The sequence below is a fragment of the Herbaspirillum sp. FG34 genome (genome assembly GCF_057809315.1).
This window is the reverse complement of record NZ_JBMDJS010000003.1, coordinates 1-56119: the sequence shown is the minus strand read 5'-3', so window position 1 is coordinate 56119 and position 56119 is coordinate 1. Positions and strand designations below refer to the sequence as shown.

General features: G+C 63.2%; 51 protein-coding genes and 1 riboswitch (1 of these 52 cut by a window edge). Of the genes, 22 read left to right on the top strand and 29 right to left on the bottom strand.

Translation table 11 applies throughout. The features are described 5' to 3' along the window. Positions 1-1260, top strand: the 3' portion of a protein-coding gene (gene ahpF, locus ACODSZ_RS04440; protein WP_008332866.1) for an alkyl hydroperoxide reductase subunit F. It extends 342 nt beyond the left edge of the window; 1260 of the gene's 1602 nt are visible here — the last part of the coding sequence; its start codon lies off the left edge, out of view; its stop codon occupies positions 1258-1260. A 150-nt stretch (positions 1261-1410) separates the two neighbouring features. Here the strand turns inward: ahpF and ACODSZ_RS04435 are convergent, their stop codons facing one another. The 4 genes from ACODSZ_RS04435 to ACODSZ_RS04420 form a co-directional block, all read right to left on the bottom strand. Further along, the gene (locus ACODSZ_RS04435) at positions 1411-2565 is read right to left on the bottom strand and encodes a D-alanyl-D-alanine carboxypeptidase family protein (RefSeq protein ID WP_175344854.1); all 1155 of its coding nucleotides are present in this window, start codon (positions 2563-2565) and stop codon (positions 1411-1413) included. 289 nt (positions 2566-2854) lie between these two features. Beyond that, a complete protein-coding gene (locus tag ACODSZ_RS04430; RefSeq protein WP_241821259.1) occupies positions 2855-3517 on the bottom strand; it encodes an alpha/beta hydrolase in 663 nt (220 codons plus the stop codon). Between the two features lie 77 nt (positions 3518-3594). Next, a complete protein-coding gene (locus ACODSZ_RS04425) occupies positions 3595-3921 on the bottom strand; it encodes a (2Fe-2S) ferredoxin domain-containing protein (RefSeq protein ID WP_175344852.1) in 327 nt (108 codons plus the stop codon). A 67-nt stretch (positions 3922-3988) separates the two neighbouring features. Further along, the gene (locus ACODSZ_RS04420) at positions 3989-5140 is read right to left on the bottom strand and encodes a VanZ family protein (protein WP_175344851.1); all 1152 of its coding nucleotides are present in this window, start codon (positions 5138-5140) and stop codon (positions 3989-3991) included. 117 nt (positions 5141-5257) lie between these two features. Here ACODSZ_RS04420 and ACODSZ_RS04415 point away from each other — a divergent pair, with 117 nt between their 5' ends. From ACODSZ_RS04415 to argB, 4 genes are all read left to right on the top strand, one after another. Beyond that, a complete protein-coding gene (locus ACODSZ_RS04415; protein WP_488927114.1) occupies positions 5258-6100 on the top strand; it encodes a biotin--[acetyl-CoA-carboxylase] ligase in 843 nt (280 codons plus the stop codon). Then, positions 6097-6900 (top strand): type III pantothenate kinase, encoded by an 804-nt coding sequence (locus ACODSZ_RS04410; protein WP_175344849.1) that lies wholly within the window; start codon positions 6097-6099, stop codon positions 6898-6900. Before ACODSZ_RS04415 ends, ACODSZ_RS04410 begins: the two co-directional genes overlap by 4 nt. Before the next feature lie 54 nt (positions 6901-6954). After that, positions 6955-7812, top strand: coding sequence for a hypothetical protein (locus ACODSZ_RS04405; RefSeq protein WP_488927113.1), 858 nt, complete (start codon positions 6955-6957; stop codon positions 7810-7812). Between the two features lie 138 nt (positions 7813-7950). Continuing rightward, positions 7951-8844 (top strand): acetylglutamate kinase, encoded by an 894-nt coding sequence (argB, locus tag ACODSZ_RS04400; protein WP_008332843.1) that lies wholly within the window; start codon positions 7951-7953, stop codon positions 8842-8844. 91 nt (positions 8845-8935) lie between these two features. On the opposite strand, the gene ACODSZ_RS04395 is transcribed toward argB, so the two are convergent. After that, positions 8936-9838: a TraB/GumN family protein gene (locus ACODSZ_RS04395; protein ID WP_488927112.1), complete on the bottom strand. Its 903-nt coding sequence runs from the start codon at positions 9836-9838 to the stop codon at positions 8936-8938. A 95-nt stretch (positions 9839-9933) separates the two neighbouring features. On the opposite strand from ACODSZ_RS04395, the gene ACODSZ_RS04390 reads away from it, so the two are divergent. Further along, positions 9934-10671 (top strand): HAD-IA family hydrolase, encoded by a 738-nt coding sequence (locus tag ACODSZ_RS04390; protein WP_008332836.1) that lies wholly within the window; start codon positions 9934-9936, stop codon positions 10669-10671. 21 nt (positions 10672-10692) lie between these two features. On the opposite strand, the gene ACODSZ_RS04385 is transcribed toward ACODSZ_RS04390, so the two are convergent. The 4 genes from ACODSZ_RS04385 to ACODSZ_RS04370 form a co-directional block, all read right to left on the bottom strand. Continuing rightward, positions 10693-11265 (bottom strand): Fur family transcriptional regulator, encoded by a 573-nt coding sequence (locus ACODSZ_RS04385; RefSeq protein ID WP_241821255.1) that lies wholly within the window; start codon positions 11263-11265, stop codon positions 10693-10695. A 119-nt stretch (positions 11266-11384) separates the two neighbouring features. Beyond that, positions 11385-12380 carry a tyrosine recombinase XerC gene (locus ACODSZ_RS04380; protein ID WP_488927111.1) on the bottom strand — a complete coding sequence of 332 codons (996 nt, stop codon included), beginning with the start codon at positions 12378-12380 and terminating at the stop codon, positions 11385-11387. A 27-nt stretch (positions 12381-12407) separates the two neighbouring features. Further along, positions 12408-13076, bottom strand: coding sequence for a DUF484 family protein (locus ACODSZ_RS04375; protein ID WP_008332829.1), 669 nt, complete (start codon positions 13074-13076; stop codon positions 12408-12410). Positions 13077-13327: 251 nt separating this feature from the next. Further along, positions 13328-14488, bottom strand: coding sequence for a porin (locus ACODSZ_RS04370; protein WP_175344844.1), 1161 nt, complete (start codon positions 14486-14488; stop codon positions 13328-13330). Between the two features lie 367 nt (positions 14489-14855). Here ACODSZ_RS04370 and ACODSZ_RS04365 point away from each other — a divergent pair, with 367 nt between their 5' ends. Beyond that, complete coding sequence (locus ACODSZ_RS04365) at positions 14856-16436, top strand: tetratricopeptide repeat protein (RefSeq protein WP_488927110.1); 1581 nt, start codon at positions 14856-14858, stop codon at positions 16434-16436. Between the two features lie 84 nt (positions 16437-16520). On the opposite strand, the gene dapF is transcribed toward ACODSZ_RS04365, so the two are convergent. Genes dapF through ACODSZ_RS04350 form a run of 3 tightly spaced genes read right to left on the bottom strand, consistent with a single transcriptional unit; the run spans position 16521 to position 19165 of the window. Then, entirely contained in the window at positions 16521-17384 is an 864-nt protein-coding gene (dapF, locus tag ACODSZ_RS04360; RefSeq protein ID WP_008332823.1) for a diaminopimelate epimerase, read from the bottom strand. Between the two features lie 54 nt (positions 17385-17438). Beyond that, entirely contained in the window at positions 17439-18323 is an 885-nt protein-coding gene (locus tag ACODSZ_RS04355) for an LpxL/LpxP family acyltransferase (RefSeq protein ID WP_008332822.1), read from the bottom strand. After that, on the bottom strand, positions 18320-19165 hold the full coding sequence (locus ACODSZ_RS04350) for a lysophospholipid acyltransferase family protein (protein ID WP_488927109.1): 846 nt from the start codon (positions 19163-19165) through the stop codon (positions 18320-18322). The genes ACODSZ_RS04355 and ACODSZ_RS04350 overlap by 4 nt, the downstream gene beginning before the upstream one ends. A gap of 189 nt (positions 19166-19354) precedes the next feature. On the opposite strand from ACODSZ_RS04350, the gene metK reads away from it, so the two are divergent. From metK to metF, 4 genes are all read left to right on the top strand, one after another. Further along, positions 19355-20518, top strand: a complete 1164-nt coding sequence (gene metK / locus ACODSZ_RS04345; protein WP_008332820.1) for a methionine adenosyltransferase — start codon at positions 19355-19357, stop codon at positions 20516-20518. A gap of 198 nt (positions 20519-20716) precedes the next feature. Next, positions 20717-20806, top strand: a riboswitch (S-adenosyl-L-homocysteine riboswitch). A 49-nt stretch (positions 20807-20855) separates the two neighbouring features. Further along, positions 20856-22265, top strand: a complete 1410-nt coding sequence (ahcY, locus tag ACODSZ_RS04340) for an adenosylhomocysteinase (protein WP_488927108.1) — start codon at positions 20856-20858, stop codon at positions 22263-22265. A gap of 144 nt (positions 22266-22409) precedes the next feature. Next, the gene (locus ACODSZ_RS04335) at positions 22410-22763 is read left to right on the top strand and encodes a phage holin family protein (protein WP_008332818.1); all 354 of its coding nucleotides are present in this window, start codon (positions 22410-22412) and stop codon (positions 22761-22763) included. Further along, entirely contained in the window at positions 22760-23602 is an 843-nt protein-coding gene (metF, locus tag ACODSZ_RS04330; protein WP_488927107.1) for a methylenetetrahydrofolate reductase [NAD(P)H], read from the top strand. The genes ACODSZ_RS04335 and metF overlap by 4 nt, the downstream gene beginning before the upstream one ends. Positions 23603-23685: 83 nt before the next feature. Here the strand turns inward: metF and ACODSZ_RS04325 are convergent, their stop codons facing one another. Both ACODSZ_RS04325 and ACODSZ_RS04320 read right to left on the bottom strand, forming a co-directional pair. After that, on the bottom strand, positions 23686-24855 hold the full coding sequence (locus ACODSZ_RS04325) for a porin (protein ID WP_488927106.1): 1170 nt from the start codon (positions 24853-24855) through the stop codon (positions 23686-23688). A 549-nt stretch (positions 24856-25404) separates the two neighbouring features. Further along, the gene (locus tag ACODSZ_RS04320; RefSeq protein WP_299530594.1) at positions 25405-26022 is read right to left on the bottom strand and encodes a 5-formyltetrahydrofolate cyclo-ligase; all 618 of its coding nucleotides are present in this window, start codon (positions 26020-26022) and stop codon (positions 25405-25407) included. Positions 26023-26056: 34 nt separating this feature from the next. On the opposite strand from ACODSZ_RS04320, the gene ACODSZ_RS04315 reads away from it, so the two are divergent. From ACODSZ_RS04315 to ACODSZ_RS04285, 7 genes are all read left to right on the top strand, one after another. Beyond that, positions 26057-28057 (top strand): lytic transglycosylase domain-containing protein, encoded by a 2001-nt coding sequence (locus ACODSZ_RS04315; RefSeq protein WP_488927105.1) that lies wholly within the window; start codon positions 26057-26059, stop codon positions 28055-28057. Positions 28058-28127: 70 nt separating this feature from the next. Then, positions 28128-29096 carry a complex I NDUFA9 subunit family protein gene (locus tag ACODSZ_RS04310; protein ID WP_488927104.1) on the top strand — a complete coding sequence of 323 codons (969 nt, stop codon included), beginning with the start codon at positions 28128-28130 and terminating at the stop codon, positions 29094-29096. A 44-nt stretch (positions 29097-29140) separates the two neighbouring features. After that, a complete protein-coding gene (locus ACODSZ_RS04305) occupies positions 29141-29842 on the top strand; it encodes a glutathione S-transferase family protein (RefSeq protein WP_008332809.1) in 702 nt (233 codons plus the stop codon). 10 nt (positions 29843-29852) lie between these two features. Next, a complete protein-coding gene (locus tag ACODSZ_RS04300) occupies positions 29853-31085 on the top strand; it encodes a multifunctional CCA addition/repair protein (RefSeq protein ID WP_488927103.1) in 1233 nt (410 codons plus the stop codon). A 13-nt stretch (positions 31086-31098) separates the two neighbouring features. Beyond that, positions 31099-31836, top strand: coding sequence for a GNAT family N-acetyltransferase (locus ACODSZ_RS04295; protein WP_175344834.1), 738 nt, complete (start codon positions 31099-31101; stop codon positions 31834-31836). A gap of 80 nt (positions 31837-31916) precedes the next feature. Next, the gene (gene phhA / locus ACODSZ_RS04290; RefSeq protein ID WP_008332802.1) at positions 31917-32798 is read left to right on the top strand and encodes a phenylalanine 4-monooxygenase; all 882 of its coding nucleotides are present in this window, start codon (positions 31917-31919) and stop codon (positions 32796-32798) included. 592 nt (positions 32799-33390) lie between these two features. Then, positions 33391-36984, top strand: a complete 3594-nt coding sequence (locus ACODSZ_RS04285; RefSeq protein ID WP_488927102.1) for an indolepyruvate ferredoxin oxidoreductase family protein — start codon at positions 33391-33393, stop codon at positions 36982-36984. A gap of 34 nt (positions 36985-37018) precedes the next feature. On the opposite strand, the gene prmC is transcribed toward ACODSZ_RS04285, so the two are convergent. From prmC to minC, 8 genes are all read right to left on the bottom strand, one after another. After that, complete coding sequence (gene prmC, locus ACODSZ_RS04280; protein WP_488927101.1) at positions 37019-37852, bottom strand: peptide chain release factor N(5)-glutamine methyltransferase; 834 nt, start codon at positions 37850-37852, stop codon at positions 37019-37021. Next, entirely contained in the window at positions 37852-38346 is a 495-nt protein-coding gene (locus ACODSZ_RS04275; RefSeq protein WP_175344831.1) for a disulfide bond formation protein B, read from the bottom strand. Before ACODSZ_RS04275 ends, prmC begins: the two co-directional genes overlap by 1 nt. A 159-nt stretch (positions 38347-38505) precedes the next feature. Further along, on the bottom strand, positions 38506-39585 hold the full coding sequence (gene prfA, locus ACODSZ_RS04270; protein WP_488927100.1) for a peptide chain release factor 1: 1080 nt from the start codon (positions 39583-39585) through the stop codon (positions 38506-38508). 105 nt (positions 39586-39690) lie between these two features. Next, positions 39691-40983 carry a glutamyl-tRNA reductase gene (gene hemA / locus ACODSZ_RS04265; protein ID WP_175344829.1) on the bottom strand — a complete coding sequence of 431 codons (1293 nt, stop codon included), beginning with the start codon at positions 40981-40983 and terminating at the stop codon, positions 39691-39693. 269 nt (positions 40984-41252) lie between these two features. Continuing rightward, positions 41253-41981, bottom strand: coding sequence for a response regulator transcription factor (locus tag ACODSZ_RS04260; protein ID WP_008332783.1), 729 nt, complete (start codon positions 41979-41981; stop codon positions 41253-41255). Between the two features lie 122 nt (positions 41982-42103). Next, a complete protein-coding gene (gene minE / locus ACODSZ_RS04255; RefSeq protein WP_008332780.1) occupies positions 42104-42373 on the bottom strand; it encodes a cell division topological specificity factor MinE in 270 nt (89 codons plus the stop codon). Between the two features lies 1 nt (position 42374). Next, complete coding sequence (gene minD, locus ACODSZ_RS04250; protein ID WP_008332778.1) at positions 42375-43190, bottom strand: septum site-determining protein MinD; 816 nt, start codon at positions 43188-43190, stop codon at positions 42375-42377. A gap of 72 nt (positions 43191-43262) precedes the next feature. After that, on the bottom strand, positions 43263-44039 hold the full coding sequence (minC, locus tag ACODSZ_RS04245; RefSeq protein WP_008332777.1) for a septum site-determining protein MinC: 777 nt from the start codon (positions 44037-44039) through the stop codon (positions 43263-43265). A 240-nt stretch (positions 44040-44279) separates the two neighbouring features. Here minC and ACODSZ_RS04240 point away from each other — a divergent pair, with 240 nt between their 5' ends. Next, positions 44280-44558 (top strand): type II toxin-antitoxin system RelE/ParE family toxin, encoded by a 279-nt coding sequence (locus ACODSZ_RS04240; protein ID WP_488927099.1) that lies wholly within the window; start codon positions 44280-44282, stop codon positions 44556-44558. 290 nt (positions 44559-44848) lie between these two features. Then, a complete protein-coding gene (locus ACODSZ_RS04235) occupies positions 44849-45124 on the top strand; it encodes a HigA family addiction module antitoxin (RefSeq protein ID WP_488927098.1) in 276 nt (91 codons plus the stop codon). Positions 45125-45215: 91 nt separating this feature from the next. On the opposite strand, the gene ACODSZ_RS04230 is transcribed toward ACODSZ_RS04235, so the two are convergent. From ACODSZ_RS04230 to ACODSZ_RS04200, 7 genes are all read right to left on the bottom strand, one after another. Continuing rightward, a complete protein-coding gene (locus ACODSZ_RS04230; RefSeq protein ID WP_008332774.1) occupies positions 45216-46355 on the bottom strand; it encodes a BMP family ABC transporter substrate-binding protein in 1140 nt (379 codons plus the stop codon). 88 nt (positions 46356-46443) lie between these two features. Continuing rightward, a complete protein-coding gene (locus tag ACODSZ_RS04225) occupies positions 46444-47364 on the bottom strand; it encodes an ABC transporter permease (RefSeq protein ID WP_008332772.1) in 921 nt (306 codons plus the stop codon). Between the two features lie 16 nt (positions 47365-47380). Beyond that, on the bottom strand, positions 47381-48475 hold the full coding sequence (locus ACODSZ_RS04220; RefSeq protein ID WP_175344858.1) for an ABC transporter permease: 1095 nt from the start codon (positions 48473-48475) through the stop codon (positions 47381-47383). After that, positions 48468-50018, bottom strand: a complete 1551-nt coding sequence (locus ACODSZ_RS04215) for an ABC transporter ATP-binding protein (RefSeq protein WP_488927097.1) — start codon at positions 50016-50018, stop codon at positions 48468-48470. The genes ACODSZ_RS04220 and ACODSZ_RS04215 overlap by 8 nt, the downstream gene beginning before the upstream one ends. A gap of 177 nt (positions 50019-50195) precedes the next feature. After that, the gene (locus tag ACODSZ_RS04210; protein WP_008332768.1) at positions 50196-50975 is read right to left on the bottom strand and encodes an ABC transporter permease; all 780 of its coding nucleotides are present in this window, start codon (positions 50973-50975) and stop codon (positions 50196-50198) included. 27 nt (positions 50976-51002) lie between these two features. Further along, positions 51003-51788 (bottom strand): ABC transporter ATP-binding protein, encoded by a 786-nt coding sequence (locus tag ACODSZ_RS04205; RefSeq protein ID WP_008332765.1) that lies wholly within the window; start codon positions 51786-51788, stop codon positions 51003-51005. A gap of 45 nt (positions 51789-51833) precedes the next feature. Beyond that, on the bottom strand, positions 51834-52874 hold the full coding sequence (locus tag ACODSZ_RS04200) for an ABC transporter substrate-binding protein (protein WP_008332763.1): 1041 nt from the start codon (positions 52872-52874) through the stop codon (positions 51834-51836). 694 nt (positions 52875-53568) lie between these two features. Here ACODSZ_RS04200 and ACODSZ_RS04195 point away from each other — a divergent pair. Both ACODSZ_RS04195 and ACODSZ_RS04190 read left to right on the top strand, forming a co-directional pair. Further along, complete coding sequence (locus tag ACODSZ_RS04195) at positions 53569-54393, top strand: outer envelope protein (RefSeq protein ID WP_034351360.1); 825 nt, start codon at positions 53569-53571, stop codon at positions 54391-54393. Positions 54394-54697: 304 nt separating this feature from the next. Next, complete coding sequence (locus ACODSZ_RS04190) at positions 54698-55945, top strand: urate hydroxylase PuuD (protein ID WP_175344861.1); 1248 nt, start codon at positions 54698-54700, stop codon at positions 55943-55945. Positions 55946-56119: the final 174 nt, after the last annotated feature.

The following is a 56119-nucleotide window of genomic DNA, read 5'->3' as shown; positions in this document are numbered from 1 at the left end:
AAGAACCTGGACGGCGACTATCGCTTCGAGACCTACGTCTCGCTGACCTGCCAGAACTGCCCGGAAGTCGTGCAGGCGCTCAACGTGATGTCCATCATCAATCCGCGCATCCAGTCGGTGACCATCGATGGCGCACTGTTCCAGGGAGAAGTCGAGCAACGCCAGATCATGGCCGTGCCGACCGTCTACATGAACGGTGAAGTCTTCGGCCAGGGCCGTACCGGTGTGGAAGAGATCCTCGCCAAGCTCGACACTGGTGCCGCTGCCCGCAAGGGTGAAGAACTGAGCGCCAAGGAGCCGTACGACGTGCTCATCGTCGGCGGTGGCCCCGCCGGTGCAGCCGCTGCCATCTATGCAGCGCGCAAGGGCATCCGTACCGGCGTGGTGGCCGAGCGTTTCGGTGGGCAGGTGCTCGATACGCTGGCCATCGAGAACTTCATCTCGGTGCAGGAAACCGAAGGTCCGCAATTCGCGACCGCGCTGGAACAGCACGTGCGGGCCTATGACGTCGACATCATGAACGTGCAACGCGCTGAGGCATTGGTGCCGGGCGACAAGCTGATCGAAGTGAAGCTGGCCAATGGCGGCGTGTTGAAGGGCAAGACCGTGATCCTCTCCACCGGTGCCCGCTGGCGCAACGTCAACGTGCCGGGCGAGCAGGAATACAAGAACAAGGGCGTGGCCTATTGCCCGCACTGCGATGGTCCGCTGTTCAAGGGCAAGCGCGTGTCGGTGATCGGCGGCGGCAACTCGGGCGTGGAAGCGGCCATCGACCTGGCCGGTATCGTCGCCCATGTGACCCTGATCGAGTTCGCAGCTGAACTCAAGGCTGATGCCGTGCTGGTACGCAAGTTGAAGAGCCTGCCCAATGTGACCATCGTGACCTCGGCGCAGACCACCGAGATCACCGGCGATGGCCAGCGCGTCAACGGCATCAGCTACAAGGAGCGCGAGAGCGGCGAGATCAGGCATGTGGAACTGGAAGGCGTGTTCGTCCAGATCGGCCTGGTGCCCAACACCGAATGGCTCAAGGGAACCCTGGCCTTGTCCAAACACGGCGAGATCGAGATCGATGCCAAGGGACAGACCTCGATTCCGGGCGTCTTCGCCGCAGGCGACGTGACCACCGTGCCGTACAAGCAGATCGTCATCGCCGTGGGTGCAGGTGCGACGGCAGCCCTGTCGGCCTTCGATCACCTGATCCGTTCGTCGGCCGATGACGTGGCCCCGGCAGTGGCCAAGGAAGCCGTGGCTGCCTGAGCCAGCTCAGTCTGGAAGTCCGCAAGTTGAAACGCCACCGCTGAGACGGTGGCGTTTTTTTTTTGCGCGGACGAAGCTCGCACGAGGGCATGAAAAAACGCCATCGGTTTCCCGATGGCGTTTTGCATGGTGCAACTGCCTGTGGCTCGATTACTTGAACATCAGACGCAGCGAATCCCAGGCACGACCGATGAAGCCCGCCGGGCCCACCGATTCCAGTGCGATCACCGGCAGTTCGGCCACGGTCTTGTCGTCGATGGTCACCTTCAGGGTGCCGACCTTGGCGTTTTCCGAGATCGGGGCGATCAGCGGATCATTGCGCTCCAGCTTGGTCTTGACCTTGTCGGCCGTGCCCTTGGGGATGGTGATGTAGACGTCGTTCTTGAAGCCGACCTTGATCTTGCTCTGCGAACCCTTCCACACGTCAGGCGTGTCGACGGCCTGGCCCTTGGCGTAGAGCTTGACGGCATCGAAGTTCTGGAAGCCCCAGTTGAGCAGCTTCTGGCTCTCCTGAGTGCGGACCGCGTCGGAGACGGTACCGATCACCACCGAGATCAGGCGACGCTCGCCGTTGGGCACCGGGCGATGGGCCGAGGTGATTAGCGAATAACCGGCGCTGGAAGTGTGACCGGTCTTCATGCCGTCCACCGTCGGGTCCAGCCACAGCAGACGGTTGCGGTTGGGCTGGGTGATGTTGTTGTAGGTGAACTTCTTGACCGAGTAGTAGCGCTTGTAATAGTCGGGGAAGTCGTTGATCAGGTTGCGGCACAGAATCGACAGGTCGCGCGCCGTGGTATAGGTCTCCGGGCTGGGCAGACCATGCGGGTTGCTGAAATGGGTGTTGGTCAGGCCCTGGCGCTGGGCTTCACGGTTCATCAGCTGCACGAAGGCGTCTTCGGTGCCGGAGACCGCTTCGGCCACGGCCACGGCGGCATCGTTGCCCGACACCGAGATCAGGCCATAGAGCAGATTGTCGATGGAGACCGGCTTGTTGGGCTCGATGAACATCTTGGAGCTGCTCGGATCAACCTTCCAGGCATTGACCGAGACATTGACTTCCTGCTCCAGGCTCAGGCGCTTGTCGCGCAGCGCGGCGAAGGCCAGATAGGCGGTCATCAGCTTGGTCAGCGAGGCCGGTTCCACACGGGTGTCGGCCTCACTGGAGGCGATCACCTGGTTGGCCGAGGCATCGAGCAGCAGCCAGCTCTTGGCCGCCACGGTCGGCGGCGGCAGGCTTTGGGCGGAGGCGGTGACGGCGGAAAGGGAAAGGACGGTTGCGGCGAATGCCGCGAGAAGCTTTTTCATCGGTGCCTAAGAAAAATTGCCAGCACGGGGGGACATCGTAGCTGTTGGTTTGAAAAGAGGGTGAGGCAGGACGGATCAGTCGGGTTCAATCAGTGCGAACAGCCCGGCAAAGGCTCGCTGCTTCTGACTGGCTGGTCGCACTGAATTATAAAACGTCATGCGGCATCGTTCCCAATTGAATGAATCTTCATCCCCGAAAATCCCCTCACGATACCGGCATGGCGCCCTGGGCTCGCCTCGCGCAGCGCCGCCATGGCTTCGGGATGGACGTCGGACTTGTTGGAAACGTTCAGGCCTGAAGCTGCGCCGGGCGGCGATGCCAGCTTTCGACCACGACATTTTTGATATGTTGCAGCTTGCGGTGAAAAAAGTGATCCGAGCCCGGAATCACTACGACCGGCAGCTCCTGAGGGCGCGCCCAGTCCAGCACGGCGGACAGGGGAATGGTGTCGTCCTGCTCGCCGTGGATCAGGATGGTATTGGCCGGTGCCGGTGGCATGGGCCACTTTCCGGCCGCCGTGCCCACCAGTACCAGTCGCTCGGCGGCGCTGGCCGCATCCTGCTGCAACAGGCGCTGCTGCAATTGCGCCTGGACGAAGGTGCCGAAGGAGAATCCTCCCAGCGCCAACGGCAGCTCGGGATATTGGGTGCGCATGTGCTGCAGCAGCAGGGCCATGTCATCGGTCTCGCCGGCGCCATGGTCATGCACGCCTTCGGACTTGCCCACGCCGCGGAAATTCATGCGCACCGCTACGTAGCCCAGCGCCAGGAAGGTACGGGCCAGGGTTTGCGCGACTTTGTTGTCCATGGTGCCGCCGTAGAGCGGATGCGGATGGGCCACCAGGGCCAGGCCGACCGGCGCGGCAAATTGCTCGGGGTCCGGCAGATCAAGCGCGCATTCGAGCTGGCCGACGGCACCGGCGATCTGGAAGTGTTGGGTATGTACGTTCATGGCGTGCGGGAAAACGGATGAGGGAAGCTTGCTGCGACGGGCATGGCGGGCCGCAGCATGCTCAAAGTTTCATATCGTCAGATTTTCAGGCGATCCACGACCTTGCCGCCGACGATGTGGCTGTCGATGATCTCGTCGATGTCTTCATTGTCGACGTAGGTGTACCAGGTGCCTTGCGGGTAGATCACCACGACCGGGCCTTCCTCGCAGCGCTCCAGGCATCCGGCCTTGTTGATGCGGACCTTGCCGGGCGCGGACAGGCCCAGTTGCTTGATGCGCTTCTTGGCATGTTCCTGGGCCGCCTGCGCGCCCTTGTCGGCACAGCAGGTACGTTCGCCCGGCTGGCGCTGGTTCAGGCAGAAGAAGACGTGATGTTCGTAGAAGGGTTGCTCTTGATCGCTCATGGGATGACCTGTGGAGAGTGGCGACGGTGCCGGTGCGGGCCGGCAAAGCGTCAATGATACACCTCGCTCAAGCCGGCCTGCGGTGCACCGGATGGAGCAGGAACCAGATCGCCAGGAAGGGCCACAGCACCGAGAGGAACTGCGCGGCGCCGTCGAAGTTGAGGAATTTGCCCTGCACCCAGGTTTCCAGCGTGGAAATGTAATAGGGATTGGCCGGGACCGCATTGGTCACCATCAGGCTCAGAATCAGCGCCAGTGCGGCCACCCGACGCTGTGCCGTGGGCGGCGCCCAGGCCAGCCCGACGATCATCATGGTCCCCAGCATGATGCCACCCACGGCGCTGGGCGAAATCCACACGAAGGCGTTCTGCGGTGCGAAGAAGAGGGCGCAGGCCAGTGACTTGGTGGCGATGCAGGCCAGCAGGTACAGCGCCACCAGCCGGCGACGCGGAGCCTGACGCCGCATCAGCAGCAGCACCAGCAGGGCCGCGCCGGTCAGGCCGCAGGCGGTGACGATGACGTCGGCCAGCCAGTATTGTTCGGCACTCGGCTGCACGCTGTTGAGCCAGGTGGTGGCCAGGTCGATGGGGGTATCGAACAGATCGGAGAACAAGGCCGACAGCGGCGGCACCAGGTGGCCCAGACCGAACAGGTGATTCTGTGGAAAGATCAGCGCCAGCGGCCACAGGCCGGCCACCACCAGGCCCCGGCTGGCTTCGCTGGAGAACCAGCGGCGGCGCAGCAGCAGGAAGCGGCTCTCGTGCAGGAAATAACGGCTGCAGGCTGCTCCCAGCAGGGCGCCCAGGGCCACGCCCAGCGCGTTGGTCAACAGGTCGAGGTTGGAGGGTACACGGGTCGGCAGATAGGTCTGGACCGCCTCCATGCAGGCCGACAGGAGCGTGCCGGCCAGTATGGCCGGCCACACCGCCCACCAGGGACGCAGGTGCGGATGCAGGGCCAGTACCAGCAGCAGGCCCACCGGCACGTAACCGGCGACGTTGGTCCAGACATCGAACACGGTCCAGTAGTAGGGCAGGCGCGCGCCCAGATAATCAAAGGGCATGAGCCCCATGTCACGCCAGCCGGAGAAGGGATACCAGCTGGCATAGACGATCAGCAGCGTATAGACCAGCAGGCTCACGCGCGCGAACGAGGAGGCCGCCGGCGCACTGGCCGGGGCAGCAGGAGGCTCGCAGCGGGAGTCGGGTGGAACGGGCATGGGCCAGAGGGTAACCGATTTCGCAAGAGGTGGTCGCTGCCGGCCATCGTCTTTACCTTTGCCTTTGTCTGGCATCCGGCATCCCGCGTCAGCCCGCTCTGCCGTTACAATGCGCGCATGACACTGACTTTTCCCATGCCCGCCGAGCCTGACTCGGCGCCGCTGGTGCGTCCAGAGCGCATCGGCATGCTCCTGGCCGGTTCCGACCCCCAGGGCCAGCAACGTATCGATGTCGAAGCCGTGGCCGTGACCGGCTCCACCAATGTCGACCTGATGCAGCGCCTGTCCACCCTGCAGCGCCCGCTGCTGCTGGTGGCCGATCGCCAGAGCGCCGGTCGTGGCCGCGCGGGACGCCCCTGGCGTGCCGCGGCGGAAGATTCGCTGACCTTCTCACTGGCCTGGCGCCTGCAGCGGCCCACGCACGCGCTGCTGGGCTTGCCGCTGGCCGTCGGTGTGGCCCTGGCCGAGGCGCTGGAAGTGTTCGGTATCCGCCCGCAGTTGAAATGGCCCAATGACGTCCTGCGCGATGGCGCCAAGCTGGCCGGTATCCTGATCGAGACCGCCGCCGACGGCCGCCAGGGCGAGGCCACCTGGGCCGTCATCGGCATCGGCCTGAACCTGGCGGTACCACCAGGCCTGGAAGATGAACTGCAGCGCGCGGTCGGGGCTGCGCCCGAACTGAAGAAGCCGCCGCGCGAGACCGTGCTGGCCATCATCGCCAGCGCCCTCGCCGGCGTTCTGGAGGAGTTCGAGGCGCGCGGCTTCGGGGCCTTCGTCAAGCGCTGGGAAGCCTTCCACGCCTATGCCGGGCAGGCCGTCAAGATCGTCGAGAATGGCCGCGTCCTGCAGGAAGGCACCGCGATGGGCGTGGACATGATGGGCCGCTTCCTCATCGAGACCGAGAGCGGACAGGTCGAGATCCTGGCCGGGGATGTCTCGTTGCGGCTGCAAGACGCATGATGCTGCTGGTCGATGCCGGCAATACCCGCATCAAGTGGGCGCTGGTGGCCGATGCGGACCGTGGCGCCGCCCCGCCCTTGCCGTGGCGGCAGCAAGGCGCGGTGGAGCGTGCCGGGGTCGAGGCGCTGGCGCAGGACTGGGCGGGGCTCACCGGCCTGATTGCCAGCGATGCGGACCTGCAGGTCGCCGTCTCCAATGTTGCCGGACCGGCCTTGCGGGATCGCCTGCAGGTCATCTTGTACGCCGTCTTCGGGCCGCGTGTGATCATCGAATGGTTTGCCTCCACGCCCGAGCGGGCCGGCATACGCAATGGCTACCGCCATCCCGGCCAGCTGGGCTGTGACCGCTTTGCCGCAGCCATCGGTGCGCGCTCGCTGTTTCCCGATGAGCAGTTGCTGGTAGCCACATGCGGTACGGCCACGACCATCGACGTCATCAGCGCCGAGGGCGTGTTCGAAGGCGGCATGATCCTGCCGGGCTTTGGCACCATGGCCACCTCGCTGGCCCTCAATACGGCCCAGTTGCCCCGCATCGATGGCGCGGCGCCACCCGAGCGGATGTTTGCCGACAATACGGTCGATGCCATCGTCGCCGGCTGCATCGCAGCCCAGGTAGGGGCCATCGAGCACGCGCTGGCCGAGCGCCGCCGCCGGCATCCCGGCGCAGCCTTGCGCTGCCTGCTGGCCGGTGGCGCGGGGATACTGCTGGCGCCTTACCTGGCGCTGGGCGATACGCCGCTGGAAAAGGTGGATAATCTGGTGCTCATTGGCCTCTATACGGCCATGAACCATGGACGCTGAACGCCTGTCCATGCAGGCAGACAAATCAATCAGGGCAAGGAAGACTGGGCGCGGATGAAGCTGAAACTGCTTTTTTGGCTGTTGCTGGTGGGTAACGTGGTCCTGTTCGGGCTCTCACGCGGTTATTTTGGTGCCAGCGCGACCGAACGGCGTGAACCGCAGCGCCTGACCCAACAATTGCGGCCCGAGCTGTTGAGCCTGCTGCCGGCCAATAGCGAGAAGCTGGCTTCGCAACTGCGCGCGCAAGCTGCGCCGGCGCCCGCCGCCGGTACCGATGCCGCTGCGACGGCCACGCCTGTGGCCCCCGATGCACCGACGCCGGCCGCGACAGCCGCGACGGGGGCAACGACGGCACCGACAGCACCGACAGCATCGACAGCACCGACAGCACCGACAGCACCGACAGCACCGACAGCGGCGACCCCGCAGCTTGCTGCGGTCACCCCTTCCTGTACCGAAGTCGGCAACTTCACTGCCGCCGATGCCCGCCGCTTCTCGGAACAACTGGCCAGCCTCAAGCTGGGCGACAAGGTGGTCCAGAAACTGACTCAGGACGTCACCAGCCATATGGTCTTCATCCCGCCTCAGGATGGTCGCGACGGTGCCGAGCGGCGTATTGCCGAGCTGCGGCGCCTGGGGATCGGCGATTTCTATGTCATTCCGGACAGCTTCCCCAATCCGGCGCTGCGTAACGGCGTCTCGCTGGGCATCTTCCGTACCGAAGAGGCGGCCAAGGCGTATGTCGGCCAACTGATCTCGCGCGGCGTGCGCAGCGCGCGCATCATCGCGCGTCGTTCGGGGGCCGGCAAACAGGTGTTCCAGCTGCGTGATCTGAGCCCGGAAGCCCGCACCGCGCTGGACAATATCAAGAGCGCCTTCCCGGATCAGGAAATCCGCGCCTGCGGCGCCTGAGCGCGGCGGCGTTGTCTGGATCGCACACGTCCCGTGTTGCAGTGCGAAGCCGGGCGGCTTTCCATGTAAAATCGCGTCCCTAACCGCATCACCCCATCACCCATCACTTTTTCCTCATCGCATCGACAGGACATTGCCATGACCACCGACCTCACCCACGTAGCCCCCCAGATCAAAGCCGAAATCCTGGCCGAGGCGCTGCCGTATATCCGCAAATTCCACGGCAAGACCATCGTGGTCAAGTACGGCGGCAATGCGATGACGGAAGAAAGCCTGAAGCACGGCTTCGCCCGCGACGTGATCCTGTTGAAGCTGGTGGGCATGAACCCGGTGGTGGTCCACGGCGGTGGCCCGCAGATCGATGCAGCGCTCAAGAAGATCGGCAAGCAGGGTACTTTCGTGCAGGGCATGCGCATTACCGATGAAGAAACCATGGAAGTGGTGGAGTGGGTGCTGGGCGGTGAAGTGCAGCAGGACATCGTGATGCTGATCAATCACTACGGCGGCCAGGCGGTGGGCCTGACCGGCAAGGATGGCGGCCTGATCCGCGCGCGCAAGATGCAGATGCCGGACAAGGAGCATCCCGGTGCCTTCCTGGACATCGGCTACGTGGGCGAGATCGAAGCCATCAACCCGGCGGTGGTCAAGGCGCTGCAGGATGATGCCTTCATCCCCATCATCTCGCCCATCGGGTTTGGTGACGATGGCCAGGCCTACAACATCAATGCCGATGTGGTGGCCGGCAAGATCGCCGAGATCCTGCATGCCGAAAAGCTGATCATGATGACCAACATCGCCGGCGTGCAAGACAAGGCCGGCAACCTGCTGACGGACCTGTCGGCGCGCGAGATCGACGAGATGTTTGCCGACGGCACCATCTCCGGCGGCATGCTGCCCAAGATTTCCTCGGCCCTGGATGCGGCCAAGTCGGGCGTGAACACGGTGCACATCATCGACGGCCGCATCGAACACTCGCTGCTGCTGGAAGTGCTGACCGAACAGGCTTTCGGGACCATGATCCGTTCGCACTGATCGCATCGATCGCCCTGCAGCGCAGAGGTGACGAAAAAGGGATGAGTTTGCGCTCATCCCTTTTTATTTATCCACAGCGCTTTCAATAGAGTTAATAGAGTTGTGTTACCTGCAATCCCTTCTTGGCGAGCAAGGCCGGCACGCTGTCAGGTCCGACCAGATGCAGGATACCGATGGCCGCGACCGCATGATCGTGCTCACTGAGCAGTTCGGTAATGCCTGCGGCCAGGCCCGGATTGCGTTTGCGCAGCAGCGTGTCCACCGCAAAGCGGCTGGTGAAGCTGTCATCCTGCTGCATCTCCTGCAAGGCGGCAGCAAAGCCGGCACTGTCGGCGCGACGCCAGGCGCCGACCAGGCGGTCCAGCTTGCGGGTGAGGTCGGCATCGTCCAGTTCCTGCAGGGTGTCGGCCAGGAATTGCCCCTGCTGGGCCGGGGTCAACTGGCTCAACAGACTCATCTGGCGCTCGGCGCTTTCCAGTTCCACGATCTTGCCACCATGGGCGCGCACGGTCGCGGCCAGGTGGCTGTCCACAGCCAGGTCGGTACGATAGCCATGGCGCACATATTCCTGCACCGTCAGGGCCATGGCCAGCATCCATGGGCGCATCTGCTGTACGCTCTCGGGGGATAGACCGAAACGCTGCAGCGTGGTCTCGGTGCGCTGACGCAGCGCCGGGTCGAGCTGATCCAGCAGGTGCTGTCCGGCGGGATAGAGCGCATGACGCTGCACCGCGCTCTGCATGGCAGCGGCGTTCTGCGGGTCCAGCTCCAGCGCCAGCACGGGGGTGGTGGTCAAAGCCTGTTGCAGCGTCGGTTCGAGCGGGTAGAAATCAGGGGCGCCGACGTGGATGGTGCCAAACAGCAGCAGCGTGTGGCGGCCATCCGAGACCTGGTAGAGCGCGCCGCGCGGCGGGGCGGGTGGGGAGGTCTCCGCAGGCGTGGCCGCGCGGGCAGGGCAGAGCAAGTTCAGGCAGGACAGCCAGGTCAAACTCACTATAATCAAGCGTTGCATCAATCCGGTCACTGCTGGCCTTTCTTTCCTAGCTTGCTGAAGGTGCGCCCCCGTCATGGCGGCGCGCCGGTCTTTTTATGGCGTCCAATACTACACCGCTCTGGTTGTTCGATCTCGACAACACTCTGCACAACGCCTCGCACGCGATCTTCCCCGCCATCAATACCAACATGAACCGCATCATCAAGCGCGTGCTGGACAACGATGGGCAGCCCAGCGACGAGGCGGCGGTCAATTACCTGCGGCGGCATTACTGGAAGCTCTACGGCGCTACCCTCCTGGGTCTGGTGCGCCACCATGGCCTGGGCGTGGATGAGTTTCTGCACGAAGCCCATCTCTTCGATGACCTGCCCGGCATGGTCCGTGCCGAGCGTGGCATCGGGCGCTGGCTCGCGCAGTTGCCGGGGCAGAAGATCCTGCTGACCAATGCACCGCGCCGTTATTCTCGGGAGCTGGTGCGCCATTTGGGACTGCACCGGCATTTCTCGCATCACATCTCCATCGAATCCATGCACGTGCATCGCCAGCTGCGGCCCAAGCCCTCGCGCATCATGCTGCGCAAGCTGCTGGCGCGCCACAAGGTGGCCCCGCATCGCTGCATCCTGGTGGAAGATACGGTAGATAACCTGAAGAGCGCCCGCGAGCTGGGTGTGCGCACGGCGTGGGTGACCCAGTATCTGCGCGGCAGTCAGGCCCTGCTGGGGCACATGGGCGGGCAGCGCGCGCTGAGTCGCTTGCCGGGTTTTGTCGATGTGAAGGTTCGTTCAGTGCGGCAGTTGCCGCGACGGCTGGCGGCGCTGGGGGCTGCTCGCTGACGTGAAGGGATTTGTCAAAAGTCAGTCAGCGCAATCGGCGCACCAACCCTTGATGGTCAGTTCCACTTCGTGACTCTGGAAGCCTTTGCCCAGGGTCTTGCGCAAGGCCGATTGCAGTTGCGCGGCGGTGGAGCGGTGGCGGTCGGCGTCGGGCAGGACGGTGGCCAGGAAGTCGGTGCCATCGCTGGCATCCAGGCAGAACACGCGATTGCAGCGGGTGCATTTGAAATGGCCGTGCTGGTGCTGCTTGCCTTGCGGATGGTCGTGCAGGCCGTGCTCAGGATGATCGGCGCCGGCGCTGTAGCGGAAGATGCGGTCGTCGCTGGAGATCTTGTGCGCCAGACCGGCTTCGGTCAGGCAATCGAGGGCACGGTAGAGCGTGACCCGGTCCATGTCGGCGAAGCGATCCTGGATATCTTGATGAGAGGCAGCGCTGCGGGTTTCCAGCAGGGCGCCCAGCACGTTGACGCGGGCTTGCGTCACGCGCACCCCGGCCTCGCGCAACTGTGCCTCGGCGAGCGCAGTCACCGTCGCGGCCTGGACGGCGGTGCTGGCGGGAGCGGAAACGGCGGCTTTGGCTTTCATGGTCGGCATGGGCGGTTGGGCTGGGCCAGGGGACTGGCGAAAGAAGCTAAAGAAACGAGGCGCGCGACACGCGCAAGCCTCCATTCTAGCCGATGCCGGCCCGGCGCTCGTTCGGTATCGGTCGGTGGCTATTTCCCGCCGCCTTTGCGGGCACGCGGATGGGCCTGGTCATAGACCTGGGCCAGGCGCTGGAAGTCCAGTGCGGTATAGACCTGGGTCGCGGTGATGGAGGCGTGGCCCAGCATTTCCTGCACCGCCCGCAGGTCGCCCGAACTTTGCAGGACGTGCGAGGCGAAGGAGTGGCGCAGCATGTGCGGATGCACGTCGGCAGGCATGTCCACCCCTTTGCCATGGGCCTTCAGGCGCAGCTGCGTGACTCGGGGCGACATGCGGGCGCCGCGTTCATTGATAAATAACGCATGCACATCCGTGCCGCCATCGGCCTTGACCAGAGCGGCGCGCAAGGGCAGCCAGTCGCGGATTGCCTGCAGGGCAGCCTGGCCCACCGGGACCTTGCGCTTCTTGCCGCCCTTGCCTGTGACCGTGACCTCGGCCTCGTCCAGGTCGATCCAGCCAGCGGATTCATAGCTGCCCTCGCGGAGGTCGGCCACATCGATGCCGACCAGCTCCGAGACACGCAATCCGCTCGAATAGAGCAACTCGAACATGGCCCGGTTGCAGGCGGCCAGGGTGGAGTCTGGATCGCGCGCCGGATCGGCCTGCGATACCAGGCGGATGGCGTCATCGGCCGGCAGGGCCTTGGGCAGGGGTTTGCTTTTCTTGGGAGGCTTGACGCCATCGACCGGGTTGGCCGGCATCGCCTGTTCCAGCGCCAGCCAGGCGAACAGGCCACGCCATGCCGACAGCTTGCGCGAGATGGAGCGCGCATTGAGTCCGCGCGCATGCAGGCGCGCGGCGCATTTGCGGATCTGGACCTGGGTCACGCGCTGCAGCGCAGGTTCAGGGGCATCCGGAGGCGCATCCGCAGGCGCCAGCAGGGCGCGCAACTCCTGCAGGTCGCGCGCATAGCCATCCAGCGTATGCGGCGACAGCTTGCGCTGGCTGCGCAGGAAAGAAAGATACTGTGCGATCAGGGAAGAAGCCGGGGAAGTGCCGCCATCCATGCCGTGACTCCCCCTGGGTGAGAGCGCTCAGCGCAGCAGGCAGGCCAGGGCGGCGCTGCCGGTTTCGCCGATGCGGGTCAGGAAGTCGGTCCCCATGTCGGCCGTGAAGCGATTCGGATCGGGCGAGCCCAGGACCAGCAGACCGAAGGCTTCGGGGGCCGCGCCCACGCGCAGGGGCAGCATGGCGAGCGATTTGACGGAGCTCGCATCGTCCAGCCAGGTGGCGGCTTCGAAATCCTTGTTGGGGCCGCAGAAGGGCGCAGCCAGGCCATTGGCGAAGATGCGCGCGTCCTCCGAGACTTCCTGTGTGGCCCAGTTGTCGGCGTGGGTGGGGCCCAGGTTCCACAGGCGTACCGTCACTTGCGGCACGTGGAAGATTTCCTGCAGCCGGTCCACCAGCACGCGCGGCAGGTCGGCGGCATCGCGCGTCAACAGCAGTGCGCGGCTCCATGCCTGGAACTTGCTGGTGATCTCGTCGTTTTCCTGGGCGATGCGCATCAGGTCGGCCATGCGCAGTTCCTGTACCCGGATCTTTTCGCGCAGGATTTCCATCTGGCGTTCCTGTAGCGAGACGGCACGGCCCATGACCGGGCTGGTCAGCTTGACCGTCGAAAGCAGTTCCGCATGCTCCTCGAAGAAGTGCGGGTGGTCGAGCAGGTAGTCGGCAATCAGGCTGGAATCCAGTTCGGTGGTCATCTTCGCGGGGTCTGTGTTGGGGTGCCGGCTGCGCGCGGGGAGGGTGCGCCGGAAATATCGCGAGATTATCCTCGCTATCGGACACACTGACAATCATCGGCGCCGTTCTCCGCAGAAGCACGGGGCGATCGTGCCGGATGGGAGCAAAAAGAAAGAGGCCTGCATGATTGCTCATGCAGGCCTCTTCCGGTACGACTCAGGTTCAGATCAGGTTGAAACCGATGTATTCACACCGGTCTCAGCTCCATGAATTAGAACTTGTGACGGATACCAACGGCAACAGCGGTTTGGCTGTTGTCGGCGCTGCCGATGGTGGCAGTGCCAGTTGCATCACCGAACACGCCGGTGTTGGCCATGTCCTTGGCGTGGATGTTGGCGACGAATGCGTACAGGTCGGTACGCTTGGACAGCCAGTAGTCAGCGCCCAGGCTAACTTGGGTCAGCTTGCCCTTGGAGGACGAGTTGAAGTCAGCACGGGTGTGGGTCACTGCGCCCAGCAGCTTCAGCGACGGGCTCAGGGAGTAGGCGGTACCCAGTTCATAGATATCGGCCTTGCTGGCCACGCCCAGGGTCTTCGAAGCCAGAGCGGTCGGCGAAGTGGTGTTCAGGTCTTGCTTGACGCGCGAGTAGTTACCGTACACGCGGGCCGGGCCGAACTGGTAGGAAGCCACGACGTTCAGGGCCTTCAGGGCGCTGTTGCCAGCTTGAGTGGCGCTAGCGGTCGACAGCAGGGAGGTATCCGAAGGAGTTGCACCTTGCTTGGACTGGTAGTAGTTGATGCCCAGACCCAGGGGACCATTGTCGTACTTGCCGCCGATGCCGAAGGACTGACCAGCGGTGGTCTTGCCAGCGGTTTCGCCGAAGCCGTAGATCAGGTTGCCGGTGAAGCCGCTCAGGTTGGCGGTGGTGTAGGCAATCGAGTTGTTGGTACGGGTGCCTTCCAGGCGATCCAGGTTGTGGCCGACGGCGCCAACCACGCTACCGAAGTCGTTCACGGAGGTGTAAGCGGAGATGGTGTCAGCGAAGTCGGTTTGACGGCCCAGGGTCACGGAGCCGAAGCCACCCGACAGACCGACGATCGACTTGCGGCGGAACAGGTTGGTGGTACCGGTGGTGCCATCTTGACCGTTCAGAGCGCCGTTGTCATTGTTGAAGCCGGTTTCCAGTTGGAACAGGGCCGACAGACCGCCGCCCAGATCTTCCACGCCCTTGAAGCCGATACGCGAACCTTGGATGACGCCGGAGTTCACGCCGAACTTGCTGCCGGTGCTGCCGGTGCCGGCAGTGTTGACAGCCTTGCTGGTGTAAGCGAGACCGGTATCAACGATACCGTAGATAGTAACGGAGCTTTGTGCTTGAGCAGCACCTGCGAACGCGCCGAGGACGGCCAGTGCCAGCAGAGATTTTTTCATTTGACATCCTTCTATAAAAATAGTCTTGAGGATCCGTACTTCTGGTCGGATGGTGAGACATTAAGGGTTCTCATTTGGCGTGGCCGCAGATTGGTCACGTGGAGGGCGGAATTTTGGTTGAAAGCGTCAATCCACTGGAGGAGTGTTGTTTTTTTCAAACGCTTTCCTGCCCGTCAATGCCGGACAGGCAAATTTTGGCTTGCACCTTGTCACTCATTAACGGCATGGCAGGGGAGAACTTGATCCGTCCCGTCTCGTCAATCGATCTGTTGTTAAAACGATTCATTTAGATACTTTTCGAGGGAATTTTAAAAAAATGTCGATTGTGGGTCATAATTTTGGCTTTCTGACCTGATGTGGAGGGTGGATGGCCAACCGCGAGGACCTTGCAATCATCCGCGCAGCACGTGCCGGAGAGGCAGCGGCGCAACTGACCCTGGGCAAGCGTTATCTGTTTGGCGGCAATGGTTTGCCGCAAAGTCCCGGGACTGCGTACCACTGGCTGGAGCGGGCCGCACGGCAGGGGCAGGCCGATGCCTGGATGCTCATAGCCCAACATATTCCGTATGAAGTGGTGCTCCAGCTTGCCCGGCCGCACGAAGCGGCACAGTGGTATGAACGTGCGTTCGACGATGGTTTCACCCGGGCCGGCCTGGTGCTGGCCCGACTGGTGCTGGAGCATCCGTCCGGCACGGCCGCTGCCAGCGCCGAACAGAAGGCGCATGCCCTGCGTGCGCTGGAAGTGGTGGCCGGCGAGGGCAATGCCGATGCCCAGTGGCTGCTGGCGCGCCAGGGCGAGCGCATGCCGGCCCCGGAGGCGGCAGCCGTCGCGCTCAAACCTGAACAATTGCAGCAGTGGACGCAAAAGGCCGCCGATGCCGGCATCGAGCAGGCCCAGCATGCGCTGGCTGACAGTGCCTGGCGTCAGTCTGACGCGGCCGCCTTCCAGCAGCGCGCCCAACCGCTGGCCGATGCCTTGTTGCGTCAACACGAATCCGGCATGGCCCAGCTCAATGCACCGTCCGAGGCGCTGGCCGCTGCCTTGGGCCAGCAGAACATCCTTCTGCTGCGTCGCCTGGCGCAGGTTCATCTGGAGGACAAGCGTCCCGACCTGCCGCGGGCGCAGCAATTGCTGGAACTGGCTGCGCTGGCCTGTGATCGCGATGCGCAGCTGGCCCTGGGCCTGCTGTATGGCCGGGTCGACGAATCCGGCGCGCGGCGTTTCGCCGGGCAGGGTTCGGCCAATTACAAGAAGGCGATCCGCTGGCTGACCCTGGCCGGGGAGCAGGGGATGGCTGCGGCATGGTATGTGCTCTCGCGTATTTATCTGAAGCCCGAATTTTCGCAGCGCAATCTTGCCGACGTGCAGCATTACCTGGAGCGCGCCGCCGAGATGGGCCATGTGGACGCCCAGCTGGAATGTGGCGTGGGCGCCTGGCGCAACCGGCGCGATGATCCTGCCAACGATGTACGCGCCCTGTACTGGCTGCAAAAGGCCGCCACCCAAGGCGCGCAAGAAGCCCAGGCCCTGCTGGACAAGGTGGCTGATCGCCCGCAGGCCGCCGCCTGGGCCGTACAGGCGCGCGCGCAGATGAGCCGCGAGCAGGTCAACGCCCATCCTTTCCTGGCCGCGCGCATCGAGTTGGCCATGCTGTTCGGCCTGACCCGCCCGGAAGCTCTGCTGGTCGACCTGAAACAGGCCGATTGCGGCCACTGTCTGATGATCGACATCCGCAGCCAGTACGCACGCAGCAAGCGGCGGCTCATCATGGTGGAGACCGGCGAGCAGCGCGGTGCGCTCAACCGTATCGGACGACTCTTCGAAGACATGGACTGCGGGCCTAGCGGCCCTGAAGGCAACTACCGCCAGCGGCTGTATCGCCTCAAGACCCTTTTGCCTCAGTCGCAGGAAGACGAGGAAACCGAGGCGCAGGATCTGGCTGCCTGAATCCGATGCTGCCCGGTCAACGAAAAACGGCTTGCCGCTCGGCAAGCCGTTTTCTCATGGCCGCACCCTGCGGTCGCTGCAGGATCAGAGCGAATCGGGCAGTTCGATCTCGCCTTCAAAGACGGTCACCGCCGGCCCGGTCATCATCACCGGTTCGCCCGGGCCGGCCCAGGCGATGTTGAGCACGCCGCCATGCGTCTGGACCGCCACCGGCGAATCCAGCAGGCCACGGCGCACACCCGCCACCACCGCCGCACAGGCACCGGTGCCGCACGCCAGGGTTTCGCCCGCGCCGCGTTCGTAGACGCGCAGGTTGATGTGGTGGCGGTCCACGACCTGCATGAATCCGGCATTGACGCGCTTGGGGAAGCGTTCATGGTGTTCGATCAGCGGGCCGTCCACCAGCACCGGGGCGGCTTCGCTGTCTTCCACCACTTGCACGGCGTGCGGATTGCCCATCGATACCACCGAGATCCACGTCGTCTTGCCGGCCACTTCCAGTGGCCACAGCGTATCGTCGGCTTCAGTCCGGTACTGCAGGTTGCGGCTGTCGAAGGGCACGTCAGCGGGCGTGAGGATGGGGGCGCCCATGTCCACGGTAATCTGGCCATCTTCTTCCAGGCGCGGCTCAATCACGCCGGACATGGTTTCCACGCGGATGGCGCGCTTGTCGGTGAGCCCCTTTTCGGTGACGAAGCGCACGAAAGCCCGCGCACCATTGCCGCATTGCTCGACCTCGCCGCCATCAGCGTTGTAGATACGATAACGGAAATCCACACCGGCGCCTTGCGCCTTTTCCACCACCAGCATCTGGTCGGCACCGATGCCGAAGCGACGATCGGCGATGAACTGCCACTGGGCGGGCGTGAGCGAAATGGCCTGGTTCACGGCATCAAGCACGACGAAATCGTTGCCGGCACCGTGCATCTTGGTAAATTTGATTTTCATCACATCATTATAAGTACGTGCAGCCCTTTTCAAAGGGCTGCAGGATGGCCGGTGTCAGTGCTGGCCCTTGCGGTAGAGGTCTGGTTCACCCGGCGGGCGGTTCTTGAAACGCTTGTGCGCCCAGAAATATTCAGCCGGGGCTTCCAATACGCGTTCTTCGATGAAGGCATTCATGCGCCGCGTGGCGGCCACGATATCGTCGCCCGGATAGTTTTCCCAGGCCGGATGGAAGGTGGTCTTCCAGCCGCGATAGCCGGGCAGGAAAGTCGTGATCACCGGTACCACCGAGGCCCCGGTGGCTGCGGCGATGCGGGCAGTGGCCGTCAGGGTGGCGGCGGGCACACCGAAGAAGGGGACGAATTCGGCATCACGGGTGCCGAAATCCATGTCGGGCAGCATGATGAAGGGCAGCCCTTCGCGCATGGCCCTAATGATGGGCTTGACCCCCTTCTCGCGCGCCAGCAGCGTGACTGGTCGAAAGCGCGAGCGGCCCTTTAACAGGGCCTGATCCACCACCTCGTTCTGCTGGCGGGCGTAGATGGTGCAGACCGAATAATCCGAATTGAGCACCAGCGCGATACCGGGAATTTCCAGGCAGACGAAGTGCGGACACAGCAGGATGGTGGGACCCTTGTTCAGCGTCTCGAAAGGAATGCCGGGCTCGACCTGGATGAGGCGCTTCAAGCGAGACTCTGGCGCCCACCACAGGATGCCGCGTTCCAGGGCGCTGCGGGCGTAGGCCTGGAAGTGGCGGCGGGCGATCAGGCGACGCTCCTGCTCGGTCTTCTCGGGGAAGCACAGGCGCAGATTGATGAGCGTGATACGGCGGCGCGGTCGCATATAGAGATAGAGCAGCCAGCCCAGCGCCTCGCCCAGCCGCCCGAGGATGGGCAGCGGCAACCAGTGCAGCAGCCACATCAGCCCGATCAGGAGCCTCATTGCGCAGCTCCCGGCGGGTTGACGCCAGGGGGCGTCTTGTAGCGGTTGTAGCTCCAGATGTATTGCGCCGGGCAGCGGGCGATCAGCTTTTCCATGGCCGCGTTGATGGCGCGGGCTTGCTGTTCGGGCGTCTGGCCCAGTTCACCCTCGAAGGGCACGAAGTGGATGGCATAACCCCGTCCCCAGGACAAACGGTCGGCATAGGCCAGGATGATGGGGGCACCGCTCATCTGTTGCAGCTTGGCCGGCAGGGTCATGGTGTAGGCCGGCTTGCCGAAGAAGTCGGCCCACACGCCTTCGCCGTTCTGCGGCACCTGGTCCGGCAGCAGGCCGATGGCCTGACCATTCTTCAAGGCCTTGAGCAGGATACGCACGCCGGACAGGTTGGCCGGCGCCAGATGCAGGTTGGCGCGGGCACGGGCACCTTCGATGAGCGGCTTGAGCGCGGCCTTGCGCGGCGGGCGGTACAGTACGCTCAGGCTGTCATGGCGCGCTACCGACTGCGCCGAAATCTCGAAACAGCCCAGGTGCGGGGTCAGGAAGACGACGCCGGCCTTGGCATCCAGCGCTTGCTGGACCAGCTCCCAGTTGACGATGCGCGCCGTACGCAGTACCCGCTTGGGGCTCGCGCACCAGATGAAGGGCAGCTCGAACATGCCCTTGCCGGCTTCGCCGACGGATTTCCATAGACTGCCGCGATGACCTGCCAGGGTGATGTTGTCGGTCAGGCGGCGGCGATAGGACGGCGAGAGCAGGAACACCAGCCATCCCACCCCCACGCCGAGGGCATGCAAGGCCGGTAACGGCAGGAAAGAGAGCAGGCGGAATAAAGAAACGAGCATACTTGCCGATAACAGAAAGGCGGAGTTGCTCCGCCGTCAAATTGCAGAAAAATGCAAGAGGCGTAAAATAGCACATGCCGTCGAGTTAATGACAACTTGCGAGACGGGGTACAAATTTCGCTAAAGCGTCGCAGGCACGACTAACGATGGGCCGCGACATTGGTAAATCGTTTTCAGTCAGAGGCTTGCATGACCACAGAATATCTCTTCACTTCCGAATCCGTTTCCGAAGGCCATCCCGACAAGGTCGCCGACCAGATCTCGGATGCCATCCTGGACGCGATCTTCACCCAGGACCCATATTCCCGCGTTGCCGCCGAGACCCTGTGCAACACTGGTCTGGTGGTGCTGGCCGGTGAAATCACTACGCGCGCCAACGTCGACTACATCGATGTGGCCCGCGAAACCATCAAGCGCATCGGCTACGACAACGCCGACTTTGGCATTGACTACAAGAGCTGCGCCGTGCTGGTCGCCTACGACAAGCAATCCCCCGACATCGCCCAGGGCGTCGACGAAGGTCGCGGCGTTGACCTGGAGCAAGGTGCCGGCGACCAGGGCCTGATGTTCGGCTACGCCTGCAACGAAACCCCGGAACTGATGCCGGCGGCGATCTATTATGCGCACCGCATCGTCGAGCGCCAGTCGCAGCTGCGCAAGGATGGCCGCCTGCCCTGGCTGCGTCCGGACGCCAAGTCGCAGGTCACGCTGAAGTACGTGGATGGCAAGCCGGTGGCCATCGACACCGTCGTGCTGTCGACCCAGCATGCGCCCGAGATGGAGCAGAAGGACATTCACGAAGCCGCCATCGAGGAAATCATCAAGCCGGTACTCCCGGCCGAGTGGCTCAAGAACACCCGCTACCTGATCAACCCGACCGGCCGCTTCGTCATCGGTGGCCCGCAAGGCGACTGCGGCCTGACCGGCCGCAAGATCATCGTCGATACCTACGGCGGTGCCGCACCCCATGGTGGTGGCGCCTTCTCCGGCAAGGACCCGTCCAAGGTCGACCGTTCGGCCGCCTACGCCGGCCGCTACGTGGCCAAGAACATCGTCGCCGCCGGCCTGGCCGAGCGTTGCCAGATCCAGGTGTCCTATGCCATCGGCATCGCCAAACCGACCTCGGTGATGGTGACCACCTTCGGTACCGGCAAGATCAGCGATGAAAAGCTGGCGCAACTGGTGCAGGAACACTTCGACCTGCGCCCCAAGGGCATCGTGCAGATGCTGGACCTGCTGCGTCCGATCTACGCCAAGACTGCCGCCTACGGCCACTTCGGCCGTGAAGAGCCGGAATTCACCTGGGAGCGCACCGACAAGGTGGCTGCCCTGCGCGCTTCGGCTGGTCTGTAAGAAAGCCTACCCGGCGCGGGCCGGGTGAGGCGCGAATGAAGCCGGAAAACGGGCGGGTGAAGATCAATTCACCCGCCTGTTCCAAGGATTGACTAACGGCGGCCCCGCGCTACAATGCTGTTCCTCGCGAATGAAGATTCGCGCCATTTTTCCGATGTCGGCATTGCGTCTGGAAAGTCAAATCTCACAATGCCTCACCGCTGCAAGGAGCGTTGCGACAGGGACATCCCCTGCCAGGCTTGAAGCGATGAACAGGCGCATGTCGCCTGGCAACCGCGCTCACGTTACTTTTTTTCTGGCTTTTTCATGAAAGGAGGGCGTGAACAGCGCCATTGCCATGACTACTCAAACCAATCAGCAAGACTACATCGTCGCCGACATCAAGCTGGCCGACTGGGGTCACAAGGAAATCAAGATCGCCGAAACCGAAATGCCGGGCCTGATGGCAATCCGCGAGGAATTCGCCGCATCCCAGCCCCTGAAGGGCGCACGCATCACCGGTTCGCTGCACATGACCATCCAGACCGCCGTGCTGATCCAGACCCTGGAGGCACTGGGCGCCAAGGTGCGTTGGGCTTCCTGCAACATCTACTCTACCCAGGATCACGCTGCCGCCGCCATCGCCGCCAACGGCACCCCGGTGTTCGCCGTCAAGGGCGAAACCCTGGATGAATACTGGGAATACACCCACCGCATCTTCGAATGGGCCGACGGTGGCTATTCCAACATGATCCTCGACGACGGCGGCGACGCCACCGTGCTGCTGCACCTGGGCACCCGTGCCGAAGCCGACATCTCGGTGCTGGACAAGCCGGATTCGGAAGAAGCCGTGTGCCTGTTCAACGCCATCAAGCGTTACCTGGCCAAGGACCCGCAGTGGTATTCCAAGCGCATCAAGGAAATCAAGGGCGTCACCGAAGAGACCACCACCGGCGTGCACCGTCTGTATCAGATGTTCAAGGAAGGCAAGCTGGCCTTCCCGGCCATCAACGTCAACGACTCGGTCACCAAGTCCAAGTTCGACAACCTCTACGGTTGCCGCGAATCGCTGGTGGACGGCATCAAGCGTGCCACCGACGTGATGATCGCCGGCAAGGTCGCCATCGTGGCCGGTTACGGTGACGTCGGCAAGGGCTCGGCCCAGGCGCTGCGTGCCCTGTCGGCCCAGGTGTGGGTCACCGAGATCGACCCGATCTGCGCCCTGCAGGCCGCCATGGAAGGCTACCGCGTGGTCACCATGGACTACGCCGCCGAACACGGCGACATCTTCGTGACCGCCACCGGCAACTACCATGTGATCACCCATGAGCACATGAAGAAGATGAAGGACCAGGCCATCGTCTGCAACATCGGCCACTTCGACAATGAAATCGAGGTCGCCGCCCTGAAGCAGTACACCTGGGAAAACATCAAGCCGCAGGTCGACCACGTGATCTTCCCGGACGGCAAGCGCCTCATCCTGCTGGCCGAAGGCCGCCTGGTCAACCTGGGTTGCGCCACCGGTCACCCGTCCTACGTGATGAGCTCGTCCTTCGCCAACCAGACCATTGCCCAGATCGAACTGTTCGTCAACACCAAGGACTACCCGGTCGGCGTCTACACGCTGCCCAAGCATCTGGACGAGAAGGTCGCCCGCCTGCAGTTGAAGAAGCTCAATGCGCAACTGAGCGAGCTCACTGCCGAACAGGCTGCCTACATCGGCGTGAAGGTCGACGGCCCCTACAAGCCCGAGCACTACCGCTACTGATCCCTGCCCGGGCTGGCTCCATCGCGGGCCGGCCTGGCAGTGCCAGCATCGTCTCCCGCCTGCGGACCCTTGCATCGCTGCTGTCGGTGATGCAAGCTTCACGGGTATCTTCATGACTCCCTGACGGGGTCGAAAGGTTTATCCATGCGCCTGCTGCTGACCTGGCTCATCAATGCCCTGGCCTTGCTGGCCGTTCCTTACCTGATGCACTCGGTGCAGGTCGACAGCTTCGGCTCGGCCCTGCTGGCCGCGCTCATCCTTGGGTTCGTCAATACCATCGTGCGTCCGGTGCTGGTCGTGCTGACCCTGCCGGTGACCATGCTCACCCTGGGCCTGTTCATCCTGGTCATCAATGGCCTCATGTTCTGGGTCGTGGCGCAACTGGTCGGTGGCTTCCACGTGGCCGGCTTCTGGTCCGCCGTGGGCGGCGCACTGCTCTACAGCATCGTGTCCTGGGCCCTGTCCACACTGTTGCTGAAATCGGGTTCGAATCAATGAGTACACATAATTTCAGTATCGAATTTTTCCCGCCCAAGACCGCCGAAGGCACCGAAAAGCTGCGCGCCACCCGCGCCCGGCTGGCCGCGCTGGCACCGAAGTATTTCTCGGTGACCTTCGGTGCGGGCGGTTCGACGCAACAAGGCACGCGCGACACCGTGCTGGAAATCATCGCTGAAGGCCATGACGCCGCGCCGCACCTGTCCTGCATCGGCAGCTCGCGCGCCAGCCTGCGCGCCATCCTGGAGGACTATCGCGCCCACGGCATCAAGCGCCTGGTCGCCCTGCGCGGCGACCTGCCCAGCGGCTATGGCGCCATGGACCAGGCCTCCAGCGAGTTCCGCCATGCCAACGAACTGGTCGAGTTCGTCCGCGCCGAGACCGGCGACTGGTTCCACATCGAGGTGGCCGCCTACCCGGAGATGCACCCGCAGGCGCGCTCGCCGCAGGACGACGTGCAGAATTTCGTGCGCAAGGTCAAGGCCGGCGCCAATTCGGCCATCACCCAGTATTTCTACAATGCCGATGCCTATTTCCGCTTCGTGGACGAGGCCGCCAAACTGGGCGCGACCGTGCCGGTCATCGCCGGCATCATGCCCATCACCAACTACACCCAGCTGATGCGCTTCTCGGATATGTGCGGCACCGAGATCCCGCGCTGGATCCGTCTGAAGCTGGCCAGTTATGGCGACGATACGGAATCGATCCGTGCTTTCGGCCAGGACGTGGTGACGCAGTTGTGCCAGCGTTTGCTGGCAGGCGGTGCGCCCGGTTTGCATTTCTATTCACTGAACCAGGCGGGGCCCACCGAAGCCATCTGGAAAACGTTGGTGAAATAAGCAACTGCACGCCCCTATGAAAAAACCGGACGCCAAGTCCGGTTTTTTCGTTCATATCGCCATTTTCCGAGGGCGGGTCGCGCTCAGAACGAGTGGCGAATGCCTGCCATCACCACCGTCTGGCTCTTGCCGGAAGACGCCGTGCTGTTCTGCGAATCGCCCACGGCTGCCAGGGCGTGGATGATGCTGCCGTTGGACGCCAGGGTGCTGCCGCCGGCCAGCTGATAGGCCTGCAGGAAGTACAGAGCCGTGCGCGGCGAGAACGCATAGGTCTCCTGCAGCGCCAACTGATGATAGTTGGCGGCGGTGCTGATGCCATTGCCCTTGTTGGCAAAGGTATAGCTGTAGCCAGCCGCCAGGCTCAGGGCCGGGCTCCATTGATAGGTCGAGAAGGCCCCCGCCGTCTGGAACTTCACAGCCTGCGTGAACAGGGAGCCGCTGCCGGGTTTGTATTGCGCCACGCTGTAGCCGGCCCCCAGCATCAGTTTGTCGATGGTGTAGCGCGCAGCAGCGGCGACCATCTGCGCGCTGTTGGCGGTCTGGTAACCAGCGTTGATGGCCGAGTTGGGAATGTTGGCGGTGGCCGTGGAGGAGCCCCAGGTGGCGCTGCCGGTGCCGCGGTTCAGGTGCTGGAAGCCCACGGCGAAATTCCAGGCATTGACGTTGTATTTCAGCGCCATGCTCCAGGCATTGCCGGTGGCGGTGGATCCTGCGGTCTCGCCCATGCCGTAGAGGGCACTCACCTGCGCACCACCGATGACCGGCGAGCTGTAGCTGATGGCATTGCTGCTGCGTACCGAGGTGTCCAACGCATCGACGTCCCCCGGATGCGCGCCTGTGGCCCCGGTCAGCACGGTGGTCGACCCGATGGCGCCGACATAGAGGTAATAGGGCGTGTACTGGCGGCCGATGGTCAGCGCGCCGGCGCTCTTGCTGGAGAGGCCCACGAAGGACTGGCGATTGAACAGGGTATTGGCCGAGCTCATGGCTCCGGTATCGGCATCAAAACCGTTCTCCAGCTGGAAGAAGGCTTGCAGGCCGCCACCCAGGTCTTCGCTGCCCTTGAAACCGATCTTGCTGGCCGAGAGATTGCCCGAGCGCATGTAGACGTTGTGCGCGCCGTTCTGGCTGCTGCTGTAGACCAGGGCGTTGTCGACCACACCGTAAATGGTCACGCTGCTCTGGGCCAGCGCAGCCAGCGGCGTGGCGGCCAGCAGCAGGGTAGCGGCGATCCGGGAAGTGTTTCTTTTCATGGGTTCCTCGTTGGACTGTCATGCGCCCGGCTGACCGGGCGCGGTGAAGGGCGGCGTCGCCGCCCCGTTTGGTGGGCCGCACCCGCAGGGCAGGGCGCACCTCGGCTTGCCGCCGCGTCCGCAGCGGACGTGGCGGGAAATGCTGGTGAGTCTGGAGTGAGTCTGTGGGTGACGCTCAGGCGCGGATCACGGCCATCGCCTTGGACAAGGAAGCGGACGGCGCAGCGCGGCAGGCCGCAGAGTGAGGCGGGATGAAATGGGCATGGCGGGTCTCCGTGTCGAATGGGCTTTGCTCTGGCGGCAAATGCGGTCGCTGAACGTCTCAGGCAGTCTGACTTGCGATCAAGTTGTTGGTCATCAGACGTCTAACATCAAAATGCTCTCATTCGGACTGGCCACTGTCAAGCGGCTTCCGTGTTGCGATGCGGTTAAACCGTGGTAAAAAGGCGATATGAAAGGAAATTCAGTCAAGCACCCGGAAAGGCGCTTGACCGGGTCGAATGTGCAGGCGAGGTGTGATGTCTTACGTCAAGTTGAGCAAGGAGGCGTTCATGGGAGTGACTTGGCATCGACCGCGCCGTCGGTGAGCAAGGCATCCAGCGGCATGTCATGCGCTTGTGCGGCAAAGTCCGCCCGCCCGAAGTGATAGCAGACGCCTACGGCCAGCGGCGGCGACTTGCCCGCCAGGGTGCGGTCATAGAAACCGCCGCCGTAGCCTAGCCGGTAATTCTTTTCATTGAATCCCACGCAAGGAATCAGCAAGGCCTGCGGCCGCACGACCGCGGTCCCGGGCGGCGGCACAAGCGTGCCCATTCCGTCCTTTTCCAGCATGTCGCCTGGCTGCCAGGCACGAAATTCCAGCGCCGCCTGCTTGTCCACCACCACCGGCAGGCACAGGTGCACGCCGCGCGCGGCCAGTGCGTTATAGGCCGCAGACAGATCCGGTTCACGCCGGATCGGTTGGTAGACCGCCAGGCTGTGGATCGCCTGTGCGGCGCACCAGTGCAGCACGCGCTGCCCGATGAGCGCATCGGCGGCGGCCTTGTCCTCCTCGGTCAGTGCCTTGCGGCGCGCCAGCAGTTCGGCGCGCAGCCGTTGTTTGTGAAGGGCGGCCGCCTCCTCTTGCGTCTGTGGAGGGGGCGTGTCGCGTGCTATGCTTGGGTTCATTTTCTGTTTCACCAATCTGCAAGAAGAAGCCTGCATGAGTATGCGTCCGAAGAATCATCCGTTCAACCAGCGCCTGCGTGCGCTGGCCGCCTCCCTGGCGCTCCCCCTGGCGCTGGCCAGCGCTGCCATGCTCGGTGTTGCGCCTGCTGCCCACGCCCAGAAGCGCGTGGCGCCGGACGCCTCCGCTGACGATCTCTTCCTGGCCCTGCGCCAGGCCGCCGCCAGCGACAATGCCGCGCTGGCGCAAGACCTGGCCTCACGGCTCTCGGGCTACGAGCTGGCATCCTATGTCGACTACTATCGCCTCAAGCCCCGTGTGCGCGACTACAGCGCCAGCGAACAGGAGATCCGCGATTTCCTGGCTCGCTGGGATGGCCAGGCCATCGTCGATCGCCTGCGCAACGACTGGTTGCTGGCCCTGGGCAAGACCGGCAACTGGACCGTTTTCGATGAGCAGTATCCCCTGTTCGTGCTCAACGACGATACCCAGGTCAAGTGCTTCGCCCTGAACTCGCGCGCGCTCAAGGGTGCCAACGTCGCCGAGGAGGCGCGGGCTCTGCTGACCAATCCCAAGGACTACGGCCAGGGTTGCAGCGACCTCATCGCCACGCTGGCGCAGAATGGCCAGTTCAGCGATGCCGACGTCTGGTTCCAGATCCGCCAGGCCGCCGAGAATGGCAATGCCACCGTGGCCCGCCGCGCGGCCGTGCTGGTCGACAATGGCGATGTCAGCGTGACCCGGGTGATGGAACGCCCGGCACTGATGCTGGCCAAGGGGCCTGGCCGGGGCGCCGCCAACCACCAGCTCTACATCATTGCCCTGGGCCGCATCGCCAGGAGCAATCCGTCCCAGGCTGCCACCTACCTCAGCGATGCCGCGCGCACCCTGAGCCCGCAGGAAGTCGCGCAGGGCTGGGCGCAGATCGCCCTGTCGGCCTCCTACAAGCTGGCGCCGGAAGCCTCGGAGTACTGGCGCAAAGCCAAGGATGCGCCCCTGACCCAGGACGCGATGCAATGGAAGGTGCGCATGGCCCTGCGCGACGGCGACTGGAAGACCGTGCGCAAGACCATCGAAGCCATGCCGGCCCCGCTGCGCAGCGATACCACCTGGGTCTACTGGCTGGGCCGGGCGCTCAAGGCCGAAGGCCAGAACGAGGCAGCCCGCCGCCTGTTCGAATCGATCGCGCCCAACTTCAGTTTCTATGGTCAGCTGGCGCAGGAGGAACTGGGCCAGCAGATTACCATCCCGCCGGGCCCGACGCCGCCGGGCGCGGGCGAGGTGGCGCTGTATTCGCAGAATGCCGGCTTCAAGCGTTCGCTCAAGTTCTATCAGTTGAACCTGCGTTTCGAAGCCATCCGCGAATGGAACTGGGAACTGCGCAACATGAATGACCGCCAGTTGCTGGCCGCGGCCGAATACGCGCGCCAGAACGACGTGCTGGACCGCATGGTCAATACGTCCGATCGCACCAGGAGCGAGTTCGATTTCACCCAGCGTTTCCCGGCCCCGCACCTGCCCGAGATGAATGCGGCCACGCGCCCGTTGGGGATGGAAAACGCCTGGGTCTATGGACTGATCCGACAGGAGTCGCGCTTCATCAAGTCGGCCCGTTCGCACGTGGGGGCCTCCGGCCTCATGCAGCTCATGCCCGCCACCGCCAGGTTCGTCGCCAAGAAGATCGGCATGACCGAGTTCACCGCCGATCAGGTCAACGACATCAACACCAACCTGCTGCTGGGCACCAGCTATCTGGACATGGTGCTCAACAACCTGGAAGGCTCGGAGATCCTGGCCACCGCCGGCTACAATGCCGGCCCCGGTCGTCCGCGCAGCTGGCGCGCGACCTTGCCGCGTCCGGTGGAAGGGGCCATCTTTGCCGAGATCATTCCTTTCAATGAAACCCGGGGCTATGTCAAGAACGTGATGTCCAATGCGACCTACTATGCGGCCATGTTCGAGAACCGCCCGCAATCCCTGAAGCAGCGCCTGGGAACGGTGGCACCCAATGCCAACGTCGCCACCGACCTGCCCTGATCCCATCACGCCGGCCGACGTCCCCGGCGGAGGCGGCCGCCAGCGGTTCCTGGAAATCGGAGAGTGATAAATGGCAGTCAAGAAGATCCTCGTCATCGGTGGTTCCGGCTTCATCGGCACCCGCTTGATCGAACTGCTGGGCAGCACCACCGGCTATCGCGTCATGGTACCCACGCGCCGCTACGAGCGCGCCAAGCATCTGCTGGTCTCGCCCGTGGTCAGCGTGGTCCAGGCCGATATCCATGACGATGCCGTGCTGGCGCGCCTGGTGGCCGAGGCCGATGTGGTCATCAACCTGGTCGGCATCCTGCAGTCGCGCCCGGCCCGGGGCGGTGCGTCCTACGGTCCGGATTTCGAGCGCCAGCACGTGGTGCTGCCACGCCGTATCGTCGCCGCTTGCGCGCAGCAGGGCGTGGCGCGCTACCTGCACATGAGCGCACTGTGCGCCGATGCCCAAGCGCCGTCGATGTATCTGCGTTCCAAGGCGGCCGGCGAGCAGGAGGCCCTGGCCTCGCCCGCGCTGGACGTGGCGATCTTCCGTCCCTCGGTAGTGTTTGGCGAGGGCGACAATTTCATCAACATGTTCGCCGGGTTGAACCGCATGTTCCCGGTGATCCCGCTGGGCAGTCCTGATGCGCGCTTCCAGCCGGTCTACGTGGGCGATGTGGCACAGGCCTTCGTCAATGCGCTGGCGCTGCCGCGGCTGGACGGCAAGGTGTTTGAACTGGGCGGACCCAAGCAATATACGCTGCGCGAGCTGGTGCGTCTGTCGGGCTGGTACAGCGGTCATCCGCGCCCGGTGATCGGCTTGCCCGATGCGGCCGGCTGGCTGCAGGCCTTCGCGCTGGAACACCTGCCGGGCAAACTGATGAGCCGCGACAATGTGGCCTCGATGAAGGTGGACAACGTCCTGCACGGACCAGTTGCCCCCGAACTGCAGCTCACGCCACGCGCGCTGGAAGATATCGTCCCCGGCTATCTCCTGCCGCGCAGCCCGCAACAGCAATTCGACTTTTTCCGCAGCACCGCGCGGCGCTGAATGGTTCAGTCGCTGCGCCTTTGATCTTCGAGAAACGAGCCCTCATGCAAGATACAGAACTGGATCCTGTCCTGTCCGAAACGCTGCAAAAAGCCGGACGCCACATGCCCACGTTGGTGATCGCCAACAAGAATTATTCGTCCTGGTCGATGCGCCCCTGGGTTGCTGCCGTGGCCTTCGACATCCCCTTCAAGGAAGTGCGCGTGCTGCTGGACCAGCCCGAGACCGCCAACGAAATCGCCCGCTACACCGGCTCGGGCCGCGTGCCGGTGCTGCTCGATGGCGACATCGCGATCTGGGATTCGCTCTCCATCTGCGAATACCTGGCCGAGCAATTCCCCGACCGCCACCTGTGGCCGGCGCGCACCGACGCGCGCGCCATCGCGCGCAGCATCTGTGCCGAGATGCACTCCGGTTTCACCGGCCTGCGTACTGCCATGAGCATGGATATTCGTGGCCGCCATCCGGGCAAGGGACGTACCGCCGAGGCGCAGGCCGATATCGCGCGGGTATGCGAGATCTGGGAAGAGTGCCTCTCGCAATTCGGTCATCATCAATTCCTCTTCGGTGACTTCTCCATTGCCGACGCCTTCTATGCGCCGGTGGTGATGCGCTTCGTCAGCTACCAGGTGCCGCTGGCACCGGCCCTGCAAGCCTATGCCGATCGCGTGCGCGAGCACCCGGCGGTGGCGCGCTGGATCGCCGAGGCGCTGGCCGAGAAGGAAATCCTTCCGGACCACCAGTGAGGCGCAGCCGATGAAGACCTACACCGTCGGCGGCGCAGTGCGCGACGGCTTGCTGGGCCTGCCGGTGAAGGACCGCGACCACGTGGTCGTGGGCGCCACGCCGCAGCAGTTGCTGGCACTGGGTTTCCGCCCGGTGGGCAAGGACTTCCCGGTGTTCCTCCATCCCGAGACCCACGAGGAATATGCCCTGGCCCGCACCGAGCGCAAGACCGCGCCCGGTTACAAGGGCTTCGATTTCCACGCCGCGCCCGATGTGACGCTGGAAGACGATCTGGCGCGTCGCGATCTGACCATCAATGCGATGGCACAGGATGAGGATGGCACGCTGGTCGATCCCTATCACGGTCGCGCCGACCTTCAAGCGCGGGTGTTTCGTCATGTCTCGGATGCCTTCGTCGAAGACCCGGTGCGCATCCTGCGTGTGGCGCGCTTTGCGGCGCGCTTCGCCGATTTCACGGTGGCGCCGCAAACCAATGCGCTCATGCAGCGCATGGTCGATGAGGGCGAAGTCGATGCGCTGGTGCCGGAACGCGTCTGGCAGGAACTGTCGCGCGGATTGATGGAGCACAAGCCGTCGCGCATGTTCGAGGTCTTGCGCGTCTGCGGTGCCTTGCAGCGCATCCTGCCCGAACTCGATGCCTTGTGGGGTGTGCCGCAACCGGAGAAGTGGCATCCGGAAATCGATACCGGTGTGCATGTGATGCTGGTGGTCGACTGGGCCGCCGCGCAGGATTTTTCATTGCCGATCCGTTTTGCCGCGCTGTTGCACGACCTCGGCAAAGGCACCACGCCGCCCGAGATCTGGCCGCGCCATCATGGTCATGAAGCGCGCAGCGAGCGGCTTGTCGAGCAGGTCTGTGCGCGCCTGAAAGTCCCCGGCGAGTGCCGCGATCTGGCACTCATGACCGCACGCGAACATGGCAATGTGGGACGCTGCTTCGAGATGCGTCCCGATACCCTGGTCAAGTTCTTCGCCCGCTGTGACGCCTTCCGCAAACCGCAGCGCTTCCTCGACATGCTGCGCGCGTCGGAATGCGATCATCGTGGCCGCACCGGACTGGAGTTGCAGCCCTTCCCGCAGGCGGCCTATCTGGAAGGCGCGTTGCAAGCCGCCAGCGCCATCGATGCCGGTGCCATCGCGCAGCAGCAGACCCAGCCGCAGCGCATTGCCGATGCCATCCTGGCGGCGCGTACGGCGCAGGTGGCGGCTTATGTCGAGCAGCATCGTCCGGCACAGCCTTGAGGGAGACTGCACCATGAGCCATCCCCTGTCCCGGTTTCTGCAGCGCCTGCGTGGCCGGCATGGGGCGCCACCGCAAGCGCATGAGGAGAAGCCGGACAAGCCCAATGTCTTCGTCAAGGAACTCTCGCCGCGCGCGCGTCGCCACTTGCTGCGCCACTTCCTCGCGCTGGAAGAGAAGGACCGCCTGCTGCGTTTCGGTTCCAAGCTTTCCGACGAGATGGTCACGCGCTACGTGGAAGGCATCAACTTCGAACGCGATACCGTCTTCGGTGTGTATGATCGCCGCCTGCGTCTTCTGGGTGTGGGCCACCTGGCCTTTGCGCCCAAGGAGAGTACGCGCATCAGCGGTGCCACCATCAAGCCGGTGGTGGCCGAGTTCGGGGTGTCGGTAACGGCGGCCGCGCGCGGGCTCGGTGTGGGCACGCGCCTGTTCATGCGGGCGTCGATGCACTGTCGCAATGCCGACGTCGATACGCTGTACATGCACTGTCTCTCGTCGAACAAGGTGATGATGCACATCGCCAAGAAGGCCGGCATGGAAATCCACCGCGACTATGGCGAGGCCGATGCCTATCTCAAGATCAAGCCCGCCAATTCGGCCACCGTGTTTCAGGAAGCGCTGGAAGAGCAGGTCGCCATGCTGGACTACATCGTCAAGGCCAACTTCAAGGCCCTGTTGAAATGGGGGGCGCGCGTGACCGGTATCGGCGCGAAGAAGAAAGGCGACGGCGCGCCACCGCCTTCTGCCTGACGCGCTTCTTGCGCAAGCGCACATGACCATCCCGTGCAGGGAGCGCATAATATGCGCCTCACTTTGATAACGGGTATGCCATGAGCACCAATCCCAACACCGATGATTTCTTCGCCACCGTCGCCACCAAGTCCGATAGCGGCGCCTTGCGCGGCGACTACAGCCAGGCCGACGCCAACTACGTCGTGGCCCAGAACTGGGACAGCTACACGCCGGCCCAGCATGCGCTGTGGCGTCGTCTCTATGAACGCCAGGCCCGGCTCATTCCCGGCCGCGCCTGTGATGTCTTCATCGACAGCCTCAAGGCCCTTGATGTCTCGCAAGGCATCCCGCGCTTTGATCGCACTACCGAAGCGCTCTACAAGGCCACTGGCTGGCAACTGGTGGCTGTGCCCGGTCTGGTGCCGGATCACACCTTCTTCGAGCACCTGGCCAATCGCCGCTTCCCGGTCACGGTGTGGCTGCGTGAAGAGCACGAGTTCGATTACATCGTCGAGCCCGACCTGTTTCATGATTTCTTCGGTCACGTGCCGCTGCTGTTCAATCCCGTCTTCGCCAATCACCTGCAGGAATACGGCAAGGGCGGCCTGAAGGCCCTCAAGCTCGACGGCCTGGCCTACCTGGCGCGTCTGTACTGGTACACCATCGAGTTCGGTCTGATCCAGAGCAAGGAGGGTTTGCGCATCTATGGCGCCGGCATTCTGTCCTCGGGGGGCGAGGTCGAGTATTGCCTCTCCAGCGACCAGCCGCGCCGCGTGCCGTTTGAAGTGGAGCGCATCATGCGCACGCTCTACAAGATCGATACCTATCAGGAGACCTATTTCGTCATCAAGGATTTCGAGCAGCTCTTCAACGATACCGCGCCGGACTTCACGCCGCTCTATGAAAGGCTCAAGCAGCAGGAAGCTTTGCCGGCCAATACGCTGTTGCCGGGCGAGACCAGCTTCGCCCCCAACCGCTGACGACGGCGCAGCGCACCTCCAGCACAGCCGGGCCATGCGCCCGGCTTTTTCGTGGCCGGAACAATCACACATAAAAAAAAGCGGATCCGACAGGGGAGGCCGGATCCGCGAGCTAGTGGTGCTTTCAACACTAGAGGGGAGGAACCTTGCACAGTAACGGATACCAATCAATCGCTGTTCAAGTGAGGTCTATTAAACGCCAGCCACCGGGCCGTTCCAATGGCTTTTACGGGCTGTTACATTCGCGTCTTGCTTGTAACACTTGGGCCGCTTGCCGCCCTTTTTTTTCAGCCGGAAATATTGTTGTTTTCAGCTTTCCGGCATTTTCTTCTCTGCATCCTGCCAAACGCCGCAGGACTTGCGGAAAGTGTTTCCTGCATGCCAAAACGGCCCGGAAACCCTGCTGCGGCGCGCGTAGCGGGCCGGTCACCCTTGTGCTAACTTGACACTACAATTTGAAGACACCCGATCCACAAGACCGAGGTGTTCCCGATTCCCGACAGACCGGCGTAGTCCTGCGGCGACACTGCATGGCGCGTCACTGACGGGGGCATGTGCAAGGCAAAAACAAGATTTTTGGCACGGAGACCACATGAACGCACCCCTACCCGCCGGGCAACGCCTGCTGCTGGACGATGTATCCCTGGATGACAAATATGCGCTGGAGCGCGGCCGCGTCTTCATGACCGGTATCCAGGCGCTGATCCGCCTGCCGATGCTGCAGCGGCAATACGATGAACGCGCCGGACTGAATACCGCCGGCTTCATCACCGGCTATCGCGGTTCCCCCTTGGGTTCGGTGGACCAGACCGCCGAGAAGGCGCGCAAATACCTGCAAGCCAGGCAGATCAGGTTCCATCCCGGCATGAACGAAGACCTGGCCGCCACCAGCGTGTGGGGCACGCAGCAGGTCAATCTCTTCAAGGGTGCGCAATACGATGGCGTGTTCTCGCTGTGGTATGGCAAGGGCCCGGGGGTGGATCGCTGCGGTGACGTCTTCAAGCACGCCAACATGGCCGGCACGTCAAAGCATGGTGGTGTGTTGGTGATTGCCGGCGATGACCACGCCGCCAAGTCCTCCACCGCTGCACATCAGAGCGAGCATATCCTCAAGGCCTGCGGCATTCCGGTGCTCTATCCGTCCTCGGTGCAGGAGTATCTCGACTACGGCCTGCATGGCTGGGCCATGAGCCGCTACACCGGTTTGTGGGTGGCGATGAAATGCGTGACCGACCTGGTCGAATCGGGCATGTCGGTGATGATCGATCCGGAGCGCGTGAAGATCCAGTTACCGGCCTTCGAACTTCCGCCCGATGGCCTCAATATCCGCGTGCCCGACACCGTGCTGGGCCAGGAAGCGCGGATGATCAACTACAAGTGGTATGCCGCGCTGGCCTATGCGCGCGTGAACAAGTTGAACCGCATCATCTGGGACAGCCCGCGTGCGCGCATCGGCATCATCACCGCCGGCAAGTCCTATCTCGATACGCGACAGGCGCTGGAAGATCTGGGCATCGATGAACAGGTCGCGGCCGACATCGGTATTCGCCTCTACAAGGTCGGCATGACCTGGCCGCTGGAAGCCGAAGGTGTGCGTGAATTCGCGCAGGGTCTGGATGAGATTTTGGTGGTCGAGGAGAAGCGTCAGATTCTTGAATACCAGTTAAAGGAAGAACTCTACAACTGGCGCGACGATGTCCGTCCGCGTGTGGTCGGCAAATTCGATGACACCGGCGAGTGGAGCGGTTCGCAGCGCGAGGGCCATGGCAACTGGCTGCTGCCGGCCACCTATGAACTCAATCCGGCGCAGATCGCACGCGCGATTGCCACGCGCATCTCGCGCTATTTCGCCGGTCATCCGGTGGAGCAGCGCGTGCGCACCCGCGTGGCCTATCTCGAAGCCAAGGAAGCCGCCCTCAATATCAGCAGCAAGCCCGATCCCGACAAGGACCGCATACCGCATTTCTGCTCGGGCTGCCCGCACAATACCTCCACCAAACTGCCCGAGGGCAGCCGTGGCCTGGCCGGTATCGGATGCCACTACATGGTCACCTGGATGGACCGCGAGACTCAGCTTTTCACCCACATGGGTGGCGAGGGCGTGACCTGGGTCGGGCAGGCGCCGTTCACGACGGAGAAACACGTCTTCGCCAACCTGGGGGATGGCACCTATTTCCATTCCGGTCTGCTGGCGGTGCGCGCCTCGGTTGCGGCCAAGGTCAACATCACCTACAAGATCCTCTATAACGATGCCGTGGCCATGACCGGTGGCCAGGAGTTCGATGGTCCGCTCGATCCGGCCATGATCTCGCGCCAGCTGGCGGCCGAAAACGTTCGGCCCATCATCGTGGTCACCGACGAGCCCGACAAGTATCCGGCCGGCACCCAATGGGCCGAGGGCGTGACCATCCGTCACCGTAGCGAACTCGATGCGGTACAGCGCGAACTGCGCGAGCAGCCGGGTGTGTCGGCCATGATCTATGACCAGACCTGCGCATCGGAGAAGCGCCGTCGTCGCAAACGCAATGCCTATCCCGACCCGGCCAGGCGTGCCGTCATCAATGAGGCAGTGTGCGAAGGTTGCGGCGATTGCAGCGTGCAGTCCAACTGCCTTTCAGTGGAGCCGCTGGAAACCGAATTCGGCCGCAAGCGCCAGATCAACCAGTCTTCCTGCAACAAGGACTATTCCTGCGTAAACGGTTTCTGCCCCAGCTTCGTGACGGTGGAAGGCGGCCAGTTGAAGAAGCCCGCGCGCGCCAAGGCACAATCCGGCCCGGCCTTGCCGACGCTGCCCGAGCCGGTGCTGCCGGGTCTGGCCCAGCCTTACGGCATTGTGGTCACCGGCGTGGGCGGCACGGGCGTGATCACCATCGGCCAGATCATCGCCATGGCCGCCCATGTCGAAGGCCGTGCCTGTTCCGTGCTGGACATGAGCGGACTGGCCCAGAAGGGCGGGCCGGTGATGTCGCACGTGCGCGTGGCCGAAGACCCGGACCACATCCAGTCCACCCGCGTGGGCACCGGCATGGCCGATCTGGTGATTGGCTGCGACGTCATCGTCACCGCCGGGCGCGATGCGCTCTCTCGGATGGGCGAGGGACGTACCCATGCAGCGGTCAATTCGACGCAGATGCCGACTGCTGCCTTCGTGCGCAATCCGGACTGGCAATTCCCCACGGCCTCCAGCGAAGGCGAGATCGCCAGAGCCTGTGGTCGTGACAATCTGTCCCTGATCGATGCGGGCCGCATCGCCACGGCGCTCATGGGCGATGCCATCGCGACCAACATGTTCATGCTCGGCTATGCCTGGCAAAAGGGCTGGGTGCCCTTGTCCGAAGCGGCGCTGTTGCGCGCCATCGAGCTCAATGCGTTGCAGGTGGAGTTCAACCAGCAGGCCTTCGCCTGGGGCCGCGTGGCCGCGCACGACGTCGACTTCGTGCTGGCCGCTGCGGGCCGCAACGGCATGACGGCGCAGGTGATCGAATTCAAGCGCACGCCGAGTCTGGAGGAACTGGTGGAACGTCGCGTGGCCTTCCTGACCGACTACCAGAATGCCGCCTATGCGCGCAGCTATCGTGATGCCGTGGAAGAAGTGCGTGCACGCGAGAGCGCGCTGGGTGAGGCCGGACGCGGCCTCAAACTGAGCCGCGCAGTAGCGACCTGTCTCTTCAAGCTCATGGCCTACAAGGATGAGTACGAAGTTGCGCGCCTCTACACCGAGCCCGCCTTCCGCGCCAAGATCGCCGGCATGTTCGAGGGCGATTACAAGCTGCGCTTCCATCTTGCGCCGCCGCTGCTGGCCAGGCGCGATGACAAGGGGCATCTGCGCAAGCAGGCTTTCGGCCGCTGGATGATGCCGGCCTTTGGCGTACTGGCGAAATTACGCTTCTTGCGCGGCACGGCCTTCGATCCCTTCGGCTACACCGACGAACGCAAGCAGGAGCGGGCCCTGATCACCGACTATCGTGCCACGCTCTCACGCCTGCTGGCGCGGCTCACGCCCGAGAACCTGGAGCAGGTGATTGCCGTGGCCCGGATTCCGGAAGACATTCGCGGCTACGGTCACGTCAAGGAACGCCATCTGAAAGTGGCCCTGCAGAAACAGGCCGCCTTGCTGGCACAGCTGGAAGAGGGATCGTCTGAGCAGCCGCATTCGCCGCAAGGAGGCGGCAAGCGGGCCGCTTGAGAAAGTTGTGGTGAGGTCGGGAACGGTCAGCGGATCAGACCAGGCGGCCACCGCTGACCCGTTCGATACCGGCCAGATCCCGCCAGCTCTGCACTTCGGCGAAGCCGGTGCCGCAGAGCAGTCCGCGCACTGCGGCAGCCTGATCATAGCCATGCTCCATCAGCAGCCAGCCACCGGGCAGCAGATGCGTCGGCGCGCCATCGATGATGCTGCGCAGATCGCTCAAGCCATCGCCGTGGTCGGTCAGCGCATCAACCGGTTCAAAACGCAGGTCACCGCGCGAGAGATGAACATCGCCTGCGACAATATACGGCGGGTTGGAGGCAATCACCGCAAAGCGCTGATCGCGGGGCAGCGCGGCGTACCAGTCGCTTTCCAGCAACGTCACGCGGACTTGGTTGGCCGTGGCGTTCTCGCGCGCGATGGCCAGGGCGGCGGCACTCGCGTCCAGTGCCGTCACCACCGCATCGGGCCGCGTATGGGCGATGGCGATGGCAATCGCGCCCGAACCGGTGCCCATGTCCAGCAGCGCGCCATCCTGCGGCAATCGTTCCATCGCCAGTTCCACCAGCAGCTCGGTATCGGGGCGGGGGATCAGCACATCTGGCGTGACGCGCAAATCCAGTCCATAGAATTCACGTTGGCCGACAATGTAGGCAATCGGCTCGCCGCGCAGGCGGCGGGTGTAGAGGGCCGTGAGCAGCACCGACTCGTCGGCGGTGAGACGGCGCTCGGATTGGGTGATCAGCTGCACACGCGTCATGCGCAGCGCGTGGCACAGCAGGATGCGGTTCTCCAGCGGATCCAGCGGCGCCGTCTTCAGTACGGTGGCCAGGGTGCAGCCGGCATAGCTGGAGAGCGGCTCCATCACTTCCAGATCGTGGTGCGCGGTGCGCGCTTGAACAGTTGCACGGCCAGCACCAGCGCCAGCACGCCGAACCAGATCAGCGACCAGGTCGGAATCTGCAAGCCCCACACCGGTGGCCAGGGCGCCGAGCAGAAGCCGTCGGCGGTGAACATCTGCGGCCACAGCTTGACGGTGGGCAACTGGTTGAGTGCCGTTTCCAGCGGATCGGTGGTGCAGGAGACTCCCGGATGCGCCTTCACGTACAGATGCCAGATCGCCGTGCCGGCGCCGCCCAGTGCGGCCAGCAGGCCCAGACCGGCGCTGCCGCGGCGGGCCGCTTCCGGCATCAGGGCACCGAGCAGGGCGAAGGCGCCCACCAGCACGAACATGTAGCGCTGGATCACGCACAGCGGGCAGGGCTGCATTTCTTCGACGATCTGCAGGTACATGGCAACGCCCAGCAGGGCGGCGCAGACCAGCGCTACCAGCAGGAAAACCGCTTTGGATGATTTCATGGTTGAGGATTCAGTGATTCATTAATGGGGATACGGCATCGGGACCTTCGGAGCGCAAAGCCAGGCGGAAACCTGACCGGCTTTTTCGCCATGACGCGATTGTAGAGAAGTCCTTGCCTGCGTGCATGCTGCCCGCGCAGGCAATTTTGAGCGCAGGCCCTAGTCGTCGCCGAGTTGCGCCAGCAGTTCGGCCTGATGCTCGGTGATGAGGGCGTTGGTCAGCTCATCCAGATCGCCATCCATGATGAAATCGAGCTTGTAGAGCGTCAGGTTGATGCGGTGGTCGGTCATGCGCCCCTGCGGGAAGTTGTAGGTGCGGATGCGCTCGCTGCGGTCGCCCGAGCCGATGAGCGACTTGCGGGTGGCGGCCTCCTTGGATTGCTGCTCGCGCAATTGCACATCCTTGATCCGGGCGGCCAGCACCTTCATGGCCTGCGCCTTGTTCTTGTGCTGGCTGCGGTCGTCCTGGCATTCCACCACGATGCCGGTAGGCAAGTGGGTGATGCGTACGGCCGAATCGGTCTTGTTGATGTGTTGCCCGCCGGCACCGGAGGCACGATAGGTATCGATGCGCAGGTCGGCCGGGTTGATGTCCACATCTTCGACTTCGTCGGCCTCGGGCATGACCGCCACCGTGCAGGCGGAGGTGTGGATGCGACCCTGGGTCTCGGTGGCCGGCACGCGCTGCACGCGGTGGCCGCCGGATTCGAACTTCAGGCGTGAATAGGCCCCAAAGCCGGCGATGCGGGCAATCACTTCCTTGTAACCGCCCAGTTCCGATTCGGAGGCCGAGACGATTTCCACCTGCCAGCGCTGGCGTTCGGCATAGCGGGTGTACATGCGCAGCAGGTCGCCGGCAAACAGGGCAGATTCGTCACCTCCCGTTCCGGCACGGATTTCCAGGAAGATGTTTCGTTCATCATTGGGATCCTTGGGCAGCAGCATCTTCTGCAGATCCAGCTCCAGCGCCTCCATGCGCGCCTTGGCGGCATCGATTTCTTCCTGCGCGAAAGCCTTCATATCGGGGTCCGACAGCAGCTCGCCAGCGGTGCGGATATCTTCACTGGCCTGCACATAGTCGTGGTACAGCGCCACCAGCGGGCCCAGTTCAGCGTGTTCGCGGGTCATCTTGCGGAAGTTGTCCATGCTGGCGGTGGCATCTTCCTGCGCCAGCAGGCTGTTGAGCTCTTCCAGCCGTTCGGCGAGCTGGTCGAGTTTGGCGAGCATTGAGGGTTTCATGAGGTCGGGAAGTCAGTATCGGTCAGCAATGAGGGGGACGACGGCAGCCGTCGGCGACGGCGCGAGGGTGCCAGCCGCAGACAGCGGCCGGCCGGGCGGAAGGCGCTAACGCTTGGAGCGGAACAGTTGCGGCAGCAGCGAGACCAGCTGGCTGCGCTGTTCGCCCTGGGCGTGATGCAGGGCCTGTTGCGGGCCGTGCAGGAACTTGGCGGTCAGGCCCTTGGAGAGGGCGTCGAGCACCGCTTCCACATCCTCGCCCTTGGCCAGCATGCGGCGTGCGCGCTCCAGTTCGGCCAGGCGCAGGGCCTCGCCGGTTTCGTGCAGGTCCTGGATCAGCGGCACCATGGCGCGGCTGTCGATCCAGTGCATGAAGGATTGCACCCGGGTTTCGATGATGGCTTCGGCCTGGGCCACCGCCGCCTGGCGGTTTTCCACGCCGCTCTGGACCACCGAGGCCAGGTCGTCCACCGTGTAGAGGAAGACGTCATCCAGGCGGCCGACTTCGGCCTCGATATCGCGCGGCACGGCCAGGTCGACCATGAAGATGGGCTTGTGGCGGCGTGCCTTGACGGCCCGTTCCACCAGGCCCAGGCCGATGATGGGCAGCTGCGAGGCGGTACAGGACACCACGATGTCGAAGCTGGCCAGTTGTGCCGGCAGGTCGGCCAGGCGGATGGCGCGGCCGCTGAACCGATGGGCCAGAGTTTCACCGCGCTCCATGGTGCGGTTGGCCACCGTCAGGGTCTTGGGATTCTGGGCCGCAAAGTGCGTGGCGCACAGCTCGATCATCTCGCCCGCGCCGATGAAGAGCACGTTCTGGCCGGAGATCGAATCGAAGATGCGTTGCGACAGGCGCACCGCCGCTGCCGCCATGGAGACGCTATGTGCGCCGATCTCGGTGGTACTGCGCACTTCCTTGGCTACCGCGAAGGTACGCTGGAACAGCTGATGCAGGTAAGTGCCCAGACCACCGGCGGCGTCAGCCTGGCGCACCGCATCTTTCATCTGGCCCAGGATCTGCGGCTCGCCCAGCACCATCGAGTCCAGCCCGGAGGCGACGCGGAAGGCATGGCGCACGGCATTGTCCTGCGGCAGCGAGTAGAGATACGGACGCAGGTCGGCGTAGGCAATCTGGTGGTACTCGGCCAGGAACTGCGCGGTACGGTCGATGGCGAATTCCACACCATCCGGGCCGGCAGCCGCTGCGGCATAGAGCTCGGTACGGTTGCAGGTGGAAAGGATGGCCGCCTCGCCCGAGGCCACGATCTTGTCATGCCCGCCAAACCATGCGCGTGCGGACGCCACCGCCTGACCGATCTGGTCAGCAGGGAAAGCCACTTTTTCGCGCAGCGAGACCGGCGCGGTAGTGTGGTTGAGTCCGACGGCGAGCAAATTCATGAAAGAATCGACTAGTAAGGCAGCAGTGCCGATGAGCTGGGAAAATACACTTCTATGGCTGCGAAACTGAATGAAAAACGTAGGATGTCATGCAATTCGTACACAATCAGACAGATTCGGCCCCGGTTTTGGGAATAATTATACTCTTTGCCCATTGAGGGGTTGGGGCGTGTCCTGATAATCGGTATATGTCCCTGACATGGATCAGGCTTGGCACAGATGGCTGTGCACGGCGGCAACAGCTTGGGCCGAGCTTTTCCTGCCGGGGCCTATGCCGACGGGTGCGGTTCTTCCATCCCTTCCAGGCGTTCCAGCTGGTAGCCGTAGCCATAGACGGTAGCCAGCTGGTAGCCGTTGCCGGGATGCAGCTTGAGTTTGGTGCGGATGCGCGAGACGTGGGTATCGATGGTGCGGGTCGGCGTATCCGGCTCGGCGCCCCAGATGCGTTCGCGCAGGAAGGCGCGCGACAGCGGGCGGCCCAGGTGCTGCATGAACAGCAGTGCCAGTTCGACTTCCTTGCGGGTGAGCGTGGCGTCCAGGCCGGGGCGCTCGGGATGGGTGATGCGCAGGCGCGCCAGGTCGACCATGAAGCCACCGGCTTCGACCACGCTGGGCGGGGCTTCATAGGGTTGCGCAGCCAGCAACAGCAGATCCAGCCGCAGGGCCAGTTCCTGGCGCTCCACCGGCTTGACCAGGAAGTCGTCGGCTCCGGCCATGCGCAGATTGCGCAGCCAGTGCTGGTGGGCCGGCGTACACAGCAGCAACACCACCGGCCGCGCCTTGGACGCCGCCGGAGGGCGGTGCTGCTGGACCAGCATGGTCACCGCATGTTGATGGCGCTGCAGGTCGTCCAGGTCCAGCACGACCAGATTGGCGCGCTCGGCACAGGCGGCTGCGAAGCCCTCCACGCCGCTGTAGACCTGGCAGTCATGGCGATCGGCCAGTTGCGTGACCAGGGTCACGGTATCGGCGTCTCTGGAAAGAATTCCGATTTTCATCGCATCAGTTCGGGGCAGCAGTCAAAGGCAGTCAACGCGCAGCGCCCCGGATGGGTGGACCGCATTGGCAAAAAGGGCAGCCGCGGCTGCCCTTTTTCAGCATGGATGGCGCACCTGCCTGCTCAGGCAGCCGGTACGTCGCTGTCGGGCAGCACCACGTTCACGTCCAGCACTTCCAGGTTGCCCTGGCGGTCCAGCGAGATCTTGATGTCGTCGGCGTCGACCTTGGTGTACTTGGAAATCACCTCGATGAGTTCCTTGTGCAGCGCCGGCAGGAAGTCCGGACCCTGGCGACCGTTGGAACGTTCGCGGGCGATGATGATCTGCAGCCGCTCCTTCGCCGCCACCGCACTTTTGGGCTTGCTGGGGAACAGGAAAGAAAGCAGGGACATGTCACTTACCTCCGAAGATGCGCTGCAGGAGGCCCGGCTTTTCATAGTTGGTGAAACGCAGCTCGACGGTCTCGCCGAGGAAGCGCGACACCACGTCCTGATAGGCCTGGGCTACGTCGCTATCCTTCATGTGGATGGCCGGGGAGCCCTGGTTGGAAGCCTGCAGCACGGTTTCCGATTCGGGGATGATACCGATCAAGGGGATGCGCAGGATTTCCTGCACGTCGGTATAGGACAGCATCTCGCCGTCTTCCACGCGCTTGGGCGCGTAGCGGGTGATGAGCAGGTGCTCCTTGACCGGCTCGCCGCCCGAGGAGGCGCGGCGCGACTTGGCCTGGATGATGCCGAGGATGCGGTCCGAGTCGCGCACCGAGGACACTTCCGGGTTGGAGACCACGATGGCTTCGTCGGCGAAGGTCAGCGCCATCACCGCACCGTGCTCGATCCCGGCGGGGGAGTCGCAGATGATGTAGTCGAAGTCCATCTTGGCCAGGTCGGTCAGCACGCGCTCCACGCCTTCTTCGGTCAGGGCGTCCTTGTCGCGGGTCTGCGAGGCCGGCAGGATGAACAGGTTGTCGCAGTGCTTGTCCTTGATCAGGGCCTGGTTCAGCGTGGCTTCCTTGTTGATCACGTTGATCAGGTCGTAGACCACCCGGCGCTCGCAGCCCATGATCAGGTCCAGGTTGCGCAGACCGACGTCGAAGTCGATCACGGCCGTCTTGTGGCCGCGCATGGCCAGGCCCGATGCGAAACTGGCGCTGGACGTCGTTTTGCCGACGCCGCCCTTACCCGAAGTCACAACGATGATTTTTGCCACGAAAAACTCCTTAAGAAGAACAGTACGCCGGCGGTTCCGGCTGGATTCGTTTATATGATTTACACCGTCGCCTTACGCGGCCGACATCGGCAGCACGTCGATCCGTTCGCCCTGCAGGCGCACCTGCACCTGCTTGCCGGCCAGCTCCGGTGCATGACCGTTCTCGAAGGTTCGATAGACCCCCGCAATGGAAACCAGTTCCGCTTCCAGTGAAGCGGCGAAGATGCGCGCAGCCGTATTGCCCGACGCACCGGCCAGCGCCCGCCCGCGCAGCGGCGCGTAGACGTGGATGCAGCCATCGGCGATGAGCTCGGCGCCATTGTTGACCACGGCCAGCACCACCAGGTCGGCTCCGCGCGCGTAGATGCGCTGGCCGGCGCGTACCGGGGTATCGATGACGATGGTGTTGGCCACCGCAGCGGGCTGAGCGGGCGCAGCCGGCGCGGCAGCGGTCACCGGTGCGGGCGGCGGCGCGGCTTCCTGCGCGGCCGCTTCATGGGCACGGGCGTTGGCTGCACCGGCACCGGCCACGGCTGAGTTGTCGATGGCCAGGCCATGGGCAACGATGCCGCCGTGCAACTCTTCCGGCGCGTTGCGCACGGCCACCGTATTCAAGCGGAAGCGCTTGAACAGCGCCACCACGGCAGTCCAGTCAATGGCCGCCGCGGCGGTCGCCTCCAGGGTGCCGATATCGAGCACCGCGAATTCGTCTTCGAAGAAATCGGCGACGCCGCCAGTCATCTCCTTCAGGGCTTTTTCCAGCGAAGTCGGATCGGTTTCATGCAGGATTGCTGAAATAGCAACTACAGTGGAAATTTTGATTTCGATCGGTTTGCGCGCTTTTTGCATAAATCCAGTAGTTCAATGCAGCGGAAAGTGAAGAAAAATACAGACCTCCCAGCCGGGATGGCTGTGCATTATACAGGCTGGATGCGGCTGCGATAGCGGTGGAGCGGGGCTTTTCGGCAGGCAAGGATGGGGCGCAGTGGGTGTCGACGATTTGCCAAATATTTGTGGCAAAAAGCCAGTGCCCCGGAACACGCAACGCCAGTCTTGTAAGTTGTATCGCTACAAGATACATCGATCGCCATGATCAAGAGTTCCCGACACAAAGGGCTGCAACGTTTCTTTGAGACGGGCAGCAAGGCAGGCATTCAGGCCGCCCATGCGGGCAGGCTGCGGTTGCAGCTGGCAGCGCTGGAACAGGCCATCCGGCCGGAAGATCTCTCAGCGCCTGCATGGGCGCTGCATCCACTCAAAGGGGCTCTGAAGGGGCAATGGGCGATCACCGTCAATGGCAATTGGCGGTTGATTTTCGCTTTCGAGGGGAAGGACGCGGTGCTGGTGGATTACTGCGACTATCACTAGGGCCTGTTCACATTCAATCTGTGAGATGCGTTGCCCCCAGAAGGCGTGGTGGCAAGGCGCGCGTCAGGGCTGGTGGTGGTGCCACCAGCCCTGACGTGCAACGCGGCCAGCGCGCCTTCTGGGGGCAACCCTCCGGGAGAGGCCGCCAAGCGTCGCCTGCCGTTGTTGCAGCTCCTTGCCGTGGCACCACCACGGCGCGTCGCTGCGCCTAGGCAGACAACGCTTGGCGACCTCTCGCACTCACAGATTGAATGTGAACAGGCCCTAATGCAAATCAACGGAGGTCAGTCATGACGCGCATGTTCAACCCGCCGCACCCGGGCGAGGTCCTGAGGGAATATCTGGGTGAGATGACCGTGACGGAAGCGGCCATGTGCCTGGGCGTCGCCCGTGTCACGCTGCAGCGGATCGTCAATGGCGCTGCCGGCATCTCGCCGGACATGGCCTATCGACTGGCGGCAGCCTTCGGCACCAGTCCCGAGCTCTGGGCCGGCATGCAATTGCAGTATGAGCTGCATGAAGCCGGCAAGCTGGCGCGTCCCGTGATCGAACGCATTACGGCATGACAATGCAAAACCGCCGGCACCTCGCGATGCCAGCGGTCTTCACCAAACGCGGTCCGGGCGCCGGACGGCAGCGCCCGGCATGGGCCATCGATCAGCCCGGTACCTTGCCGTCCACGCCTTCGACGTAGAACTTGATGCCATGCAGGAAGCCGTCATCCGCCACGGCATCCTTGCCCAGCACTTCCTTGCCGGTATTGTCCTTGATCGGACCCTTCCAGATCGGCGCGCTGCCGTCGATGATGGCCTTCTTGCGCTCTTCGACCAGCGTCTTCACGTCGGCCGGCAGGTCAGGATTGAAGGCAGCCAGGTCGATGCCGTTGTCCTTCAGGCCGATCCAGCTGGTGCTGCTCTTCCAGGTGCCATCCAGCACGGCCTGCACGCGGGCGGTGTAGTAAACGCCCCAGTTGATCATCGAGGCGGCCAGGTGGGCCTTGGGGCCGAAGCTGGTCATGTCGCTGTCCCAGCCGAAGGCATACACACCCTTTTCCTGCGCGGTCTGCACCACGGCGGCCGAGTCGGTGTTCTGCATGAGCACGTCCACGCCCTGACCGATCAGGGTGGTGGCCGCTTCACGTTCCTTGCCCGGGTCGAACCACTTGTTGACCCACACCACGGCAGTGGTCGCCTTCGGATTGACCGAACGTGCGCCCAGGGTGAAGGAGTCGATGTTGCGGATCACTTCCGGAATCGGCACCGAGGCCACCACGCCCAGCTTGCCGGACTTGCTCATCTTGCCCGCGACCACGCCGGCCAGGTACGCGCCTTCATAGGTGCGCACGTCGTATTGCGCCAAGTTGTCGGCGGTCTTGAAGCCGGTGGCGTGTTCGAACTTCACGTCCGGGAATTCCTTGGCGACCTTGAGCATGGCTTCCATGTAGCCGAAGGTGGTGCCGAAGATCAGCTTGTTGCCATCGGTGGCCAGTTGGCGGAAGACGCGCTCGGCGTCGGCGGCGGATTCAGGAATGTTTTCCACGAAGGTGGTCTTGACCTTGTCGCCGAACTTCTCTTCGACCGCCTTGCGACCCTTGTCATGCGCGAAGGTCCAGCCGGCGTCACCCACCGGGCCGATGTAGACGAAGGCGACCTTCAGCGGATCAGCCGCCGGAGCAGCTGCAGCCGGCGCAGCAGCGGGCGCGGCGGCAGCAGGTTCTTCCTTCTTGCCGCAACCGATCAGGGTTGCCGCCGCCAGGGTGGCGAGCATCGTCAAGGATGCCCTGCGCGAAATCTTCATTGTGTTCTCCCTCAAGGTCAGTGGATAAATGCAGGTGCTGCTACAAAAACGACTAAACGAAATAAACGATATAAATGATATAAAAAATTTAGGAAGCCCCCGGGCGGAACGGTTTGCCCAGCGAGGCCGGCATGTTCAGGCGGATCCAGTCAGGGTTGCGCGAGATCAGCGCCAGCACCACGATGGTGGCCAGGTAAGGTGCCATCGACAGGATCTGCGAGGGCACCGTCACCCCCATGCCCTGCAGGTAGAACTGGGCGATGGTGACGCCACCGAACAGCAGCGACCCCAGCAAGACCCGTGCCGGACGCCAGGTGGCGAAGGCGGTCAGGGCCAGCGCGATCCAGCCGCGGCCGGCCACCAGGCCCTCGACCCACATCGGGGTATAGACCAGCGACATGTAGGCGCCGGCCAGGCCGCAGCAGGCGCCGCCGAACAGCAGCGCCAGATAGCGGATGCCGCGCACCGAATAACCCAGTGCGTGCGCCGATTCAGGCGACTCGCCCACCGCGCGCAAGACCAGCCCGGCGCGCGTGCGATAAAGGAACCAGATGCTGGCCAGGCACAGTGCGAAGGCGACATAGCTCATCCAGTGCTGATGGAACAGCGCCTGTCCCAGGAAGGGAATATCGCCCAGCAGCGGAATCGAATTCGGTTGCGCCGGCAGTGCCAGGCCAACGAAGCGCTGGCCCACGAACGCCGACAGGCCAGCCCCGAAGATCGACAGCGCCAGGCCGGTGGCCACCTGGTTGGTGGCCAGGCGCAGCGCCAGCCAGGCAAAGAGCGTGGCCATGAGCATGCCGCACACCGCCCCGGCAGCAAATCCCAGCAGCGGGCTCTTGGTGGCATAGCCGACCGCAAAGCCGGCGATGGCCGACACCAGCATCATGCCCTCGGCGCCCAGGTTGAGCACGCCGGAGCGTTCATTGATCAACAGCCCGATGGCCGCCAGCAGCAGGGGGGTGCCGGCATTGATGGAGGCTGCGATGAGAGGAGCGAGTTGTTCCATGTCCTGTCCTGATTCCTTAGACTTTCTTTTTCCACGCCAGGCGGTAATCGATGAGCGTATCGCAGGCCAGCAGCAGGAACAGCAGCATGCCCTGGAACACCCCGGTGATGGCCGAGGGCAGCCCCAGACGCGATTGCGCCAGCTCGCCGCCCAGATACAGCAGCGACATGATCAGCCCGCCGAGGATTGCCCCGATGGGATGCAGGCGTCCGATGAAGGCCACGATGATGGCCGCAAAGCCATAGCCCGGCGACACCGAGGGTAACAACTGGCCGATCGGACCGGCGATCTCGAAGGCTCCGGCCAGCCCGGCAAAGGCACCCGAAATCAGCAGCGACACCCACAAGGCCGAGCGCGCCGAGAAGCCCGCATAGCGCGCCGCATGCGGGGCCACGCCACCGACCATGAGCGAGAAGCCGCGCAGGCTGCGCATCATGAAGATCGCCATCAACACGGCCGCCACGATGGTCACCGCAAAGCCGATGTGCAGGCGCGTGCCGGATATCAGCATGGGCAACATGAATTCGCTGGAGAACACCTTGGACTGCGGGAAGTTCATGCCATTGGGATCCTTCAGCGGACCGTTCACGGCCCACATCAACAGCAATTGCGCCACATAGGTCAGCATCAGCGACACCAGGATCTCATTGGCATTGAACTGGTCGCGCAGGAAGGCCGTGATGGCTGCCCACAAGGCCCCGCCGATGATACCGGCCACGATCATGAGCACCAGCCCCATGCCGCCGGAGATGCCATGCCCCGGCACATCCAGCCACACCAGCATGGCACCCGAACAGAGCGCACCGACCGTGAACTGGCCTTCGGCACCGATATTCCAGATGCTGGCGCGGAAGCACACTGCCAGCCCCAGTGCGCACAGGATCAGCGGCACCGATTTCAACAGCAGTTCGCTGATGGCGCGCTTGCCATTGAAGGGATCGACCAGGAACACCTTCAGCCCGGCCAGCGGATCTTTGCCCAGCGCCAGGAACAGCAGCGCACCGAGCAACAGCGTGGCGATGATGGCGATCACCGGCGAGAGATAGGTCATGGTCCTGGACGGCGCACCGCGCAGTTCCAGTCGCAGGGGGAAGCTCAAGCGTTCAGCCATGACGCACCTCCGTAGCGGCTGCCGCCGGTTCATCCCACAAGCCGCTCATCCACACGCCGACCTGCTCGCGCGTGGCCTGTTCAATCGGAATGGAGGGCGACAGGCGCCCCTTGGCGATGACGTGCAGGCGATCGCACAAGGCGAACAATTCATCCAGTTCTTCCGAGATCACCAGCACGGCACAACCTTCCTGTTTCAGTTTCAAGATTTCGCCATGGATCTGGGCCGCCGCGCCCACATCCACACCCCAGGTCGGCTGGGCAACCACGAAGACCGCAGGCTTGCGCTCCATTTCGCGGCCGACGATGAATTTCTGCAGATTGCCGCCCGAGAGGCTCTTGGCCGGCGCATCCGGTCCTGCCGCCTTGACCTTGAAACGCTCGATGATGGATGCCGCCGCACGGCGGGTGAAGCCGAAATCGATCATGCCGCGCTTCACGTAAGGGGCCTTCTGATGCGACAGCAGCATGTTGGCCGTCAGCGACAGAGTCGGCACGGCGCCGCGTCCCAGGCGTTCTTCCGGCACCAGGCCCAGACCCGCCGCGCGGCGCGGATTGGGCGAGAGATTGCCCACTGCCTTGCCGGCCAGCAGGATCATGTCGGGGGCGGCGCGCTGGTCTTCCCCGGACAGCGCCGCCAGCAGTTCCTGCTGGCCGTTGCCCGAGACCCCGGCGATGCCGACGATCTCACCGGCGCGCACTTCGCATTCGATGTCCTTGAGTTCGGTGGCAAACAGATGCGCCTTGGGCAGCGAGAGACGGTTCACGTGCAGCTTGCGCTCGTTGCGCAGCGAATCCGGATTGCGCTCGCGCTGCAGGCGCACCAGTTCGTCACCGATCATCATGCGCGAGAGGCTGGCGCTGCTTTCATTGCGCGGATCACAGTTGCCGGTCACGCGGCCACCGCGCATGACGGTGGCGCTGTGACACAGTGCGCGGATCTCGTCGAGCTTGTGGCTGATGTAGAGAATGCTGCAACCCTCATCGGCCAGGCGACGCAGGGTCACGAAGAGTTTCTCCACCGCCTGCGGCGTCAACACCGAGGTCGGCTCATCCAGGATCAGCAGTTGCGGTTCGGTCAGCAGGGCGCGCACGATCTCCACGCGCTGGCGCTCGCCGACCGACAAGGTATGGACGTGGCGCTGCGGTTCCAGCTCCAGGCCGTATTTTTCGCCGGTGCGGGTGATGCGTTCGGCCAGTTCCTTCAGATCGGTCCTGGCGTCCAGACCGAGGGCGATGTTCTCGGTCACGGTGAGGGTGTCGAACAGCGAGAAATGCTGGAACACCATGGCAATGCCCAGCTTGCGCGCCACCTGCGGATTGGCGATCTGTACCGCCTCGCCGTTCCAGCGGATTTCGCCGGCATCGGGCTTGACCGCGCCGAAGATGATCTTCATCAGGGTGGACTTGCCCGCACCGTTCTCCCCCAGCACGGCGTGGATCTCGCCGGGCGCCACCGCCAGGCTGACATCGTCATTGGCCAGCACGCCCGGATAGGCCTTGCGTACCTGGTTGATTTCAAGACGGAGTGGAACTGCGCTCACGTGATTTCCCTGTGGTGATGGTTGTCGTCATGTCGTACTGCAGCGGTCCGCGTGCCTGCGGCCACCGCGAGCGCCCCCGGCGGCTCGCACGCGCGACATCATAGACAAATTGCGCTGCGCCGCATACCGCTTTTGCCGGGATTTCCGCCGCGACGGCAGCGCAAAGCCGGATTTACCTCATTTTCCGCGATGCGCCCAACCGGTGGTGCGTTTCTCGATGATGGCAAAGAGCTCGTACATGGCCATGGCCATGGCACCGATCACCACCAGCCCGGCAAAGGCCAGCGGCATCTTCATCGAGGAGCCGGCCGAGACCAGCAGGTAGCCGATGCCCTGGTTGGAGGCATTCATTTCAGAGACGGTCGAGCCCACGAAGGCCAGCGTGATGGCCACCTTCAGCGAGGCAAAGAAGTAGGGCATGGAGCGCGGCAGGCCGACCTTGAGCAGGATGTCCATGCGACGCGCACCCAGTACCCGCAACACGTCTTCCAGCTCCGGTTCCAGTGTGGCCAGGCCGGTGGCGATGTTGACCATGATCGGGAAGAAGGAAATCAGGAAGGCTGTCAGGATCGCCGGTCCCGCACCGATGCCGAACCAGACCACCAGCACCGGCACGAAAGCCGCCTTGGGCAAGGCATTGAAGGCCGTCATGAGCGGATAGGCGGCGGCATACAGCATAGGTGAAGATCCGATCACCAGGCCCAGCGTCACACCGACCACCACGGCGATGGCGAAGCCCACCATGGTGACCCAAAAGGTAGAAAGCGCGTGCTCGGTAATCGGGCCGGCGTAATCCACCATGGCCTGCAGGATGGAGGCCGGACTGGGGAAGATGAAGTCGGAGACCTGCCACACGCTGCAGATGAACTGCCACACGCCCAGGATGGCGACGAGCAGGAACCAGGGCGCCAGCGTGGTGGCGGCGCGATTGAGTTTGCCGTTGAACGGAGTTTTCATGAGTTTCCTTGGCCGGGCCGTGGGTGGTCAGGTATTGCGCACGTGGCCGATGTGCTCGCGCAGCTCATGTACCAGCGCGTTGAAGCCGTCGGTATAGGTGGTTTCCAGCGGGCAGGGGCGCGGCAGCGGATTGTCGCGTCGAACCACGATACGGCCTGGCCGCTTGCTCATCACGTAGATGGTGTCGGCCAGGAAGGCCGCCTCGCGCAGGTCGTGCGTGACCAGGATGACGTTGAAGCGGCGCTCGGCCCACAGGTCGCGCAGCACGCACCACAGTTCTTCGCGGGTGAAGGCATCGAGCGCGCCGAAGGGCTCGTCCAGCAACAGCATCTTGGGTTCATGGATCAGCGCGCGGCAGATCGAGGCACGCTGCTGCATGCCACCCGAGAGTTGCCACGGAAACTTGTCGGCATAACCGTCCAGCCCCACGGTCTTGAGCAACTTCTTTGCACGCTCGATGTATTCGGCCTTCTTCTGCTTGAAGTCGTGCCGGTAGGGCTCGACGATTTCCAACGGCAGCAGCACGTTCTCCAGTGTCGTGCGCCACGGCAACAGGGTGGGCGCCTGAAAGGCCATGCCGACGAACTTGAGCGGCCCGCTGACCGTCTGGCCATTGATCACCACGCTGCCGCGATTGGGTTGTTTCAAGCCCGTGGCCAGTTTCATGAAGGTCGACTTGCCGCAGCCGGAGGGCCCGACGATGGCGATGAATTCACCGGCGCGGGTCTGCAGGTCGATGTCTTCCACCGCAAAGTCGGCGGCGCCATCATAGGCCAGGTAGACGTGGCGGAAATCGACGAAGGGTTCGCTCATGAATGCAGTCGGGTGAAGATGGGTTGAGTAAACGATATAAATGATTTACTTGGGGAACACGTCCAGCTCGGTCCTGGACGGCAGGAAACTGCCATTCCAGATCTTGTCGGCGTTGACGCGGGTCTTGGTGCCATAGGCGTCCGAAACCTGGGAGGCCATGAGGGTCAGGCGCGGGCCGTAGACCTGGCCATAGCCTTCCGATTTTGCGTGCGGCGTGGCGATGGCGCTGGCGATGGCCAGCTTCAGGCGGCGCAGTTCCAGTTTCTCGTCAATCAGGCCGTCACGTTCCTTCAAGACCTTGATGGCCGCTTCCGGGTTGGCCATCACGTCGCGGCTGGCCTTGGCGAAGGCGCGCAGGAAGCCCTTGATGGCTTCCGGCTTGTTCCTGATCATGGTGTCGGAGGCGATGATGGCATTGCCATACAGGCGCACGCCGTAGTCCGGATACATCATCACGTTGATGTCTTCATCCTTGATGCCGCGCGCATTGAGGTTCAGCAGCGAGGTGAAGTAGAAGCCGGTGATGGCATCCACGTCGCCGCGCGCCAGCATGGTCTCGCGCAGCGGCGGGTCCATGCTGGTCCACTGTGCCTTGGCGGCGTCCAGGCCATTGGCCTTGGCAAAGATGGGATAGGCACGGCGACCGGCATCGAACACCGGTGCGCCCAGTTTCTTGCCGGCCAGATCGGCCGGTTTCTTGATGCCGGATTTCTTGAGCGAGAACACGGCCGCCGGCGTGTCGTTGTAGACCATCATGACCGCCACCGGCTTGCCAGGGGCATCGGGGTTGTTGGCCGTGAATTCCATCAGGGCGGCCATGTCGGCAAAGCCCATGTCATAGGTGCCGGAGGCCACGCGATTGACGGCGTTGCCCGAACCGTTGCCGGCGTCGATGGTGACATCCAGTTTTTCCTGCGCGAAGTAACCCTTGGACTTGGCCACCAGGAACAGGGCGGCCGGCCCTTCGAAGCGCCAGTCCAGCTGGAACTTGATCTTGGTGTCCTGCGCCTGGGCCAGCGAGGAGCTGGCGGCCAGCATGAGGCTGAAGAGGCTGATGCCGAGTTTGAAGAGCTTGCTGGATTGCACGGTGGACTTCCTTCCCTGGTCGTTTGAATGTCGGATCCCGCAGCTTCAATAGCATTTAATGTGCCAAGCCTGGGACAGTTCGCGTCCGCGCTCCTTGCCCTGCCGTTGCAGGCGCAAGGACGTCGGCAAGAGCCGGGCCGGATGATCGACAGCGCCCGTTATTTTTGTCGACAATCAAAAAATTCATTTGCAACAATTTGGTGCTTGTCTGCACCTAAGTAGAAAAAGATGCACTAAAAAAAATGGACTTGCAGGGCTGGAAGGCCGATGGTGTGCGCCTCCTGGGGGCTTTTGTCGTATCGCATCGGCTTGTTGTGATTGTCGACAATGCGAGTAGCCAAGCTGGGGAAAGTGGTGAGAGGGCTTGGGAAAGTGGCCGGACTCGGCTAGGATTGCGCCCCGGCGCGCGCGCGACCTTGACCATCGGGGCGGCAGTTCACTCGCGTTGGGCATGGCCGCGTGCCGGCCGGAGGGGCCGGTCTGGGGGCTGGCACGGGCTTTGCGTAAACGCTGCCGTCGGTGCGGGTGTCGGCAGCGCTGTCAGCAATGGGCCAGACCTGATTTGACGAAGGCAAGCACACGAGGTGTCCGGATCTCGATGCTGTGGCGGGGAGAGCGCAGTGCGCCGCAGGATGCGAACCGGGCACCGGATCAACAGCCATTTTTTTTAGACAAGCAATACAGGGAGAAACTTATGAAGAAGGGTATCAAGGGGAAGTACTGGATGATGGCGGCGGTGGTTGCTTCGTCCGCAATCAGCATGTCGGCTCATGCCTTGGACTGGTCGGACACCTCGATCGGCTACCGTTACGGCACGAAGTTTGCCGAGCCCTTCAATTCGAAGGACATCAGCAAGAACATCGTCAACCTCCAGCACTCCGATGGTTACAAGTACGGTACCAATTTCCTCAACATCGACATGCTGCTGTCGGACAACAAGAATGACAATGCCACGGAATTCTACGTCGTCTATCGCAATACCCTGGATATCGGCAAGATCAGCGGCAAGGACCTTTCCTTCGGCCCGGCACGTGGTGTCGGTCTGACCCTGGGCTTTGACTGGAACACCAAGAACGACAACAGCTACGCCTCCAAGAAGCGCATGTGGGTGGTCGGTCCGACCCTGATGATGGATGTGCCTGGTTTCCTGAACGTGAGCGTGCTGGCGCTGTTCGAGAGCAACAAGCCCATCGGTGTGACGAGTCGCTACGAGTACGCTACTCACCCGATGCTGAACCTGGCCTGGGGTATCCCGCTGGGTGGTTCGGGCTGGGCCTTCGAAGGCTACATGAACTATATTGCGGCCAAGGGCAAGAACGAGTTCGGTGGTCCGACCTCGCCCGAAGTGAACTTCGATGGTCAGGTCATGTATGACCTGGGTACCTCCATGGGCTTGGGCAAGAACAAGCTGCGCGTGGGTCTGGAGTACCAGTACTGGCGCAACAAGTTCGGCAATCCGAACACTGTCGCCGGTTCGCTGGCCAAGACCCCGATGGTGCGCGCCGAGTACCACTTCTAAGCGTCCGGTCGATCCGGCTGCTTGCAGCATCATGGCGATGCCGGGTCTTCGGATCCGGCATTTTTGTTGGGCGTCCGGTGCAGTGCAAGCAGTGACATGTGAGTCGGGTGGCGATTGGCTACACTGTATTGCAGCAGGTGGGGCCGGGCGTGCTCATGTTGATATGGGTGCAGACATATGCTGTCTATATGTTTGCAGGCATATGGTATCGGTCGGGCTGATATCTAATTGCTGGGTTTTGAACAGGGTGGAGGTGCGCGTGTTGCGGCCTTCGTCATCGATAGGGATTTGAGAGCGGAGCATCATGGAAGCATACTTACTTGACTGGCTCAATCTGCTGCTGCGCTGGCTGCATGTGATCACGGCGATTGCCTGGATCGGGTCTTCGTTCTACTTCGTCTGGCTGGACAACAGTCTGGTGGCTCCGACCGATCCGGAGTTGAAGGAGAAGGGGGTGGGGGGCGAGTTGTGGGCGGTGCATGGGGGCGGTTTCTACAATCCGCAGAAGTATCTTCTTGCACCCAAGGTATTGCCGGAGCATCTGCACTGGTTCTATTGGGAGTCCTACAGTACGTGGCTGTCAGGCTTTGCCTTGTTCTCGCTGCTGTATCTCTTCAATGCGAACGTGTTCCTGGTGGATCGCAATGTGTTCGACATGTCGGCGTCGATGGCGGGCGGAACGGCGATTGCCTTCCTGGTCTTCAACTGGCTGATCTATGACGCGATCTGTAGCACCATCGGGGATCGGCCGGGGGCGGATCGTCTGGTCAATCTGTTGGTGGGCTTGCAGGTGATCGTGTCGGTGTGGGCGGCTTGTCATCTGTTCTCGGGGCGCGCTGCCTTCCTCATCAGCGGGGCTTCGCTGGCGACCATCATGAGCGCGAACGTGCTGGTCTGGATCATTCCGGGGCAGCGCAAGATGGTGGCTTCCATGCGAGCCGGGCAGGCGCCTGATCCAATTCACGGCAAGCGGGGCAAGCAGCGCAGCGTCCACAATACCTACTTCACTTTGCCAGTGCTGTTTGCCATGCTGTCCAATCACTACAGCATGACCTACAGCGCGCCGCATAACTGGGTGGTCTTGTTGTGCATCATGGCCGCCGGTGCCTTGATCCGGCAGTTCTTCGTGTTGCGGCACAAGGGCGTCTACAACTGGTGGTACCCGGGAATCGCCGTGGGCTTGCTGCTGGCCGTGATCCTGTGGATGAGTCCGGCCATGCAGGCTAAGCCAGCGGCCGCCGCAGCTCCTTCAGCCGACAATACATCGGCGACCGCCGCAGCCAGCAATGAACCCGTCGGATCGTTCGCTCAGGTTCAACAAGTCATCCAGGCACGCTGCATTCAGTGCCATGCCGCTCAACCTACCCTCATGCCCGTTCCCGGCAAAGGCATCTTGCTGGACTCTCCTGAACATATCTCCCAGCATGCACAACAGATTTATCAACAGGCCGTCGTGCAGAAGGCCATGCCTCTCGGGAACATGACCCATATCACCGATGATGAACGCGCCATCATCGGGAAGTGGTTTGAAAATGGTGCTCCCGTTAAGTGATGTTTGGGGTCTGGTTTGGCTTGGCGGGCTTGGTTGTTGGTTTTTTGTTTTTGGGTAGTCTGCACGGATTGCTGTTCTGCGCTCTAGCTTAATACTTATCTTTCTCCGGTCGGGAGAACGCGCCGGGGGCGGCCCGGCAGCCGCTCACTTTTCTTGTCTCGCCAAGAAAAGTAA

What these genes read in the sequence shown, in the direction of transcription:
- ACODSZ_RS04435 (WP_175344854.1), bottom strand. Translation starts at nt 2,565, where the DNA reads ATGAAAAAGCTTCTCGCGGCATTCGCCGCAACCGTCCTTTCCCTTTCC.
- ACODSZ_RS04430 (WP_241821259.1), bottom strand. Translation starts at nt 3,517, where the DNA reads ATGAACGTACATACCCAACACTTCCAGATCGCCGGTGCCGTCGGCCAG.
- ACODSZ_RS04425 (WP_175344852.1), bottom strand. Translation starts at nt 3,921, where the DNA reads ATGAGCGATCAAGAGCAACCCTTCTACGAACATCACGTCTTCTTCTGC.
- ACODSZ_RS04420 (WP_175344851.1), bottom strand. Translation starts at nt 5,140, where the DNA reads ATGCCCGTTCCACCCGACTCCCGCTGCGAGCCTCCTGCTGCCCCGGCC.
- ACODSZ_RS04415 (WP_488927114.1), top strand. Translation starts at nt 5,258, where the DNA reads ATGACACTGACTTTTCCCATGCCCGCCGAGCCTGACTCGGCGCCGCTG.
- ACODSZ_RS04410 (WP_175344849.1), top strand. Translation starts at nt 6,097, where the DNA reads ATGATGCTGCTGGTCGATGCCGGCAATACCCGCATCAAGTGGGCGCTG.
- ACODSZ_RS04405 (WP_488927113.1), top strand. Translation starts at nt 6,955, where the DNA reads ATGAAGCTGAAACTGCTTTTTTGGCTGTTGCTGGTGGGTAACGTGGTC.
- argB (WP_008332843.1), top strand. Translation starts at nt 7,951, where the DNA reads ATGACCACCGACCTCACCCACGTAGCCCCCCAGATCAAAGCCGAAATC.
- ACODSZ_RS04390 (WP_008332836.1), top strand. Translation starts at nt 9,934, where the DNA reads ATGGCGTCCAATACTACACCGCTCTGGTTGTTCGATCTCGACAACACT.
- ACODSZ_RS04385 (WP_241821255.1), bottom strand. Translation starts at nt 11,265, where the DNA reads ATGCCGACCATGAAAGCCAAAGCCGCCGTTTCCGCTCCCGCCAGCACC.
- ACODSZ_RS04380 (WP_488927111.1), bottom strand. Translation starts at nt 12,380, where the DNA reads ATGGATGGCGGCACTTCCCCGGCTTCTTCCCTGATCGCACAGTATCTT.
- ACODSZ_RS04375 (WP_008332829.1), bottom strand. Translation starts at nt 13,076, where the DNA reads ATGACCACCGAACTGGATTCCAGCCTGATTGCCGACTACCTGCTCGAC.
- ACODSZ_RS04370 (WP_175344844.1), bottom strand. Translation starts at nt 14,488, where the DNA reads ATGAAAAAATCTCTGCTGGCACTGGCCGTCCTCGGCGCGTTCGCAGGT.
- ACODSZ_RS04365 (WP_488927110.1), top strand. Translation starts at nt 14,856, where the DNA reads ATGGCCAACCGCGAGGACCTTGCAATCATCCGCGCAGCACGTGCCGGA.
- dapF (WP_008332823.1), bottom strand. Translation starts at nt 17,384, where the DNA reads ATGAAAATCAAATTTACCAAGATGCACGGTGCCGGCAACGATTTCGTC.
- ACODSZ_RS04355 (WP_008332822.1), bottom strand. Translation starts at nt 18,323, where the DNA reads ATGAGGCTCCTGATCGGGCTGATGTGGCTGCTGCACTGGTTGCCGCTG.
- ACODSZ_RS04350 (WP_488927109.1), bottom strand. Translation starts at nt 19,165, where the DNA reads ATGCTCGTTTCTTTATTCCGCCTGCTCTCTTTCCTGCCGTTACCGGCC.
- metK (WP_008332820.1), top strand. Translation starts at nt 19,355, where the DNA reads ATGACCACAGAATATCTCTTCACTTCCGAATCCGTTTCCGAAGGCCAT.
- ahcY (WP_488927108.1), top strand. Translation starts at nt 20,856, where the DNA reads ATGACTACTCAAACCAATCAGCAAGACTACATCGTCGCCGACATCAAG.
- ACODSZ_RS04335 (WP_008332818.1), top strand. Translation starts at nt 22,410, where the DNA reads ATGCGCCTGCTGCTGACCTGGCTCATCAATGCCCTGGCCTTGCTGGCC.
- metF (WP_488927107.1), top strand. Translation starts at nt 22,760, where the DNA reads ATGAGTACACATAATTTCAGTATCGAATTTTTCCCGCCCAAGACCGCC.
- ACODSZ_RS04325 (WP_488927106.1), bottom strand. Translation starts at nt 24,855, where the DNA reads ATGAAAAGAAACACTTCCCGGATCGCCGCTACCCTGCTGCTGGCCGCC.
- ACODSZ_RS04320 (WP_299530594.1), bottom strand. Translation starts at nt 26,022, where the DNA reads ATGAACCCAAGCATAGCACGCGACACGCCCCCTCCACAGACGCAAGAG.
- ACODSZ_RS04315 (WP_488927105.1), top strand. Translation starts at nt 26,057, where the DNA reads ATGAGTATGCGTCCGAAGAATCATCCGTTCAACCAGCGCCTGCGTGCG.
- ACODSZ_RS04310 (WP_488927104.1), top strand. Translation starts at nt 28,128, where the DNA reads ATGGCAGTCAAGAAGATCCTCGTCATCGGTGGTTCCGGCTTCATCGGC.
- ACODSZ_RS04305 (WP_008332809.1), top strand. Translation starts at nt 29,141, where the DNA reads ATGCAAGATACAGAACTGGATCCTGTCCTGTCCGAAACGCTGCAAAAA.
- ACODSZ_RS04300 (WP_488927103.1), top strand. Translation starts at nt 29,853, where the DNA reads ATGAAGACCTACACCGTCGGCGGCGCAGTGCGCGACGGCTTGCTGGGC.
- ACODSZ_RS04295 (WP_175344834.1), top strand. Translation starts at nt 31,099, where the DNA reads ATGAGCCATCCCCTGTCCCGGTTTCTGCAGCGCCTGCGTGGCCGGCAT.
- phhA (WP_008332802.1), top strand. Translation starts at nt 31,917, where the DNA reads ATGAGCACCAATCCCAACACCGATGATTTCTTCGCCACCGTCGCCACC.
- ACODSZ_RS04285 (WP_488927102.1), top strand. Translation starts at nt 33,391, where the DNA reads ATGAACGCACCCCTACCCGCCGGGCAACGCCTGCTGCTGGACGATGTA.
- prmC (WP_488927101.1), bottom strand. Translation starts at nt 37,852, where the DNA reads ATGGAGCCGCTCTCCAGCTATGCCGGCTGCACCCTGGCCACCGTACTG.
- ACODSZ_RS04275 (WP_175344831.1), bottom strand. Translation starts at nt 38,346, where the DNA reads ATGAAATCATCCAAAGCGGTTTTCCTGCTGGTAGCGCTGGTCTGCGCC.
- prfA (WP_488927100.1), bottom strand. Translation starts at nt 39,585, where the DNA reads ATGAAACCCTCAATGCTCGCCAAACTCGACCAGCTCGCCGAACGGCTG.
- hemA (WP_175344829.1), bottom strand. Translation starts at nt 40,983, where the DNA reads ATGAATTTGCTCGCCGTCGGACTCAACCACACTACCGCGCCGGTCTCG.
- ACODSZ_RS04260 (WP_008332783.1), bottom strand. Translation starts at nt 41,981, where the DNA reads ATGAAAATCGGAATTCTTTCCAGAGACGCCGATACCGTGACCCTGGTC.
- minE (WP_008332780.1), bottom strand. Translation starts at nt 42,373, where the DNA reads ATGTCCCTGCTTTCTTTCCTGTTCCCCAGCAAGCCCAAAAGTGCGGTG.
- minC (WP_008332777.1), bottom strand. Translation starts at nt 44,039, where the DNA reads ATGCAAAAAGCGCGCAAACCGATCGAAATCAAAATTTCCACTGTAGTT.
- ACODSZ_RS04240 (WP_488927099.1), top strand. Translation starts at nt 44,280, where the DNA reads ATGATCAAGAGTTCCCGACACAAAGGGCTGCAACGTTTCTTTGAGACG.
- ACODSZ_RS04235 (WP_488927098.1), top strand. Translation starts at nt 44,849, where the DNA reads ATGACGCGCATGTTCAACCCGCCGCACCCGGGCGAGGTCCTGAGGGAA.
- ACODSZ_RS04230 (WP_008332774.1), bottom strand. Translation starts at nt 46,355, where the DNA reads ATGAAGATTTCGCGCAGGGCATCCTTGACGATGCTCGCCACCCTGGCG.
- ACODSZ_RS04225 (WP_008332772.1), bottom strand. Translation starts at nt 47,364, where the DNA reads ATGGAACAACTCGCTCCTCTCATCGCAGCCTCCATCAATGCCGGCACC.
- ACODSZ_RS04220 (WP_175344858.1), bottom strand. Translation starts at nt 48,475, where the DNA reads ATGGCTGAACGCTTGAGCTTCCCCCTGCGACTGGAACTGCGCGGTGCG.
- ACODSZ_RS04210 (WP_008332768.1), bottom strand. Translation starts at nt 50,975, where the DNA reads ATGAAAACTCCGTTCAACGGCAAACTCAATCGCGCCGCCACCACGCTG.
- ACODSZ_RS04205 (WP_008332765.1), bottom strand. Translation starts at nt 51,788, where the DNA reads ATGAGCGAACCCTTCGTCGATTTCCGCCACGTCTACCTGGCCTATGAT.
- ACODSZ_RS04195 (WP_034351360.1), top strand. Translation starts at nt 53,569, where the DNA reads ATGAAGAAGGGTATCAAGGGGAAGTACTGGATGATGGCGGCGGTGGTT.
- ACODSZ_RS04190 (WP_175344861.1), top strand. Translation starts at nt 54,698, where the DNA reads ATGGAAGCATACTTACTTGACTGGCTCAATCTGCTGCTGCGCTGGCTG.